The organism is Saccharibacillus sp. CPCC 101409 (assembly GCF_030518235.1).
Lineage (GTDB): Bacteria > Bacillota > Bacilli > Paenibacillales > Paenibacillaceae > Saccharibacillus.
On sequence record NZ_JAULSA010000025.1, the window covers coordinates 1 to 48,966 of the forward strand.

Sequence of the window (48,966 nt, forward strand, 5' to 3'; positions counted from 1 at the left end):
AGTTCGTCAAGCACTTTTTTTAACTTCTTTTTCAGCGCTTATTTTCTTATGAACTTCTTTCGATCGTGCCGGCCTTCTCTCGAAGAGCCGTTTATTAATGTAGCACAGCCGCAGCGAGCGAGTCAACACTATATTGCAGATAAATCAAACAATATCATTTCTCGGCATTTTCCACGCCTTGAAATCTGGCTGCAATATATGGATTATACAATGAAAACGCTTCGCTGTCAGCGATAATCCGTGAAAAACCCACAAAAAATACGGCTTCGGAACAGACGCTCCAAAGCCGTACCTTTTCTTTATTGTACACAGCAGCAAAACTCTAGAGTTCTCTGCGGCCTTCAAGCGCTTTGGACAACGTCACTTCATCCGCATATTCCAAATCGCCGCCGACCGGCAGGCCGTGCGCAATTCGCGTTACCTTAATCTCGAAAGGCCGTACAAGGCGCGAAATATACATCGCTGTCGCTTCGCCTTCGATATTGGGATTGGTTGCGAGGATCAGTTCCTGCACCCGTTCGTCGCTGAGACGGTTCAGCAGCTCTTTTAAACGGATATCGTCGGGCCCGATGCCTTCCATCGGCGAGATCGCCCCGTGCAGCACATGGTAGTAACCGTCGAATTCTTTGGTCCGCTCCATAGCGACCAGATCTTTCGGGTCCTGCACCACGCAAATAACCGAGGAGTCCCGCGACTTATCCTGGCAGATCCTGCACGGATCCGTATCCGTAATATTGCCGCAAACCGAACAGTAATGCAGATTGCGTTTGACGCTGACGAGCGCTTTGGCGAAATCGATCACGTCGTCTTCCTTCATACTCAATACGTGAAAAGCGAGTCTCGCGGCCGTCTTCGGTCCGATACCGGGCAGACGGGTAAAAGCGTCGATCAGCTTGGCAATCGGCTCCGGATAATACAAGGCCACACTTCCCTTTTACAAATTAGTTTAGAACAGACCCGGGATCTTCATGCCGTTCGTGAATTTGCCCATGTCCTGGTTGGCGAGTTCTTCGGCTTTGGTCAGCGCGTCGTTAACGGCGGTCAGAATCAGGTCCTGCAGCATTTCCACATCGTCCGGGTCCACGGCTTCGGGTTTGATATTGATTCCGATCAGTTTTTTGTGGCCGTTGACTTCTACGCTGACTACGCCGCCGCCGGAAGTGCCTTCGACTTTTTTCGTGCCGAGTTCTTCCTGGGCTTTCATCATTTGTTCCTGCATCTTTTTAACCTGCTTCATCATCTGGTTCATGTTATTATTCATTGCAATCTCTCCTTAAATTGGCCCGGGGACGCGCTCAGCGCACGCCGCCGCAGGCAGAATTTATTCCTTGATAACAACCAGGCTCTCCCCGAACAAATTCAGCGCTTCGTCTACCCAGGGTTCTTTGCTGCCGTTTTCCTCTTCGTGTTCGAGCTCCAGCACTTCCGTCTTCGGGGCACCGGCGGATTCGGCCGAATCGGTCCAATCCTTCTGCATAATAGTGACCAGCCGCCGTTCTCCGCCGAGATATTCCGACAATACCTGTTCCACCACCTGGCGGTTGGCCTGCTTCTCGATCGTTTCGCGGTGGATATCGTTTTTGAACGCCACCAGCACCGCATCTTCGAGAGCGGACACCGGTTCGCCGTTGGTAAACCAGGCGTGAACGGTCACCTTTTCTTCTTTTACCCGCTGCAGCACCTGAGGCCACTTATTTCGAATTTCTTTAAAGTCGGCATCGTCCTTGTGCGCCAGGTACCGGTCCATATGCGGAGGCAGCTTGGCCATGCGCGAAACGCGCGGCGCGCTCTGACGAACGGCCGGACGACTCGACGCCGCTTCCCCGCCGCCCGACGCCGGAACGCCGCTGCGCAGCACCTGCTCCAGCTTCTTTTCCAATTCGGCGATCTTGCCTTCCAGCTTCTTAACCGCCTGCGAATCGGCCGGAGCGGCGCTTGGGCGCGCCTCGCCGGGTTCGGCCGACGGCTGATCGCCTACACTTACCAGATTCAGCAGCGCCACCTCGAACAGCATCTGCGGATTGACCGCATACTTCATCTCGTTCTGGTAACGGCTCAGCGTATCGATCATGCGGAACAGCATCTCTTTGGAAAAACGCTCCGCCGTCGCTTGAAAAGACGAAGCGTCCAGTACCCGCTCGGTCATGTGCTCGGAATTCGGCACCATTTTGATCATCAGCAGGTCGCGGAAGTAGTACAGCAGATTCTCCATGCATTTGTCGGCGCTTTTGCCTTCCTGCATCCAGCTCTCCACCGTTTGCAGCACGCCGCCCGCATCTTTCGCCGCAAGCGAATCGGCAAGCGCGGAAAACTGCTCGGAAGCGATTCCCCCGGTCATGCCGAGCACCTGCTCGTACGTGACTTTGCCTTCGGTAAACGCGGAGATCTGGTCGAGTACGCTCAGCGCATCCCGCATACCGCCGTCGGAAAGACGGGCGATATACTGCAAAGCGCTGTCTTCGGCGTCGATCTGTTCCTCGCGGCAAATCTCGGTCAGTCTTGCCGTCTGTTCCTCCAACGATACTCTACGGAAGTCGAAACGCTGGCAGCGCGAAATAATCGTCGCCGGCAGCCGATGCGGTTCCGTCGTCGCCAAGATGAACATCGCATGCTCCGGCGGTTCTTCCAGCGTTTTCAACAGGGCGTTAAAAGCTTCCGTCGTCAGCATGTGCACTTCGTCGATAATATAAACTTTACGCCGGACTTCGGTCGGAGCATATTTGATCTTGTCGCGCAGATCGCGGATCTCTTCCACGCCCCGGTTGGAGGCGGCGTCGATCTCAAGCACGTCCATCACCGCGCCGGCCGCGATCCGTTTGCACGTTTCGCATTCGTTGCACGGTTCGGGAGCGGGTCCTTTTTCACAGTTGACGGCTTTGGCCAGAATCTTCGCGGCGCTCGTCTTGCCCGTCCCCCGCGGCCCGCTGAACAGATAAGCGTGCGATACCCGCTGTTCGCGGATTGCGTTCTGCAGCGTTCGGATAATATGCTGTTGTCCCACCATGTCTCGGAACGACTGAGGCCGCCAAGCCCGGTAAAGCGCAATATGTTCCATGAACGGCTCCTTTATTTGGACTTCGGATTGTCTCCATTTTGCCTGGCTTCTTAACCGTCGTCTTCCCTTTATTATACTCTATTTCCGCCCGGATAAAAACGACGGCGTCCACTTTTGAAGGCGACAATCCCAACTTTTTTGCAGTTCTATTATATGAAGAAAAAGAAAAAAGCACCTCTGCCTGCGGCAAAGATGCTGATCGCTTATTTGAAAAGGATAAACCGTGCACCCGCCTTCGATACGATGCCATCCAAGCGGCACCTCTACACAACAACTCGGGCTAGGCCACCCTCCGGCACAAAAGCGGGCCTGCTTATGGCTGCTTCCTTCCGGACCTGACCAGGTTCACAGGTGCTCATTGCGGAGGACCCAACCGTCAACGTTATGTGTAGAGACCAAACCTTACAGGGCATGACCTCGAACGGGAATTCAACCTCGCTATAGCGGATTGCGAGTTACAGGGCACCGCTACCTCCCCATCTAGCACGGCACTCTTTATTATACGTGATAAAAAGAGAAAACGCAAACAGGCCGGCAATGCTTCTGCCGGCCGGGGGGAGGGTCCGGTTTCGATTGGCGCTCGGGTTGTTTTCCCGCCCCGGAATAGACCGATTCCGACGCAGTGGGAAAGCCAAAAGTCGCTTCAACTCGAAACCGGACCCTCCCCGCCCTCCGCCTCCTCTTTCGATGAGGGGCGGAAGGGGCGGACGAATAAAGCCGGCGGTTTGCCTGCCGCCGGCCTTCTTCGTCTTGCCGGGCAGAGCGGTCCGCTTCTGTACCCAAGCGGACCGGGTAGAGCGCGGCGGCTTCCCGATGGGCGTGCAAAGCCGCCCATGGGAAGGAGAACATTCCGTGGACGAAACAAACGTCCGCGGGAAACCTTTTCTCAAAGGCGGACTGCATAGTCCACCCCCCAGGCTCGGCCGATTGCGTTTGAAGCGACTTCGGCTTTGCTTTCCCAACGTTTGAGACCGGAGGCTCGAGCGCACGAAGCAAAACGAGCGGAGCGCAAAACGCAATCGGCCGGGCCCTACGCCTCTACGCCCTTGTGCGCCCTGGAAGAAAAGGCGGACTGCATAGTCCGCCCCCCAGGCCCGGCCGATTGCGTTTGGAGCGACTTCGGCTTTGCTTTCCCAACGTTTGAGACCGGAGGCTCAAACACACAAAGCAAAACGAGCGGAGCGCAAAACGGAATCGGCCGGGCCCTGCGGTCTAAGGAAGCTTCGCCTTTTAGACCAGTCCGACCGGACGTTTCGCCCGCCGCTGTCCTTCCGGCGGTACATGGCTGTAAGAGCCGATCACGACATCCGGCAGCTCGGCGCGGAAGATCTCCAGCATCTGCTTCATGCCGAGCAGCTCGCCGCGTGCCGGCGGAATCAGTTCAAGGTAGCTTTCCGGATCGATATTCAGGTTCCGCATCTGGATCAGCTTGAGGTCGGTGCGGCGCACGAACTCGACCATCGCCTCCACTTCTTCTTCGCGGTCGGTGACGCCCGGGAAGATCAGATAGTTGATCGACGTATAGACGCCCTGCTTGCCGGCGTAAATCAGCGACTTCTCGACATTGGCCAGCGTGTAGGCACGCGGTTTGTAGTATGCATTATAGTGGTCGTCCAGCGCGCTGATTGTGCTGACGCGCATCAGGTCAAGACCCGCGTCGACGATGCCGCGGATATGATCGGACAGACCGGCGTTGGTGTTAATATTAATATAGCCCATATCCGTGCGCGAACGAACCTCGCGCATCGCTTCGATAATAATCTTGGCCTGGGTGGAAGGCTCGCCTTCGCAGCCTTGTCCGAAGCTGATAATGGATTCCGGCGTAGTCAAGTGTTCCATCATAATCTCGACCAGCTCGTCCACGCGAGGGCGGAAGTTCATGCGCGTCTGAGGCGCGACGAAGCCGCTGTCGTCCGGCTGCTCGGAAATGCAGCCGAAGCAGCCAGCGTTGCAGGAGTAAGAAACCGGCACGCCGCCTTCCCAGCGGCCGAGGAACGTATTGGACGAAGTCAGGCATTCGTAGCCGAGCGCACAGTTGGACAAATGCTGGTACAGGCGGTTGTCCGGATATTTCTCGGTCAGATCGTGCACCTTGGCATTCAGCTCTTTGGTATCGCAGTTCTCCGGATTCCACTTCTCCGGATCGTCGCACTGCTCGGCCGTCACATAGAAGCGTCCGTCTTTCCAGACGACGGCGGAATAGCCGAACAGCGGCAGTTTATAGTCTTTGTCCGTTTTGACATAACCGGGCAGGCCTAGGCGGGTAAAGCCCTGCGGCAGCAGCGCGCCGACCGCCTGCATGCCGTCGAGCGCCACCATCTCGCCGCTCTCGGGATCGAAAGCAACCGGCTTGGTGCTCGGCAGCCCGACCAGGGTCGCGCCGTCGGGAAGAGGAATCAGCTCGTCTTCCATAATCTCCACGATCATATCGGCATTGCGTGCCAATCCGAACAGCTCGGGATGATCGTATACATTGCCGTTTTCGTCGGCATAAACCAAATACATGTGTAAAGTCTCCTTTATGCGGACTTGCGCTTAATTGCTGGTTACAGGGGCGGATGCGGACCGCGCCGCCGGACGTCTTGTCCCGCCGGAAGACGAATTGGCGCCGCTTTTCTTCGCGGGCGAAGAAGACGTCTTCTTGTCGGCGGATACATCGAAAGAAGCCAGGAATTCGGCATTTGTATTCGCGTTCTTCAGCTTTTTGAGGAAGCCTTCGACAAAGTCGAAAGAATCGTTCATATTTTTGCGGATATGCCAAACCGTCTCCAGCTCTTCCTTGGACAGCAGCATCTCCTCGCGGCGCGTGCCGGAACGGCGAATATCGATCGACGGGAAGATCCGGCGTTCGGCCAGCTTCCGGTCCAAATGCAGCTCCATATTGCCGGTTCCTTTGAATTCTTCATAAATAATATCGTCCATTCTGGAGCCGGTGTCAATCAAGGCAGTCGCCAGAATCGTCAGGCTGCCGCCTTCTTCCACATTCCGCGCGGAACCGAAAAATCTTTTCGGCCGATGGAAAGCGGCCGGATCGATACCGCCGCTGAGCGTACGGCCGGACGGCGGAATCACAAGGTTGTAGGCCCGCGCCAGACGCGTGATGCTGTCGAGCAGGATTACGACGTCCTTTTTATGCTCGACCATGCGCAGCGCGCGCTCCAGCACCAGCTCGGCGACTTTGATATGATTTTCCGGCAGTTCGTCGAATGTCGAAGCAACTACTTCGCCTTTGACCGAACGCTGCATATCCGTCACTTCCTCCGGACGTTCGTCGATCAGCAGCACGAACAGCTCGATCTCCGGATTGTTTTCCGAGATGCTGTTGGCGACTTCTTTGAGCAGCTGCGTTTTGCCCGCTTTCGGCGGCGCGACGATCAGGCCGCGCTGTCCGAGACCAACCGGCGCGAGCAGATCCATGATCCGCGCGGACAGCCGGTTCTGCGTTGTTTCGAGCGAGAGCTTTTTCTCCGGATAAAGCGGCGTCAGCGCCGGGAAATGCAGACGCTCCGCGGCCGTGGCTGGATCTTCGCCGTTGACGGCATTGACCTGAAGCAGGCCGAAATAACGCTCGTTCTCCTTCGGTGCGCGGCACTTGCCCGATACCAGGTCGCCGCTGCGCAGATCGAATTTGCGAATCTGCGAAGCCGAGATATAAATATCCTCAGCGCTCGGCAGGTAATTGATCGGACGCAGGAAGCCGTAGCCTTCAGGCAGTACTTCGAGCACGCCCTGCATGAACATCAAGCCGCTTTGTTCGGCCTGGGCGCGCAAAATGGCAAAGATCAGTTCTCTTTTCTTCATTTGACTGTAGTACGAGATCTGATACTGCTTCGCCAGTTTGTAGAGATCGGTCAGCTTCATTTCTTCGAGGTCGGAGATTTGCAGATCCATGTAAAATAACCACCTATTCAATTTTATATTAGGAAGGCGCGCAGGCTCCCGCAGGACGCTCCACAGGCCGTATCTTTCGGTAAGGGAAAAGGTTGAACGCCGTTCAGGGCGCAAACGCATGAAAAGACGCGAGACTCCGGGCTTCGTTCAGCCCCGTCGATCGCGATTCGGGTCGTTCGTTCAAATCTATATGGACACGCAGCGTGTAAAATTCCGATGTCGACTGCCTACGGAACAGATCCAGCAGTTTTTTTGAAAACTTTTATGGGCGGGCCCATACCTATTCGTCTTATAAGAAACGAATACCGGGCCGAGTCTTGTATATCCAATTATACCGTACTTTTTGTTTCCAGATTAAATAAGTTCGGAAGTAAAAGATCGATGAGTTTGAGCCCATATCCTGACGGACGGAAGTAAAACGAATAAGAAACGGAATTGAAAAAAACGGAGAAAAAACGTCCATTTACGATAAGCATTACCCATTTTACGGAAAAACTATTCGCTTATTGTGAAAAAAGCACCGACGCGGCCGGGAGCCGCGCCTGTACCGTTCAGTCAACGCAAGCAAAATTAAAATCGGATCAGACGGTCTCGCGCCAGACGTCGGCGCCGAGGCTGCGCAGATTCGTAACCAGGTTGTCGTAACCGCGGTCGATATACTCGACGCCTTCGATCTCGGTCACGCCGCCTTCGATCGTCAATCCGGCAATCACAAGCGCGGCTCCCGCGCGCAGGTCGGCCGCCTGGACCTTGGCTGCGTTGAGTTTGCCGCCTTCGATCACCGCGGAACGGCCTTCGACGCGAATCTTTGCGCCCATGCGCACCAGCTCCGGCACATGCTTGAACCGGTTGCTGTACACAAAATCGCTAAGTACGCTTGCTCCGCCGGCCTGCGTGAGCAGACTGGTCATCGGCGACTGCAGGTCGGTCGGGAAGCCCGGGTAGACCAGCGCTTTAACGTCGACATGCTCGTAATCCGGTCCGCCGATGATGCGGATGCTTTCGTCCATCTCCTCGACGGTAACGCCTATTTCCTGAAGCTTGGCGGTCAGCGCCTCCAGATGCTTCGGAATGACGCTGTCGATCAGGACGTTGCCGCGCGTCGCCGCGGCGGCAATCATATAAGTACCGGCCTGAATGCGGTCGGGAATAATCGAGTGGCGGCAGCCGTGCAGTTTCCGGACGCCTTCGATCCGGATCGTTTCCGTACCGACGCCCTTGATGCTGGCTCCCATGGAATTGAGCAAAGTTGCTACGTCTATGATTTCAGGCTCTTTAGCCGCATTTTCGATAATGGTGGAGCCTTTGGCTTTGGCAGCCGCCAGCATGATATTGATGGTCGCTCCGACACTCGCCACGTCGAGATAGATCTTGGTCCCGCGCAGTTCTTCCGCGTGCAGATGGATCGCTCCATGCTCGTTTACCGCCGTTGCGCCCAGCGCTTCGAATCCTTTGATGTGCTGATCGATCGGCCGGGGTTCGAAATTGCAGCCTCCGGGCAGTCCGATCAACGCTTCGCCGAATTTGCCGAGCAGCGCTCCCATCATATAATAAGAAGCCCGCAGTTTCTTGACCGGGCCGTTCGGCATCGGAATCGACTTGACGTTCGAAGGGTCGATTCTCATCTGGCTGCCTTCCCAGGAAACGCGAGCACCGAGTCCTTCCAGAATCTCGGCATATACCGCTACGTCGCTGAGCAGCGGGAGATTGTCCAGTATCACTTCGGAATCCGCAAGCAGCGCAGCGGGAATGAGTGCAATGGCACTGTTTTTCGCACCGCTGATCGTAACCGTCCCTTGAAGCGGACGTCCGCCGGTGATCATTAATTTCTCCATAAGTTCGAGGGTCCCCCTACTTGTTATGCAGCCGTTCAAAGGATTTTGAAAATGGCTTATTTGCAATCCGGTCGTTTCCAAAACACACACCCTAAAACAAAATGGAAAGACACCGGCTGAGCGGTGCGCTTTCCATAATGAATTCTTGCAAACTTCGGGTTCCGAATCGAGAAAATCGGAAGTTGAAAACCACGTTCCGTTTATAAAGTCCCGCGCTCGAAAGCTTAGGCTTTGTTGCTGGAACCGAATTCTTTGATCTTGCCGATAACGGTTTGTTTGATGGCTTCGCGGCCCGGCGCGATGAACGTACGCGGATCGTAAGCGTTCGGCTTTTCAGCCAGTACTTCGCGAACGACTTTTGCGAATGCGATTTGGTTTTCCGTGTTTACGTTGATTTTCGACGTACCCAGGGAGATCGATTTTTGGATATCGTGCGTCGGGATACCCGTGCCGCCGTGCAGAACGAGCGGGAGGTTGACCGCGTCGCGGATCTCTTCCATCTCTTTGAAGCCCAGGTTCGGTTCGCCGTGGTAAGGACCGTGTACGGAACCCAGAGCCGGAGCCAGGGTGTCGATGCCGGTTTCCTTCACGATGCGTACGCATTCGTTCAGGTCCGCATATTGGATGCCGCCGATTACGTCGTCTTCCTGTCCGCCGACCGTGCCGACTTCGGCTTCTACGGAAGCGCCTTTGGCGTGAGCGTATTCCACGACTTTTTTGGTCATTTCGATGTTTTCGTCGATCGGGTGGTGCGAACCGTCGATCATAACGGAAGTGAAGCCTGCGTCAAGCGCTTCTTTACACTTGTCGAAGCTCGAACCGTGGTCGAGGTGAATCGCAACCGGAACGGTGATTTTCAGGTCCTGGATCAGGCCTTCCACCATTTTAACGACTGTATAGAAACCGCTCATGTGACGCGCTGCGCCTTCGGACACGCCGAGGATTACCGGAGATTTTTCTTCTTCGGCCGCCGCGAGGATGGCTTGCGTCCACTCGAGGTTGTTGATGTTGAATTGACCCACCGCGTATTTTCCTTCGAGAGCTTTGTTCAACATGTCTGTCATCGAAACTAATGGCATGGTTGTTCCTCCTAATTAAATGTTGGATTTCTATATTGAACCGACATCCATACTTTCCTATTATACCACTGTCTCGGCAAATACTAAACAGGCACGTAAGGCGGATTTCCAAGGAATTTGCATGAACAAAAAAAGGCGCGGCGCGCCTTTTCATCCCCGCAGGTAGTTGCCCACCGCGATCCTCATCTCGTCGATATCGAACGGTTTGGTAAAGTGCATCAGCGCGCCCTGGTCCTTCGCTTCCTTGATCATGTCGAGCTCGCCGTAAGCGGTCATCATGATTACTTTGATATCCGGGTCGTGAGCCTTGATGTGTCTCAGGATTTCCAGGCCGTCCATGCCCGGAATCTTCATATCCAGCAGCACCAGGTCGGGCCGGTCGCTTTTCAGCAGTTCCAGCGCCTCTTTGCCGTTTGCCGCCTGGTAGGTCTTATACCCTTCGCTTCCGAACACTTCGGTCAGCAGCATGCGGATTCCGTTTTGGTCGTCGACAATCAATATTTTTTGTTCGCTCATTCTGCTCTGTCCTCCCCGGTTGCTCCCGTCGTCGGCCGATTTCTCGCGCCTCCGCCGGGGCTCTCTGCGCTCAGGAGCGTCCCCCTCGGCTTTTTGCCTACCCAGCTCCAGACTTCAAGTCTAATTCGACCTCTTCGCGCCCCATTCCTGCTAATTCCAGCAGAGAAGTCCGAATATTTCCCAATATCGGCGGGTAACGGAAGACAGGACGCGCAAAGAAGGCCCGGACAGCGTCCGGACCTTCCTTCGCGTTGTTACTCGGAATACGTGATCGAAGCTTTCACGAACTCGCGGAACAGCGGCTGCGGGCGGTTCGGTCTGGAGGTGAATTCCGGATGGAACTGCACCGCCAGGAACCACGGGTGGTTCGGCAGCTCGACGATCTCGACCAGACGTCCGTCCGGGGAAGTCCCCGAAATGACCAGTCCGGCCGCTTCGATCTGTTCGCGGTAAGCATTGTTGAATTCGTACCGGTGACGGTGTCTTTCGTATACCAGCTCGTCGTCGTAGCACTGCATGGCCAGCGTGCCTTCGACCAGCTTGCACGGGTACAGGCCGAGGCGCATCGTGCCGCCCAGGTCTTCGATGTCTTTTTGTTCCGGCAGCAGGTCGATCACCGGGAACGAGGTGGACGGGTTGATCTCGGAGCTATTCGCGTCTTCCATGTTCGCCAGGGCGCGCGCGTACTCAATTACCGAGACCTGCATGCCGAGACAGATGCCGAAGAACGGCACGTTATTTTCGCGCGCATAACGGATCGCCGTGATCTTGCCTTCGATGCCGCGATCGCCGAAGCCGCCCGGAACCAGAATGCCGCCGAGTCCGCCCAGCATTTCGTCCACGTTGTCCTCGCGCACTTCCTCCGCGTCCACCCAGCGGATCTTCACGTCGGCGTTGGCGTCGAAACCGGCATGCGACAGCGACTCGACCACGCTCAGGTAGGCGTCGTGCAGCGCGACGTATTTACCGACGATCGCGATCTCGACCGTTTTCTCCAGCTTGCCGATCCGGTCGACCAGCGCTTCCCACTCGGTCATGTCCGGCTGCGGCGTATCGAGCTTCAGGTAGTTGACCACGATCTCGTCCAGGCCTTCGCTTCGCAGGTTGAGCGGCACTTCGTAAAGCGTCGAAGCGTCGCGGCATTCCACGACCGCGTCTTTGTCCAGATCGCAGAACAGCGCCAGTTTCGCCTTGGTGTCTTCGGACAGCTCGTGCTCGGTCCGGCAGACGATGACGTTCGGCTGAATGCCGATGCTGCGCAGTTCTTTCACGCTGTGCTGCGTCGGTTTCGTTTTGATCTCGCCCGCGGCTTTGATATAAGGAATCAGCGTTACGTGAATGTACATCACGTTGTCGCGGCCCACGTCGCTGCGCATCTGGCGGATCGATTCGAGGAACGGCAAACTTTCGATGTCGCCTACCGTACCACCGATTTCGGTGATGACGACGTCGGAACCCGATTCGCGGCCGGCGCGCATCAGGCGTTCTTTGATCTCGTTCGTAATGTGCGGGATAACCTGCACCGTTCCGCCCAGATATTCGCCGCGGCGTTCTTTGCTGATGACGGAAGAATAGACTTTACCCGTCGTCACGTTGCTGTTCTTCGACAGATTGATATCGATAAAGCGCTCGTAGTGCCCGAGGTCCAGGTCGGTTTCCGCGCCGTCGTCGGTCACGAATACTTCGCCGTGCTGATACGGGCTCATCGTTCCCGGGTCCACGTTGATATAAGGGTCGAACTTTTGAATGGTTACTTTCAGGCCTCTGTTCTTCAGAAGTCTGCCGAGCGATGCGGCCGTGATGCCTTTGCCGAGCGACGAGACGACCCCGCCCGTTACGAAGATATACTTGGTCACTGTAGAAAACCTCCTGTAATGTCGTTCTGGTACTGCCTTTTCCTGCTCTAAAAAACGTTCCGGCGCATCGGTTGAACAAGGATCGGGATGGCTGCATTCATGGAAAAACACCCTATAAAAACAAAAAAAAGCGACACCCGTGTCCACGGGGCACTTTTATCGTTTCTTCCATATTGTCCGTACTTAAAGCAAAAGCCCAAGCAATAGTTTACCTTCTGGCCCGGACACTGTCAAGCAAAGAAAGCGGGCATTTTCGGCCCGCTTTCGCTGTGGAAAAGAAAGATCCGCCGCGGCGATTGCCGCGTCTTACTTCTCTTCTTCCTCTTCGTAATCCTCGTCTTCTTCTTCCTCTTCTTCTTCGTCGAGGTCTTCTTCGTCGATCTGTTCGCCTTCGATTTCCTCGTCCTCTTCGATTTCGTCGTCGACGATTACATCCTCGTCCACTTCTTCCTCGTCGCCGTCATACAGTTCGTCGTCTTCGTCCTCGTCGCTCGTATCGTCGAACGATTCTTCGTCCGAATCCGCAATGTACGTCGTTTCGTCGTCCAGATCGTCGTCGTCCTCGTCGTTGATGATGCGCGGACGCTTGGCGCTGACAACCGGATCTTCGGATTTCTCCAGCGGGTACCAGCGTTTCAGCCCCCACAGGTTGGTGCCGACGCAGGCGAAGCGCCCGTCGATGTTGATCTCCGTATACAGCTGGGCGATCATATCGGCGGATTCTTTTTCGGTCAGTCCGCGATGGCGCGCGACTTCCTTCATCAGGTCCGGGTAGTAGTAAGGTTCGTTGGCTTTCTTCAGGATCAAGAATGCCAGGTCGACCATCGGCATTTCGCGAATTTTCTCGTTATCGATCGACAATTCAATCGGTGCAGGTGTCAAAGTATGGACACTTCCTCTCAAACATAGTGCGGTTCGGTTATTACAGAAAAAGTCAACCTAAGTAAAACGCATCCGCGCTCAAAAAGCAAGAAGCGCGGACGATTTTGCGGCGGCCTTGGGCGGAAGCGGGTCGCGGAAACGAAGCGAAGCGGCCGAAAAGACGTTCAAAGTCGTCTTTCGCCCTTCCCTCAAACCTCCCCGCTCCGGCTCCAAAGCGCCTTCTACATCCGTTCCGGCGCCGATACGCCGATCAGGCGCAGCACGTTGGCGATCACGGTGCGGGTCGCGTCCAGCAGCGCCAGGCGCGCCTGCGTAAGAGCCGCGTCTTCGGTGATGAAGCGCTCGGCTTTATAGTAGCTGTGCAGCATCGCCGCCACTTCGTACACATAGCGAACCAGGCGGTGCGGCGCATACCCGTCCGCGGCGATGCGGATTTCTTCCGGCAGCTCGCCCAGCTTGCGCAGCAGGTCGTACTCGTGCGGAGCGGTCAGCTTGCCCAGATCCACCTGCTGAAGCGGCAGCACGGCGACGCTCTGCTCCTCCGCCTGGCGGAAAATGCTGCAGATGCGCGCATGCGCGTACTGCACGTAGAAGACCGGGTTCTCGTTCGACGTCGAAACGGCCAGGTCCATATCGAAGTCCAGATGCGAATCCATGCCGCGCATCGTGAAGAAGTAGCGCATCGCGTCCACGCCCACTTCGTCCATCAGGTCTTCCATCGTGACGGCTTTGCCGGTCCGTTTGGACATCTTGACCTTCTCGCCGCCCTGGAACAGGCTGACCATCTGCGCGATCAGCACGATCAGCTTGTCGGGATCGTTGCCGAGTCCCTGCATGGCGGCTTTCATCCGCGGAATGTAGCCGTGGTGGTCGGCGCCCCAGATGTTCATGACTTTGTCGAAACCGCGCGCGTACTTGTCGCGGTGATACGCGATATCCGGCGTCAGGTACGTGTAGGTGCCGTCGTTCTTGATCAGCACGCGGTCCTTGTCGTCGCCGTACGTGGTCGTTCTGAGCCAGGTCGCGCCGTCCTGCTCGTACACTTCGCCGCGTCCGCGCAGCTCGTCGAGCGCGTCCAGCACCTGTCCGTTCTCGTACAGCGACGTTTCGCTGAAGAAGACGTCGAAATGGACGCGGAAGCGGTCCAGGTCGCGGCGGATCTTCTGCATTTCTTTTTCCAGTCCGTAGGTACGCAGGTATTCCATCCGTTCGCCCTGGCTCATCGACAGCAGGCGGTCTCCTTCGAGCTGTACCAGCTCTTTGGCGAAGCCTTTGATATCCTCGCCGTGGTAGCCGTCTTCCGGCATCTCCGCGTCCTGGCCCAGCTCCTGGCGGTAGCGCGCTTCGATCGACACGCACAGATTCGTCACCTGGTTGCCGGCGTCGTTGATGTAATACTCGCGCGTGACGCGGTACCCCGCAAAGTCGAGCAGGTTGCACAGCGCGTCGCCGACGGCCGCTCCGCGGGCATGACCCAGATGCAGGCTGCCGGTCGGGTTGGCGCTGACGAATTCGAGCTGCACTTTCTTGCCTTTGCCGTCTTCGACGCGTCCGTAGTTCCCGCCCTGCGCATGAATGGTGCCGACGACCGGGTACAGATAACTTTTGTTCAGCGTAAAGTTGATAAAGCCCGGTCCCGCGATCTCCGCACGTTCGATGCCGGCTCCTTCGCGGTCCAGATTCTCGATAATCGCTTCGGCGATCATGCGCGGATTCTTCTTGGCGATCCGGGTCAGCTGCATCGCCGCGTTGGTGGACAGGTCGCCGTGCGACTTGTCTTTCGGCACTTCCAGCGCAATGCCCGGAATATCGGCTTCGGATACGAGGCCGGATTTGGCGATCGCCGCGGCGACCGCTTCTTTTACAGTGTTCTCAAGCTGTTCAAGCGGGTTAATCGTCATGTGAATGGTCTTCCTCCTGTATGGTTAAGCTTACGGCAAAACGGGCGGAGAGCGCGTCTTGGATCTCCAGGTCGTACTCCCAATCGATCTGCCCGTACACGCCTTCCATGCGCACGCTCAGCTCCCGGGTATGGGTAACCAGCGCAAAACGCGTGTAAGGCGAACGGTAAAAGCCGGCCAGGCCGCTCCCTTTGCGGAAGGACTGTTCCGATTCCACCTCGCCGTGGCGAATGATCTTGAGTTCGTCGTCCGTGACTTTGAGCAGCGTTCGCGTGCCCTCCGCTCCGCCGGCCGCGCTCGGTTCCTCGTAGCGGATATAAAGCGATCGGTCTTTCACAAATACTTGTCCGGCGAGCGTCTGCTCCACCGTCTCGCCGTCCTGCCGGCTGCGAAGCCGGATCAGGACGCGGTTCGTCTCCGGCATAGGGCTGCGCTCCAATCCGTATATTGAAGATTTCTTCTATAGTACTATAGCATATTCTAGCCGCCGAACGGTCCGAATTCAAACAAGTCGCGCGGAAAAAAGTGCCGTTTTCGCCGCCGCGGAGCGGGCTTGCGCGTTCGGGCGGTTTGCGCGGCGGCGGAACGTTTATGTAGGATAGAGAATATGCAGCCAGAAACAGGAGGAATCCCCATGCCAATCGAACCGCATTCCGAAGCGCGCGCCACGCATCCGCCCCGCGGTCCTTTCCGGCCGCTGCCGGCATCGCTGTTCTCGTCCGCCGCGCTGGAAGCCTCTCCGCTGCTGCTGGGACAGACTCTGGTCCGACGCACGGAAGCCGGGGAGATCCGCAGCCGGATCGTCGAGACGGAGAGCTACGGCGGCGTGCTGGACAAAGGCAGCCACGCCTACGGCGGGCGGCGCACGGCGCGCACGGAAATCATGTTCGGCCCCGGCGGGCCGGCTTACGTATACCTCATCTACGGCATGTACCACTGCCTGAACGTGGTGACGGGCGAAGCGGACAATCCGCAGGCCGTGCTGATCCGAGCCGTCGAGCCGCTGACCGAAGAAGACGAGCGCCGCATGCGCTTTTTCCGCAGCATCAAATCCAAGAAAACGGCGGATTTGTCGGGCGGCCCGGGCAAGCTGTGCCGGGCGCTCGATATCGACAAGTCGCTGAACGGCTGCCGGCTGAGCGTGCCGACCGGTCCGCTGTATCTTGAAGCCGGCGACGATCCGCATTCGCTGCCAATTCTATGCGGACCGCGCATCAATATCGATTACGCGGAAGAATACGCGGCGAAGCCGTGGCGATTCTGGATCAAGGACCACGCGTACGTGTCGGTCAACGACAAAGCCAATCCGCCCAAGCCGTTTTATTTGTAAGCGAAGCGGGCTCGAACGGGCGGACGGCTGGCTCGGGTTCCGCCGCCAGCCGTCTTGCCTAAAGCGGCGCAGCCGGCCGGCGCGCCAAAAAGCCGAAAAGCGCCGTCCCCCTGCGGGAGCGGCGCTTTTCGGCCTGCCTGTTATTGCGTACAGATGCGGCGTCCGCCGAGAAAGCGGGACGGTCCCGGCTTCAGCCGAGCGCTTCTTTCAATTCGTCCGGCGAGCGGTTCCACCAGTCTTCGTTGTGCGCCGTCAGCAGCGTCTTGAGCGCCGCTTTGGCTTCGTCGTCCATCTCGTTCAGGATAATCTTGCGCTTGATGGCGTAATCCAGCTTGTTGACGTGGTCGGCCAGGATCTTGAAGCCGCGCTTGGTCTCGCCGTTGATCCACATCTCGCACGCCGTCGCGCCCGCGTACTGGCCGCCTTCTTCCGTCTTGTCGACGGCGACCCAGACCAGCCACACCCGGCGGCCGCCTTCGGCGTCTTCGCGGTTGGCCGTAAACTTGATGCCGCGCTCGACTTTGCTCTTGGCGTGCATCGCGCCGACGTCGATCTTGGCTTCGCCTTCGTCTATAATAATCGGGGATACATTGTTCAAATTGATCGAGCCGGTGCCGAATCCTTTATGCTTGCTGCTTTTCTGGCTGCTGCTGATAATGTTAAGCCCAAGCTGTTTTTTGCCTGTTTGGTTGTCTTCCATAAACGGAGTCTGCGCCTCCTTCGGCGGATATTGTGAACGTAAAATTCTTGCAAAAAGTTAACCTTTTTTCATGAAACTCTTCATCTCTCTCTATTTTATCCGATAAAAAGACGAAAGCAAAACAAAAAAACCAGGAGCTTAATTCGCGCCCGGTTGCAGCCGTCGGTTTCTTCGTACGCTTCAGGCGGAGAACACTCTCGCAAATTTGTGTGAACATCATCTTTTTTAACTTTCCGAAAACGCTGCAACCACGCGGGTTCGGACGTTTCGGTGGAAGGTCCGTGTCCAACACGCACCGAACAAAGTTAAATAAAGGTTTGCCAACGGCTAAGTCCTTTGCTACAATGTGTTTTGTGAGTAGTAACAACTTTGTAAACTTTAATCCGGCCCTTACGAATTAAGCGGCCATTCATACTTTTGACAACGACGAATAACAACTGGAGCTTTTTCGGTGCAAACCAAGATCTGAGCCAAATTCCGGCACCGGGAAGCGGGGGAACCAGTTATGGGTGAATTGACTTCGCAACAGAGGAGTCATAGGGGGACCTTCTCAACCGAATCCTTAAGCTAACCTCGCAGGCAAATGGAAGGGGTACAAAGTCTTTGAAGAAGAAGCTGACAGCCGCAGTAATGGGACTTGCAATTGCATTTAGCGTTGCAGCCACAGGAAACGCTCATGCAGACTCCAAATTGGACAATGTAATCGACTCTGCACTTGGAACACCGTACCGCACTGCGGGAACTTCGCTTAACGGATTCGACTGCTCGGGATTCACCAGCTATGTGTTCGACAAGCTCGGAATCGATCTGCCGCGCCAATCGTCTTCGCAGTACAGCGCAGGTTCGAAGATTGACAAAAGCGACCTTCGCGCCGGAGACCTGGTATTCTTCAATACCAACGGCAGAGGCATTTCGCATGTCGGAATTTATGTAGGAAACGGCAAATTCGCCCACGCATCGTCTTCGAACGGAGTTCGTTACGACAGCCTGAGCTCTAGCTATTATGCCGACCGTTACGTAGGCGCTTCGCGCTACATGAGCACTTACACATACAATACGGTTGCCAACGATTAATTCTCTTTTATAACTCAATCGACTATTCTTGCCTTTAGAAGCATTTCAGGACCGCATTCGATGACCGCCATCATCCGATTGCGGTTTTTTCATGCTCGGCCGCCTCCGTATTGACGGGAAAGCCGCCGTTCCCTGTCTCTTACGAAACGGAACATGAAAAGGTTGCATACCGCTTGAAAGTTTTGCTGCCGTGATAGTCATTATTTACCCCGACGCGCAAAGCCTAAACGGGGTTTTACCTATTTTTTAGTCGAAAAAATTCAAAAAAGGGAGCGAGCGAGCATGTGTGCATCTTCTTTTGGAGTTCGTCCGATGACCGAATCCGACGGCGAACAGATCAGCCGATGGTCGTACGAAAAACCCTACGATATCTACGGATGGATGCCCTGGGCGCAAATGAAAGAGCTCGGGATCGAATTCGGCGATCCCGAGCTGCGCGAACGGCAGTATGTCTCGGTATATCGGAGCGGAGAGCTCCAGGGCTTCGCCCAGCTGTTCCCGCTCAGCAGCACGATCCGGCTCGGCATCGGCATGCGCCCCGACCTGTGCGGACACGGGCTGGGCACCCTGTTCGTGCAGGCCGTCACCGCCGAAGCGCTGCGCCGCGCTCCGGACTACGAGATCGATCTCGAAGTGCTGACGTGGAACCAGCGGGCGATCAAGGTCTATACGCGGGCGGGCTTCAGCATCGCCGACACCTACGAACGGATGACTCCGGACGGCATGAAGCCGTTCTACTGCATGGTGTATCAGCCGCCCGCCGAGTCGGCGGAAGCCGAATAAAGCCCGCCGACCTCGATAGCGGTCGGCATCCCGCCTTGCGCGCCGAGCCGCGTCACGGCCAGAGCCGCCGCGCACGCGGCGTAGCGCGCCGCTTCGCCCGGCGCGCTTCCGCGAGCCAGCGCCGCCGCGAGCGCGGCGCTGAAGCAGTCGCCGGCCCCCGTCGTATCGACGACGGGACCGGCATACGCGGCCGGGACCGCCTCCGGCTCGCGGTCCGCGCTTTCAAGCACGAGCGCTCCGGCCCCGCCGAGCGTCGTGACGACCGCGCCGCCGCTCGCGGCGGCCAGCTTCCGCGCGGCTTCAATCAGCCGCGCTTGCCCTTCGGCGGACTCGCCCGCCAGGATGGCGAGTTCGCCGCGGTTCGGCGTGAGCACGCTCGCGCTGCGCAGCAGAGCGTCCGGCAGGGCGTCCGCCGCGGGCGCCGGGTTGAGCAGCACGATCGCCCCGCCTGCGCGGGCGATCGACGCCGCTTCGGCGGCGGTCTCCAGCGGAATCTCCAGCTGGATCAGCACCGCGTCCGCCTCCCGCAGCAGGCGGGACGGCTCCGGCGCGGAGACGTCCTCCGCCGTCAGCGTGCCGTTCGCGCCGGGAAACACCACGATCCGGTTGTCGCCTCCGCTCAGCCAGATCGAGGCCGTGCCGCTGGGCGTATCGCCGCGCCGCAGCACGCAGGACGTATCGATGCCTTCGCGCTCCAGCGCGGCGGTCATCTCTTCGCCGAACCCGTCGGCGCCGACCGCGCCGATCATCGACACCCGCGCGCCGAGCCTGGCCGCGCAGACGGCCTGGTTGGCGCCTTTTCCGCCCGGCAGCATATGCATGCCGGTCCCGAGCACAGTTTCACCCTGCTGCGGGACCCGGCCGCTTTCCATCACCACATCCATATTCAAACTTCCGACTACCGCGATGCGCGGCCGCTCTTTTTGCGTCATATCCAGTCTCCCCCCGAATTTCCGCTCCGCCCGCTTATACCAGGGGCACGAACGTCATCTGCTTCTCCCCGATTAGAATATTGATTCGGTGGAGCGCAGGGTCGTGGATCACAACCGCGCTGCCCACATCGATCGATGGCTGCGTACCGAGCGCGTAGAACAGGTCTTCGGCCAGCGCTTCGTGCACTTCCAGCCGGTCTTCCGGCCCAAGCCGTTCCCAGTCCTCCGCTTCCATCTCGAAAAAGAGGTAGCTGTCTTCGATCAATGAGACCGCTTTCGTCAAATCCTGCAAAATTTCCCCGTAATCTCTTCCGTGTTTGACACCCATGATCCCGGCTCCTTTTTATGAACATTAATTTAAACCCGTGGCTTATTTTCATTATAACGCAATTTGTCTCTTAAAAAAAAAGCTCCCCCTGTCGATAAAAAACATATCGAGGTGAGGTGTTTTTTCAAACCGCCGCTCTTCCGAGATGGCGTCCGAAAGCGGTTTGAAAATAAACCCGATAAATTCGCAGTGGCGAGTACGGTCCGATTTACGGCAATATGCACAGGCCAGGGATGGCCTTCGTGCTTACAAATTAATATTCTCATGGATGAGGTGCTTGCATGGAATTATCGTCTCTTATTGGTCTGATTTTGGCATTAATCTCGATTTTCGTCGGTATGATTTTAAAAGGAGCTCCGCTGTCTTCGCTTATCGTTCCCGCGGCGTATCTGATCATTCTCGGGGGTACGGCCGCTACGATTTTTATCGGTTTTCCGATGAGCGATCTGAAAAGCTTTCCGAAACTGATTAAGCTGTTCCTGTTCAAACAAAAGCTGATCGACAAGACTCAGCTGGTCAGCATGTTTATGGAATGGGCTTCGATCACCCGCCGCGAAGGCCTGCTCGCTCTCGAATCCAAAGTCGACGAGATCGACGACGATTTCCTCCGCAACGGAATGCGGATGATTATCGACGGCAACGATCAGGATTTCGTCAGCGACGTACTGCTCGAAGATATCCACGCCATGGAAGAACGTCACCGCACGGGCGCCCAGATCTTCGCGCAGGCGGGGATGTACGCGCCGTCGCTCGGCGTACTCGGCGCCGTCGTCGGCCTGATCGCCGCCCTGTCCGACCTCAGCGAAATGGAGAAACTGGCGCACGCAATCGCCGGCGCCTTTATCGCGACCCTGCTCGGTATCTTTGTCGGTTACGTACTCAGCTATCCGATCTCGAACAAACTCAAACGCCTGTCCAAAAAAGAAACCGAAGTGCGCATGATGATGGTGGAAGGTCTGCTGTCTATTCAATCCGGGGTTTCGACCATCGCGATCAACCAAAAGCTGTCCGTCTTCCTCACTCCTACGGAACGCAAGAAATTAGAGGAAAAGGGAGGCGATTCCGGTGGCCAAGAAGGCTAGGAAAGAGCATCACGAGGAGCATGCCGACGAAAGCTGGCTGATGCCTTATGCCGACCTTCTGACGCTGCTGCTCGCCCTGTTTATCGTATTGTACGCCATGAGTTCGGCCAGCGCCAGCAAGTTCCAGGCGATGGCCGAAGCTTTCGATTCCGTCCTGAACGGCGGTCCGAACGTGCTGGAACATACCTCCACGACCGAAAAAGAATCGATGACGCAGGATAACGATTCACAGTCTCTCGAAGATATGGCCAAGCAGGCGAGCGCCAAGAAGAACAACGCCGCCAACGAAACGCTGGCCAAGCTCAAGCAGAAAGAACAGGAAGACCTGACCAACCTGAAGAAACAGCTGGACAGCTACATCTCCAAGAACGGTCTCAGCGACCAGCTCGAAACGAAGCTGAATCAGTCGCAGCTCAAGATCGTCATCAGCGATAAAGCGCTGTTCGCCTCCGGCGAGGCGACCGTCAAGCCGACTTCGCGCGTGCTGGCCGCTTCGATCGCCAATATCCTGAAGAATTTCCCGGGCTACAATATTCAGGTGACGGGTCATACCGACAACGTGCCGATCGCCAACAGCGATTTCAAGAACAACTGGGATCTCAGCTCGGCGCGGGCCAACAACTTTATGCAGGTGCTGCTCAAGAACCCGAAGCTCGATCCGGAACGCTTCAATTCTATCGCCGCCGGCGAGTATCATCCGGTCGCTTCGAACTCGAGCGCAGCCGGACGCGCGGAGAACCGCCGGGTTGAAGTATCCATTATCCGCAACTATCAGGAGTCCAAAGACGACTCGATCGCTACAATCGAATAATTCCCAAATCGGGATAAATTACAGTCTTCTCACATAGAGAAGGCTGTAATTTATTTTTTTGTCCACAATCCATTCACAAATCCACAGACGCCTAGTACACTATGTGTATAATTATGGGGACTGTTTTAGAGTTATCCACAACGTTGTGCACAATATGTTAACAACGGAATGCCTGTTCGATGGATATCCCGCTTTGCCCCGAAAGGAGCTTTACCATTTTGGAATCGGAAGTTTCCGCTTTGGAAGAATATGAACGCTGGATGCGTGCCGCAATCGAAGAAGCTCGCAAAGCCGAAGCGATCGGCGAAGTCCCGATCGGAGCGATCGTCGTGCGCGGCGGCGAAATTATCGGCCGGGGCTATAATCTGCGCGAGACGACGCACGACGCAACGGCCCACGCCGAAATGATCGCCATCCGCGAAGCCAGCGAAGCAATCGGCGCCTGGCGCCTGCTGGACTGCACGCTTTATGTCACGCTGGAGCCGTGCCCCATGTGCGCCGGCGCCATCGTGCAAAGCCGCGTGCCGCTTGTCGTCTATGGAACGGCCGATCCCAAAGCCGGCTGCGCCGGCACGCTGATGGATCTGCTGCAGGAGCCGCGCTTCAATCATCGCACCGAATGGATCGCGGGCGTGCTGCAAGCCGAATGTTCCGAGCAGCTGTCCGCCTTTTTCCGCGGACTGCGCGCCCGGCTGAAAGAGCGCCGCGCGTTGGAGCGCGCGGAAACGGAACGTTTGTCGGCGGAAAGCGCCCCGGCGGACGACGGCGGGACAACGCCGCTTTAAACGGCTTCGGTTGTCCCGATCCGCGGTCTATGCCGCCGGCCGATCCAAATCGGCATAAAAAAAGAGCCTCTTTCGCTCGATGTGAAAGAGGCTCTTTGCTCGAACCCGTTTGTTCGCGCCTTTGCGCTTTCGCGGCGGAAGGCCCGTCCAAACGCGGTTGCCGCTAAGTCGGCAGTCCGCAAAATCTCTTGCCGCCCCGCGGCCCGGACGATCGACGGCCCCCGCCATCCATCGTCCGGCTTTAAGCGTTCAGGGATTAATAACCGTTCATTGTGCTTTGCAGTTCGTCGAGCGTGACGGTATCGGTCGGGATGCCGACTTCAAACGTCTGCTTCTCGTTCAACTTGCTGTAAGTCGACGTTCCCTGCAGCGCGACTTGGCCGGAAGTGCCGGACTCGTCGTCTTTGAAGTTTACGTCCATCAGCATCTTCTGGTAAACCGGGAATTTATCGGCGTTCAGCGCCGTATCGATCTGGAACGTGTTTACGGTCAGATAGTTCTTCAGTTCGTCCAGCTGTTTATTCATTTCTTCGTTGTCTTTCGTGCTCAATTCTTCGCGCGCTTTGGCAAAGTCTTCTTCGGTCGCGCCGAGCATTTCACGATATTCCGGTGTATCGAGCGTGTCGATAACTTTCGGCAGCGCTACGTTGACCAGCGTCGTGATGGCTTCTTTAACGTTGTCGTTCGTTACTTCGAAGCGAACGATGTCTTCGGCTTTTACGCCTTCCGGCAGTCCGGCTTCGGTTGCGCTCAGCTTTTTGAAGTAAGTCGCTTCGTCGTAGCTGTCCAAAATGGCGGAGCTGACGTCCTGGCTCAATTTTTGCGCATTTTTCGGGTCCATCATAGCCGTATTGACTTCCGCGCCTTGTTCCGCGGCCAGTTCGTTCATATCGATCTCGATAAATTTGCCGACCAGGTTCTCCGGAAGCGGCAGCAGCGCGATATCCGGTACTTTGACGTACAATTTTTCTTTCGTCATGACCATCGGCAGCTTGATGGTCATTTCCATATCGCCTTTGAGCTTCACTTCAAGCATCATTTCCGCCTGCATCGGATCGCCCTGGTAAACCGTCTTCACATTGAATTCGGCGCCTTTCAGCATGCTGACCACCTGATCCACACTTGCCGAATCGGCGCTGCTCGGCGCGGTTACCGTCAATGTATTGACCGTGAAATTGCTGTCGAGCTGGTACGATGTAATTTCCGTCGCTTTGACTACGGAGGCTTTAACGAGCGCTTTCGGCGTTTCTTCCGCTTTGGACGCGGTGCCGGCATTGTTGCCGCAGCCGCTAAGTACGAGTGTGCCTGCCATGACTACCGCGGACAGGCTCCCCAAAAACTTTTTATTCATGTTGTTTTCTCCCCTTCATGTCTTTATGAGTTTTGTTAAAAATCCCTAATACCCTCTTACCCTGATAACCAAACTTCTAAACTGTAAAACACTGGATGGCGTCCCGGTGTTTGCCGGGCGCTGCAGACTTGTCTAAGTATACGTGAACATTTTTCGAAAAGTTTCAAATTTCTAAAATTGAACGTACAGACTTACAAAAAAAGCAGGCCCCGGGAACTAAACGCGTTCTCAAGACCTGCTTTTTATCTCGATTTTTGCCGGTTTTTATTTAAAGTTTTAATGAATATCTTTCTTTTTGAAGCGTCCGCCTTTGACATCGTGAATATTGCCGACCGCCATAAACGCTTTATCGTCGAACTGGTTCACGATTTCTTTGAGCTTCGCTTCCTCAAGCCGAGTAATGACGCAGAAAATAACTTTTTTCGGATCGCCCGAGAACCCGCCTTCGCCGGCCAGGTAGGTCACGCCGCGGCCCAGACGGTCCAGGATGGCGTTGCCGATATCCTCGATCCGGTCGCTGATAATCCAGACGGATTTCGATTCGTTCATGCCTTCGATCGTCACGTCGATCATTTTGTAGGCGATATAGTAAGCCAGGATGGAGAACAGCGCATGGTCCCACCCGAATACGAAGCCCGCGCCGGACAGAATAAACAGATTGACGAACATCACGATTTCGCCGACGGAAAAAGGCGTTTTGCGCGAAACGAGGATGGCGATGATCTCCGTGCCGTCCAGCGAGCCGCCGTTGCGGATTACCAGCCCGGTGCCCACGCCGAGGAAAATACCGCCGAACACGAACGCCAGCAGCGTATCGTCGACGAAAGCGTGTACGGGATGCAGCAGAACGGTGCCGATCGAAAGGACGGTAATGCCGAGCAGGGTGGACAGCGCAAAAGTTTTGCCGATCTGTTTGTAGCCGACAATCAGGAAAGGAAGGTTCAACACGAACAGGAAAATACCGAGTTTCCAGCCGGAGAGGTAGGAAGCCATAACCGAGATCCCGGTAATGCCTCCGTCGGTGATGCTGTTGGGGACGAGGAACAATTCCAGCGCTACGGCGACGAGAATCGCACCGAGCACGATAAATACGCCTCGGGTCAGATTTTGCCTGAACGTGCGTTTGCCGTGCGCGCGGGACGCGCCGTGCGGCGGAGTGGGCTTCCGAGTCGGGGGTACAGGTAGAGTCATCGTTCACGTTCCTTCCTTGAATAAATGGATGCTTGCTATACGATGGTCGTTCCTTTGCGGCTCTGAATGAAAAGAATGGATCGGGTCCATAAAAGTCCCTTTTAATTATGCCATACTTTTCCGCTGCTTGTCTCGTTTTCTCTCTTGTTTTTGCGGAAAGACCGCAGTATAATCTAGGTTTCGTGTCTTTATTTAACATTCCTTTTCCTGGGAAATCGACAGCAAAAAGCCGCCTTTTCGAAAGAAAAGACGGCTGTCGTCGATTAAACTGGCGGAGAGGATGGGATTCGAACCCATGTGGAGTTGCCCCCTAACGGTTTTCAAGACCGCCCCGTTATGACCGCTTCGGTACCTCTCCGAGTATTCAAATTGCATAACCCTTCGGGCCTAGCGATTTGAAGAATCCTGCGCCTAGCGAAAGCTCTTTTTTCTTTTGGCAGAAGGACCCTGCGCCTAGCGAAAGCTTTTGACTTTAACTCCGCTCTTCGTCCTTAACCCTCTACTCAGAAAAACAGCAAACATCCTCCCCCATCATATCCTATCGCTCCGCTACACGCAAGGTTTTCAGCCCGAAGAAGGGCTGCCCCATACACAGCGAAGCGCAGAAGATGGCAGGGGATTCGGTTTCCCGCTTCTTAGTCGATCCTACTTCTTAGGTCCAATCACTTTCACGCCGCCCATATACGGCTGAAGCACTTCCGGAATCGCCACGCTGCCGTCTTCCTGCTGGTAGTTCTCCAGGATCGCAGCCACGGTACGGCCGACGGCCAGACCCGAGCCGTTCAGCGTATGCACGAACTCCGGCTTGCCTTTCGGCTCGCGGCGGAAACGGATGCTGGCCCGGCGGGCCTGGAAATCTTCGACGTTCGAGCACGACGAGATCTCGCGGTACATGCCGCTTTCCGGCAGCCAGACTTCGAGATCGTACGTCTTGGCCGCGGTAAAGCCCATATCGGCCGTGCACAGCACGATCACGCGGTAAGGCAGACCGAGCAGCTGCAGCACGCGTTCCGCGTTGGCGGTCATCTGCTCCAGCTCGTCGTAGGAATGATCCGGATGCACGATCTTGATCATTTCCACTTTGTTGAACTGGTGCTGGCGGATCAGGCCGCGCGTATCGCGTCCGGCCGATCCCGCTTCGGAGCGGAAGCAGGCGCTGTAGGCGATATACTTCTTCGGCAGATCTTCGGCTTCGAGAATCTCGTCGCGGTGATAATTCGTCACCGGCACTTCGGCTGTCGGGATCAGGTAATATTCCGTATCTTTAAGCTTGAACAGATCTTCTTCGAACTTCGGCAGCTGGCCGGTGCCGTACAGGCTGTCCTGGTTGACGATGTACGGAGGCAGCATTTCCTCGTAGCCGTGTTCGCTGCTGTGCAGATCCATCATAAAGTTGATCAGCGAACGTTCCAGACGCGCTCCGAGTCCTTTATAGAAGGTAAAGCGCGAGCCTGTTACTTTGGCCGCCGATTCGAAATCGAGGATACCGAGATTTTGGGCGGTTTCCCAGTGGGCTTTCGGCGTAAAATCGAATTCCCGCGGCTCGCCGACCCGGCGAATCTCCACATTGTCGTCTTCGGACGCGCCGACCGGCACGCTGTCGTTCGGAATGTTCGGGATCGCCATCGTGACGGCTTCGATCTCGGTTTCCAGACCGCGTATTTCTTCGTCGAGCTGCTTGATGCGGTCCGATACTTCACGCATCTCCAGGATCAGATCGTCGGCGTTCTCGCGGTTCTTTTTGAGCTTCGCCACTTCGCCCGAAACGGTGTTGCGGCGGTTCTTCAGCGTTTCGACTTCCTGCAGCTTCTCGCGGCGTTCGCCGTCGAGACGCGGGAAATTGGCGATCAGGTCTTCGGATTTGCCGCGTTTAACCAGCGCTTCTTTGACCCGATCGTATTCGTTTCTCAATACTTTAGCATCCAACACGGATCTTCATCCTTTCGCTTCTCCGGACCTGGCTTCGCGCACCATGCCGGCAAAATATTCGTGCAGCCGGTAGTCGTCGGTCAGCTCCGGATGAAATGACGACACGAGCAGGCGGCCTTCCCGCGCCGTGACCATTTCTTCATTATAAGTCGCCAGCACTTCGACGTTCGCGCCGGCTTCCCGAATCAGCGGAGCGCGAATGAATACCGCCCTGACCGGTTCGTCGATGCCTTTGATCGGCAGATCCGTCTCGAAGCTTTCCCGCTGCCGGCCGAACGCGTTGCGGGCGACGGAGATATCCATCAGGCCGAGATGGCTCTCCTCCTGCCCTTCGATCCGCTTGGCCAGCACGATCAGCCCGGCGCAGGTGCCGAACAGCGGCCTGCCGGCGGCATGGAACTCCCGAATGCGCTCGATAAAGCCGTACTTGCGCATCAGCTTGCCGATCGTGGTGCTCTCGCCGCCCGGGATGACCAGGCCGTCGAGTTCGTCCAGCTGTTCGACGCGTTTAACGGCCATGCTGTCCGCTCCGGCCAGCTCCAGGCTGCGGATATGCTCCGCGACCGCGCCCTGGAGCGCCAGCACGCCGATCTTTACTTTGCTCATCCGCCGATTACCAGCCGCGGTCCTGCATGCGTTCGGACGGCGCGAGCTGCTTGATATCGATGCCCTTCATCGGCGTACCGAGATTCTTCGACACTTCCGCGATCAGGCGGTAGTCGTCGTAGTGCGTCGTCGCTTCGACGATCGCGCGCGCGAACTTCTCCGGATTGTCGGATTTGAAAATGCCGGAGCCCACGAATACGCCGTCCGCGCCCAGATGCATCATCAGCGCCGCGTCGGCCGGAGTGGCTACGCCGCCCGCCGCAAAGTTCACGACCGGCAGTTTGCCGCTTTCGTGAATGTTCAGCAGGATATCGTAGGAAACGCCCAGGTTTTTCGCTTCGGCGTACAGCTCGTCTTTGGAGAGATTTTTCACTTTGCGAATCTGTCCGTTGATCAGGCGCATATGGCGCACGGCTTCGACGATGTTGCCCGTTCCCGGCTCGCCTTTGGTGCGCAGCATCGAAGCGCCTTCGCCGATCCGGCGCAGCGCTTCGCCGAGATCCTTGGCGCCGCAGACGAACGGAATCGTGAATTCCTGCTTGTCGATATGGAACACTTCGTCCGCCGGCGTCAGCACTTCGCTTTCGTCGATATAGTCGACGCCGAGCGATTCCAGCACTTTCGCTTCCACGTAATGCCCGATACGCGCTTTGGCCATTACCGGAATGGAAACCACCTTCATCACTTCTTCGACGATCGTCGGATCGGCCATGCGGGCCACGCCGCCGGCCGCGCGAATATCGGACGGAACGCGTTCCAGCGCCATAACGGCCGTGGCCCCCGCCGCTTCCGCAATCTTTGCCTGCTCCGCGTTCATGACATCCATGATCACGCCGCCTTTTTGCATTTCCGCCATGCCTCTTTTAACGCGCGATGTTCCTGCTTCCATTCTCATAGCCCCCTGATCTATCCCGATTTGCAGCCTGCTGTACGCAGGATTTACTAACCATTTATTTTACAGCACGAGTTATGGATATACAATGCTTGGGACGTGTCTTCAAACCCGCTTTCTCAGAACAGGTTTTTGATGCCCTCGAACAGGTCCGCGAAGAAGCCGCCGATCGCCCGGAACAGCTGGCGCAGCCAGCCCGCTTTCTCGACGTCTTCCGAAGCGATCAGGTCGACGGTTTTCTTCTGCTGCTGGGACATGCCTTCTGCCTGATACGTATAGGTCGCGGTGCCGACTTTGTCGCCTTTGGCGATCGGCGCGACGAGCTGGTCTTCGCCTTCGACCGTCGTTTTGACTTTCAGTCCGCTTGCGTCCGCGCCCTTGGGCACGACAAAGCTGATCGCGCTCGCCGTTTCGTAGGTTACGGACTTTTCTTTGCCTTTGGATACGGCCGCCGGTCCGTCGCCTTCGATCGCCTGATTGGCGTCGACGAGCTGCTTGATCTCGAAGTTGTTGAAGCCGTAATCCAGCACTTTGCGCGTCTCGACGAAGCGCGAGCCCTGATCGTTGGCGTCGGTCCCCATGACGACGCTGATCAGACGCACCCCGTCGCGTACGGCGGTGCCGGTAAAGCAGTTGCCCGCCGCGGCGGTATGGCCCGTTTTCAGACCGTCCAGCCCTTCATAAGCATAAGCTTTGAGGTTCTGCACTTTGGAGTTGCCTTCCAGCATCCAGTCCAGGTTCTCGATCTTGCCGTTCGCGCCCGGGCGGAACTGGAACGAAGGCAGCGTCGTGAATTCGTTGAAATCCGGATGATCCGTTACGATGAATTTGGCAAGCAGAGCCGCGTCCATAGCGGACATCTTCGTTTCCTCGGTCGAGTCGGTCCGGAACGCTTCGGGCATATCCGCGATGTCCAGCCCGGTCGAGTTGGCGAAATGCGTATTTTTCATACCCATCCGCTTGGCTTCGTCATTCATCATTTTCACGAATTCCTGCTCGGTCGGCGCAACGGTCTCGGCCAGCGCCACCGTCGCATCGTTCGCGGAACCGATCGCCATGGCGATATACAGGTCTTTGACGGTATGCTGATCCCCTTCGGCCAGGAATACGCGCGAGCCGATCTGCGAAGCCGCGTTCTTGCCGATCGTGACGACATCGTCCCATTTCAGCTTGCCCTGCTTGACCTGCTCGGAAACGATGTACTCGGTCATCATCTTGGTCATGCTCGCCGGCGGAAGCGCTTTGTCGGCGTCGAGCGCCAGCAGGACTTCGCCCGTGGTCGGCTCCAGCAGCACGGCGGATTTGACGTTGAGGCCCAAGCTTTCGACCGACGGAAGGGCTTTCTGCGCGGACGCCTTCGCATCGGAAGCGGCGGGCTTGGACTCCTTCGTCGTCTGGGACTGCTTGGTATCGGAAGCGGCGCTGGCCAGATTGGCCGGAACGGCCGACAGGCAGAGCATATTTAGAATCAGAATGGAAGCTGCGCTTCTTTTCAGAAATTTAGGCTGATCGAACCGACTCTTCTCGGCTTTACCTGTAGCTTTACTCGTATAAGTGGAAGGCTTGCGTTTCAATGGATCCCGTACTCCCCTCGTCGTGCTAAGTTTCTTTTCACACCCCTCTAGTCTAACACAGCCTGACGGCGCGTGTCTTTACATGGTTGAGGGAGGATATAGTCAAAAAAGCGGACCGGGCGATTCGCCCGGTCCCGCTGCAGCGCTATTTGGTTTCGTTCGTCCGCGCCGGATTCGCCCGGACTTCTCCGGGCGGACCCGACGATCCGGTTATACCGAATAGTTCGGCGCTTCCTTCGTAATCTGCACGTCGTGCGGATGGCTTTCGCGCAGACCGGCCCCGGTGATGCGGATAAACTGGGTATCGTTGCGCAGCGCGTCGAGGTCGCCCGCTCCGCAGTAACCCATGCCCGAACGCAGGCCGCCGACCAGTTGTCCCACGGTATCGGACAGCGGTCCTTTATATGCGACGCGGCCTTCGATGCCTTCCGGCACCAGCTTCTTGTCGTCGTCCTGGAAGTAGCGGTCTTTGCTGCCCTGCTTCATGGCCGCGATCGAACCCATGCCGCGGTACACTTTGAAGCGGCGGCCCTGGTAGATCTCGGATTCGCCCGGGCTTTCTTCCGTGCCCGCGAACATGCTGCCCAGCATAACGGCATGGGCGCCGGCCGCGATCGCTTTGGTGATCTCGCCGGAGTACTTGATGCCGCCGTCGGCGATGATCGGAATGCCGTACTCGCGGGCAACCGTCGCGCAGTCGTAGATCGCGGTGATCTGCGGCACGCCGATGCCGGCGATCACGCGGGTGGTACAGATGGAGCCCGGACCGATGCCGACTTTGACGACCGAAGCGCCGGCTTCGATCAGGTCGCGCGTCGCTTCGCCCGTCGCCACGTTGCCGGCGACGATCGTCAGCTCCGGATGACGGCCGCGGATACTGCGCACCGCGTCGAGGATATTGATATGGTGGCCGTGCGCCGAATCGACGACGACGACGTCGACGCCGGCTTCGACCAGCGCGTCGATCCGTTCGTTGGCGTCGCTCGATACGCCGACGGCCGCGCCGACGAGCAGGCGTCCCTGCGCGTCTTTGGCGGCGTTCGGGAACTGGATCGCTTTTTCGATATCTTTAATGGTAATAAGACCTTTGAGGACGTTGTTCTCGTCGACCAGCGGCAGCTTCTCGATCTTGTGCTGCTGCAGAAGAACTTCCGCTTCGCGCAGCGTCGTGCCGACCGGAGCGGTGACCAGGTTCTCCTGCGTCATCACTTCTTTGATCGGCATGCTGTAGTCGTGGATAAAGCGCAGATCGCGGTTGGTCAGGATGCCGACCAGCTTCTCTTGTTCGTCGACGATTGGCACGCCGGAAATCCGATACTTGCCCATCAGGACCTCTGCATCGGAAACGAGATGATCCGGACTCAGGAAGAACGGATTCGTAATGACGCCGTTCTCGGAGCGCTTTACGCGGTTCACTTCGTCCGCCTGCTTCTCGATCGGCATATTTTTATGGATGATTCCGATACCGCCTTCGCGCGCGATCGCGATCGCCAGAACCGCTTCAGTTACGGTGTCCATGCCGGCGCTGATCAGCGGAATATTCAGCTTCACGCTGTCGCTCAGTTTCGTGGACACATTGACTTCCTTCGGCAGAACCTCCGACTTTCTCGGTACCAGCAGTACGTCGTCGAACGTCAGTCCCTCTTTGTCAAACTTGCTATTCCACACCCGATTTTGCCTCCTTTTTTTTCTTGTCCCAACCGCCGTTTTCCCTTATATGGAAAGCTGAAAGGCCTTTTCTGAAAATATATTATTGCAATCTTAGCAAAGGGGGTATGGGCTGTCAAGACGAAAAGGGCGGGCACGGAGCGCAAGCGCAGAGCGATTTTACAGGAAAAAAAGATGTCCGCGAGGGGCGGACATCGAGTAGGTTTTCGTACTGCTTTTTGCTTCTTTTTCCCAAAAATCGTCTTAAAAAATCACTTAAACATTATAACGTTATATTGTTTTTTCGAAAAGGGAATGCTATCTTTGAATGGAGTTCCACGTTTCTCTCATAAAATGACAGTATTTACGGCTTGTGCGTATGGCGCAATCCGTAAGGAAAGCAGGTGCCTTTATGAAGCAGGACTTTCTGCTGCGCGGCGTCATTTTTCCCGATGGCGAAACCGCCGATCTTGAGATCAGGGACGGCCTGATCGCCGGCATCCATTCTTCCGGCGCCGCGGCCGGCGGCGAAGTGGTCGACTGCGGCGGACTGCATGTGTCGAGCGGCTGGATCGATATGCACGTGCACGCTTTTCCGGAGTTCGAACCCTACGGCGACTCGGTCGACGCGATCGGCGTCGACTGCGGCGTCACCACGATCGTGGACGCGGGCAGCTGCGGCGCCGACCGGATCGGCGAGCTGGCCGCAAGCGCGGAAAACGCAAGCACCCGGCTGCTCGCGTTTCTCAACATTTCGCGCATCGGGCTTCAGCGTACGGACGAGCTGTCGAAGCTGGACTGGATCGACCGCGACGCGGCCGTTCGCGCGGCCCGCGAGCACGCCGGCTTCGTCGTCGGGCTCAAAGCCCGCATCAGCCGCAGCGTCGTGCTCGGCAACGGCACCGAGCCGCTGCGCCGGGCGGTCGCGTTGGCCGAAGAACTGAAGCTGCCGATCATGACCCATATCGGTTCGGGTCCTCCGCCGATCGAAGAAGTCATGCCGCTGCTGAGACAAGGCGATATCGTCACGCATTATCTGAACGGCAAAGCCAACAACCTGTTCGACGAGCAGGGCCGGCCGCTGCCGGTGCTGGTGGACGCGATCAAGCGCGGCGTACGGCTGGACGTGGGCCACGGCACCGCCAGCTTCTCGTTCGAAACGGCCGAGCAGGCCAAAGCCGCGGGCATATCGTTCGATACGATCAGCACCGACATCTACCGCGGCAACCGCCTGAACGGTCCCGTCTACGGCATGGACAGCGTGCTGACCAAGTTCCTGACGCTCGGCTATCCGCTCAAAGACGTCGTCGAAGCGGTCACCGTCCGTCCGGCGGCCTGGCTGAACCGGCCGGAGCTCGGACGCATCCGAGTCGGCGAACCCGCCAATCTGACGCTGTTCTCGCTCGAAGACGTCCCGTCCGTGCTGACGGATTCCGAGGGCGTTACGCGCACCTCCAAGCAAACTTTAAAAGCCGAAGGAGTGGTTGTAAATGGGCAGTACCTTGCATGCCAAGTACGGGCTTAAACGCGTCATCAACGCCAGCGGACGCATGAGCATTCTGGGCGTATCGGCGCCCACCGATACGGTGATGGAAGCGATGAAGACCGGCGGACAGAACTATGTCGAGATCGCCGATCTGGTCGACAAGTCCGGGGAACGTATCGCCGGGCAGTTCGGGTTCGAGTCGGCGGTCGTCGTCAACTCCGCGTCCAGCGGCATTGCCCTGTCGGTGGCGGGTATCGTCACGCGCGGGGAGCGCGGACGCAGCCTGCGTTTGCACCAGTCGCCGATTCCCAAGAACGAGATCGTCATGCTCAAAGGACACAACGTCCAGTACGGCGCGCCGGTCGAGACCATGGTTTATCTGGGCGGCGGTACGGTGGTCGAAGCGGGCTATGCCAACGAAGGCACGGTCCGCCAGATCGAAGAAGCGGTGACGGAGCGCACGGCGGCGATCCTGTACGTCAAATCGCACCACGCGGTCCAGAAAAATATGGCTTCGATCGAAGAAACGTGGAATCTGGCGCAGCGTCTCGGCCTGCCGATGGTGATCGACGCGGCGGCCGAAGAAGATCTGCAAAAGTACGCTTCGTGCTCCGATCTGGTCATTTTCAGCGGCTCGAAAGCGATCGAAGGCCCCACTTCCGGCATCGTCGCCGGCAAGCGGGAGTATATCGACTGGGTCAAAGTGCAGCTGCACGGTATCGGCCGCAGTATGAAAGTCGGCAAAGAAACGACGTTCGGCCTGCTCCAGGCACTCGACGAGTATCTCGACAAAAAGGACAACAGCGAACGCGAGCGCGAAGCGCTGCAAACGCTGATTCCGCTGGGCGAACTCGGCGGCGTGGACGTAAGCGTCGTGCAGGACGAAGCCGGACGCGCCATCTACCGCGCGCGCGTGAAGATCGATCCGAAGCTTGCGGGCATCGACGCGGTGCAAACGGTCGACGCGCTGAAAAGCGGCGAAATCGCCATCTACACGCGCGACTACGGAGCGCGGCAGGGTTATTTCGATATCGATCCGCGGCCGCTGCTGGGAGACGATATGCAGGTAATCGAGCGCAGACTGCGCGAATTATTAAAAGGGGGACAATAAACCATGACTACCCACGCCTCGACGGCAAACGGACCGATCGTGAAACGACTGTACAAAGGACGCGCCGCGCTGAACGTGCTGGCAGGAAGCGTGCACAACGCCAAAGAAGTATACGAAGCGGCGGAAGGCCATGTGCTGGTCGGCGTCCTGTCCAAAGCCTACGCAACGGTGCCGGAAGCGGTGGACGCCATGCGCGAATACGGACGCGGGATCGACGACGCCGTCTCGATCGGACTCGGCGCCGGCGACAACCGCCAGGCCCAGGTGGTCGCCGAGATCGCGCGCGCTTACGCGGGCAGCCATATCAACCAGGTGTTCCCTTCCGTCGGCGCGACCCGCGCCAATCTGGGCGACAAGCCAAGCTGGATCAACGCGCTGGTCTCCCCTTCCGGACGTCCGGGTTACGTGAACCTGTCCACCGGCCCGTTCAGCGCGGCGGCTTCGGAATCGGCGGTCGTGCCGGTCAAAGCCGCGATCGCGCTGGTGCGGGATATGGGCGGCAACGCGCTCAAGTACTTCCCGATGAAAGGATTGTCGCTGGAAGCGGAGTACCGCGCGGTGGCCGAAGCCTGCGGCGAAGAAGGCTTCGCGCTGGAACCGACGGGCGGCATCGACAAAGATAACTTTGAACCGATCCTGCAAATTGCGCTCGAAGCGGGCGTGCCGCAGGTCATTCCGCATGTTTACTCGTCGATCATCGACCAGGGGAGCGGCGATACGATCGTGTCCGACGTGCGCGAGCTGCTGAAAGTCCTCCAGCGCCAGGTCGACCGGCATGCCTAACACGGTCGCGGCTTTCGGCGAAGTGATGATGCGGCTGGAGACCCCGGGTCTTCGGCTGCTGTCGCAGACGGACAGCCTTCAGATCTCGTATTCCGGCAGCGGCGTCAACGTGCTGTCGGCGCTGTCGCGCTTCGGCCACCGGGCGCTTCCGGTCACGACGCTGCCGGGCAACCCGATCGGGGACGCGGCCGAAGCCAATCTGCGCAAGCTGGGGCTTACGACGGACTTCGTCCGCCGCGACGGCCTGTACCTGGGCATGTATATCCTGGAAGCGGGCTTCGGAGCGCGGCCGAGCCGCGTGACGTACACCAACCGCCAGCAGAGCAGCTTCAACACGGCCGCGGAAGGCGCGTATCCGTTTGCGGAAGCCGCCGCTTCGGCGGACGCCGTGCATTTCTGCGGCATCTCGATGGCGATGAACGATACGGTGCGGCGTAACGCGGCGGCGTTTGCCGAAGAAGTCCGGGCGCAGGGCAAAACGGTGATCTTCGACTGCAACTACCGTCCCGCCCTCTGGGGCGAAGACGGGTACGCCAAAGCGCGGCCGTGGTACGAGAAAATGCTGGCGCTGGCCGATATCGTCTTGATGAACGAAAACGACGCGATCCATATTCTCGGCCTCCCCGCTCCGGAAGGCAGCCGGCTGGAGCAGTTGGAAGCGCTGATCCCGATCGTGACCGAACGGTACGGCATCTCGGCGGCGGCCGGTACGCACCGCAGCATCGAGCCCGACGGCAAGCATTCGCTGCTCGGCTATCTGTACAAAGAGCGCGAATTTCATTTTGCCGATCCGCTGACCTTCACGGTCTACGACCGGATCGGCGCGGGCGACGCTTATGCCAGCGGCATCCTGCACGGCGAGCTGTCGGGCTGGACGCCGGAGCGGACCGTCGCTTTCGCGGCGGCGGCTTCGATGCTGGCCCACACGATTGCCGGCGATACGCCGTTTTCTTCGGAAGCGCAGATTCTGCGCGCGATTAACGAAGGGGTCGGCGACGTCGAAAGGTAGCAGCGAAAAAAAGCCGCGCACAGTAGTCAATCGGAAAGGCAGGAATCGTTCATGACGACAACCCGCAGCAAGCAGCCGCTGTATTTGAAAATTCACAGTATTCTTAAAGACCGCATTCTGCACGGCCAGTATCCGCTCGATTCGTATCTGCCTCCCGAGCCCAGGCTCGAGGAAGAATTCGCGGTCAGCAAAATTACGGTCCGAAACGCGGTCAAGCTGCTGGTCCAGGAAGGCTATCTCGAAACGAGCAGCGGCAAAGGAACGCGCGTGGTGCGCAACACGTCCACGTCCAAGCGCTCCACCTGGAAAAGATTCACGGAAATTCTTGTCGAAGAAGGCCACCGGATCGGCAAACGCACGCTGCAGGCCGAGATCGTGCAGACCGAGCCGAACGGAAAGCTGCGGGAGATGTTCGGCGAATCGTGCCTGCGCGTCGAACGGCTGTATTCGCTCGACGGCGCGCCGTATATCCACTATACGCATTATCTGCCCGCCCGGATGGGCGATCCGGAGCACGCCGGTCTTCAGGCGCATTCGCTGTACGGCTGGCTGGAGGAGCAGGGAATCGCGATCGCGAAGCTTCGCGACGAATTCTCGGTCGGCGCTCCGGGCGAAGCGATCGCGCGAACGCTTGAGGTCGAGCCAGGCGCGGCGCTGCTCAAACGGCGGCGCTTCGCCCACGACGAGCTGGGGCGTGCGGCGGAGTACAGCGAGGGGTATTATCGGGACGGGATGCATCCTTATGTAGTGAACTACGACGTCTGAAAGGTTCCACGGGGGCTCCGCGAGTCTGCTTCAAGCTGCGCCTCGTTGTTGGGGGCTCCGCGAGTCTTCTCCAACCTACGCTTCGTTGTTTGCCTCCCCTTTTGATTGGAATAGAAGCATAGGGTAAGGGGAGGCAAGCCAAAGGCGCTTCGGTTGGAGTAGACTCGCTCCGTGGTGGGCGGTATTTGGGGCGAGCAGACTTTAAGACCGCGCTTGGGGGAGCGGGGTTTAGGGCGAGCAGGCTTTAAGACCGCGCTCGGGGGAGCGGGGTTTAGGGCGAAGCTAGCTGAAAGAAGTTTGACTGGGGACGGCTCGTCTGTGAGACGTTGTCGGGGTTCAGGTGTGGGATCTCGGGAGCAGGTATTTGTGCGGATATGCAGCAAATATAGTGGTTCGGGGGCAAAATGGGAGCAATTGTGCGGATGCGCAGCAATTTTTTTCGATAATGGGCAGTTTGGGACGGGATGGGCGACGGCGGCTTGAAATTGATGCGGATATGCAGAAATGGCGGCGGTTAACGGCTTTTTCGGCTTAAATTGCTGCGGATATGCAGGATTGGAATAGGAATCGTTGGGGGACGGTTCTGCATTTCGATACATGAAAAAAGGACTTGGGTTTCCGTATTGTACGGGAGTCCAAGTCCTTTTGCTGCGCGTTCATTGAGAGTTGTGTTGCAGCAAGCGGCCGGCCAAAGTTTAAACCAGGCCTTTTTCCATCGCTTTGACGATCAGGGTGGCGAACAGGCTGTTCGACCAGGCGAACCATTCGCGGGAGAAGTCGGACGGGTCGTCGGGGTGGAAGCCTTCGTGCATATAACCGGTGCCGGCGTCGGTGCTCAGCAGCATCTCGATCAGTTCTTTGACTTCGTTGTCGTCGCTTGACGTCAGGCCCTGCATGGACAGCGCCATATGCCACACGTAGCCGCCCGGGGTATGCGGGCTGCCGATGCCTTTGGCGAATTTGCCTTCGAAGTAGAACGGATTGTCGAAGCTGAGCGCGAAGCGGCGGGTGTTTTGGTAAATCGGATCGTCCGCGTCCACGTACCCGATGTACGGGATCGACAGCAGGCCCGGCGTGCCGGCGTCGTCCATCAGCGAGTAGTTGCCGTAGCCGTCGGTCTCGAACGCATAGATTCTGCCGTGCTTCGGATGGTCGACGATGCCGTAGCGCTGGATGCCGAAGTTGATTTCTTTGATTAATTTCGCGGCGCGTCCGGCCAGTTCTTCGTCTTTATAAATTTCGGAGGCGATACTTTCGATATGGCCGAGGATCACGACCGCGAACATATTCGCCGGAATATTGTAGCCGAATTCGCAGGCGTCGTCGCTGGAGCGGAAGCCGGACCAGCTCATGCCGGTGTAGTTGGTCGGCATGCCGCGTCCGTCGTTGTACAGCGTTTCGGTATCCTGCTTCGTATCGCGGCGGAAAAAGTACGGCGATTTCTCGTCGTGGCGCTGCTCGGTGGCGATGACGCGCACGATCGTGTTCAGCGCCCGGTAGCAATCTGTGTCGAACATGGAAGTCCGCCCGGTCTCCTGCCAGTACTGCGCCAGCAGCTGCACCGGGAAGCACAGCGAATCCAGCTCGTATTTGCGCTCCCACATCCACGGGCCCAGCTCGCAGTCGTCGGAATCGCGGTAATGACGGCCGTTGGCTTCTTCGTTAAACGCATTCGTATACGGATCGATGTTGATATAGAACAGCTGCCGGGCGATCAGTCCCTCGATCACGCGCTGCAGGTCCGCATCGTTTTTGGCGAGCGGGATGTAATGCCGGACCTGCTCCACGGAATCCCGCAGCCACATGGCCGGAATATCGCCGGTGTACACAAAGGTCGTGCCGTCGTCCAGCAGTTTGGTCGTCGTCTCCAGCGTGTTCGGGAAACAGTTGCGGAATACCTGCTTCAGCTTGGGATGTTGCGCCAGCCGTTCGTCGGTCTGTTCCAGGTAACGCTCGACCGCTTCCGGCAGTTTCGTCAAAGCCATGAATAACCCTCCTGATCGGTAAAAAAGAATGAGTTCGGACGTTCGGTCCGGATATCGGTTTGCAAATTGGGCCGCGCCGCCGAACCGTTCCCCCGCCTGCTGCGAAGCGAAGGAAACCATCCGGCTTACCGGCGGCCATGATCCCTATTCAAAAATAAGGCGCCGAATAAAATGCCCCGCGCGATTCAGCTTCGAGGCGCCGGAGACAGCGCGAAGGTCACGATCTTCGCCGCGCCCACTTCGGCTTCGATCCGGCCGACGCCGGCCGCCGGCTGCGCCTGTTCGCCGCGGCGCTCCAGGATGTCGCTCGCGTAGACGTCGCCGGCCGCAAAATGCGGTTCGAAAGACAGCGCCGCCGCGCCGCCGGACAGATTGTACCAGCGCGCGATCACGTCGCCGTGCTCTTCGGACATCTTGAGCGCGGACAGCGCCAGATTGCCGCCGCTCCAGGACAGGAGGCGGTATTCGGCCGGCAGCGGGCCGGACTGCCGCTCCAGCAGACGGTCGAACCACGGCGTCTGATACTGGTACGCCAGGGCGAACGCCCCGGACCCGGCAACGTCGCCGGCATGCGGGTACACCGCGTACTCCAGCGTATGCTCGCCGATGCACTGGGCTTCCGGCGTCGGGAATACGCCCCAATCGCCCAGCTCCGACACACTGCGCAGCAGCGTGACCGCGATGGTGCCGCTGCCGCCCTGCAGCACTTCGTATTCGTTCAGGCCTTTGTTGGCGACGGTCAGGCCGTGCGCGCCGTCGGACAAACTGACGAACGCCTGCTGATGCTGGGCGTTGCTCGGATTGATCCATTCCGGCGCTGGCACGATATCGCGCTCCGCCGCTTCGAAGATCGAATCGGCCAGCACAGTCTGCGTGCGCAGGCCGGTAGGCAGCAGTACCCGCAGCCGGTGGTCGCGCGCCCGGTTGTCGAGCGTCAACGATACGGCAACGCCGCGGCCCGATCGCTCCAGCGAAACGCGGGTAACGAGCGTTTGCGGCGCCGTTTCCGCCGAGCGGCCGGCTTTGCGCTTGAGGAACGGCACCAGTCTGCGCTTCTCGTCCTCGAACAATTCTTCGGCCGAGACCGGAATGTCCCATTCGTGCACGATCTCGTACGTCACGCGGTACGCTTCGTCTTCCACCAGCGCGATTCGCGCCGGAAGCCCGCGCGTGGTCAGCGCGACATCGCCTTCCGGCTGACGGAATACATACTCGTTGCCGATATCGCCGCAGTCCTCGTAGATCCCGAGGCCTTCGAATACCCGGCCCGTGATTTTGTCGGTCAGCGTGTAGGAGCCGTCCTCCGCAAACGCCACGGACAGGAAGTCGTTCTCCATGCCCTGCGGCGTGGAGACGAGCTCGCCGACCGCCGTATCGGCCGCGGCGCTTTCCCCGGCTTGAGCCGCCGGCACAGCGTTCGCGACGCGGCCGCTTTCTTGATCCGCGCTTCGCTCCGAACCGCTCTTGCGCGCGCCGTCTTCTCCCGCCGCGCTTCCTGCATAGATCCGGCCGCCGCCTTCTTCCGGCACCCACGCATACAGCTTATACCCCAGCGCCGGCACATTCGCCGCTTCGAACGTCAGGCGGAACTTGCGCGCCATATAAGGCACGCGGAACCCGTCGTCCGGCAGGTCGTAGCCGAACTGCGAGCCCAGATCTTCGATCCGGGCCGGAACGGCGCGGCCTTCCGCGTCAACCACGCGGCCCGGGCCGAGCGGCAGAGCGTCGAGCTTCTCCGCGATTCCCTGCGGAGAAGGCCCCTGCTTGAAGTCGATACGGACCGCTTCGACTTCGACGGTCACGACGCCGCTGCGCTCCCAGCCGGTCGTGTTGAACAGCGCGACCGGACGGGCGGCTTCCGGCCAGGCTTGCACCGAATCGGTGCCGATCCGCGAGCCGATCGCCTGCAGGCTTTCGCCGACCAGCGCTTCGGCCATATGGCGGCTCTTGTCGAACCGGCCGACCATCTCACGGTGGATCTCGTCGACGCCGCAGCCGCAGATGCTGTCGTGCGGATGGTTCTGCATCAGCGTTTTCCACGCGTAGGACAGCGGTTCGTGCGGATAAGCTTTGCCGGCGGCCAGATTCGCCATAACGGCCAGCGGCTCGGCGCCTTTCTCCAGCAGCGTCTGGCCGACCTGGTTCATCTGCTTCAGATACACGCGGGCCGACGCCGTGTTGACCAGCGTCCCCCAGCCGTCGGTGCGCGTGCTGCGCAGCTCGCCGCGCACCGTCACCCAGCTGTCGTGCTTATGCCGCGCGAGCGCTTCCAAATATTGATCGAAGGTGGAATGGACGAAGTCCACGTCCGGGAACAGCTTCTCCGCCGTTTCCAGCGCGTCGCCGAGATCGGTCTGGATCGGCTGGTGATCGCACCCGTTCATAAACAGCAGCTCCGGCGTGGACGCGTATTTCTCCGCGCCCGCAAGCTTGCGGTCCCAGAATTCTTTGGCTTCCGCGGCGTCCGTCGGAATCTCGTTGCCGTTGCTGTACCAGTTGGCGAACAGCACCCCGACCACCTGCGAGCCGTCCGGCGACTCCCAGTGCATTTCGGAATAAGGCGATTCGTATTCGCCCGGCGCGTCGACGACCACGTTGTCGAAGCCGGTCGGCTTGACGCCGCGTCCGAACACGGCCGCTTCGATGCCGGCCTGCTTGAGCAGCTGCGGCGCCTGCCCCATATTGCCGAACGAATCGGGGAAATAGCCGAGCTTCGAGATCGGACCCCAGCGGGCGGCTTCGCGGTGGCCGATCAGCAGGTTGCGCACATTGGCTTCCGAGCTGGTCAGGAACTCGTCCTGCAGCACGTACCACGGACCGATTATAATTTTTTCCTCTCGGATCAGCCGCTGAAGCCGTTCGCGCTGTTCCGGATAAATTTGCAGATAGTCGTCGATAATGATCGTCTGGCCGTCGAGATGAAAATAACGGTAGCGTTCGTCTTTTTCCAGCATATCCATCAGTTCGTTCATCAAAGTCGTCAGCCGCAGATGGTGCGACTCGTACGGCAGATACCATTCCCGGTCCCAGTGGGTGTGGGAAATAATATGGGCGGTTTTGCGGGTCATGGGCAGTAGCCTCCTTCAATCTCGCTTCTCGCACTTTCAGTAGCCCATGATGGCATAATCGCTTCGTAAGCGCAATATGTGGATTTTTCAGCCGTTTCCGACGCTCATATTTGACACAGTTCCTTCTCCCCGGCAATCTTTTTGCAGCGGCATTTTTCACCCGGAACCCGCGCGGTTGCGGCGTTTCTGCGCTTTTCGAATATGACAATGCGCAATTGACATATTTACGGTGTCACAATGGGTTCGATACACTTTGCCTTGTAAGCGTTACCTTTCCAAACCACAAACGTTTCCAATTCAAGAAGGGAGGAAAATAAATGAAGGCGTCCAAAACGTCCGCGCCCGAGCTTCCGAATATGAAGAAGCCTTCAAGGCGCGCGCAAATTCTCGGCAACTGGGAATTGTACCTGTTCATGCTGCCCGCCGTCCTGTACTTCCTTATTTTTCACTACGCACCGATGTACGGGATCCAGATCGCCTTCAAAAATTTCGTTCCGTCCAAAGGCATCCTCGGCAGTCCCTGGGTGGGCTTCGACCACTTTGAGCGGTTCTTCAATTCCTATTATTTCTGGGATCTGATCTGGAACACGTTCAGCATCAGCTTCTATGAACTGGCGATCGGGTTCCCGCTGCCGATCATCCTGGCGCTGGCGTTCAACGAGGTGCGCAACGGCAAGTTTAAGAAAACGGTTCAGACCGTCACTTACGCGCCGCACTTTATCTCGATCGTCGTTATGGCCGGCATGATCATCACGTTCCTGTCGCCGAGCAGCGGCATCATCATTATGTTCATCAACGCGCTGGGCCTGGACGCTCCGCAGTTCCTGACCGATCCGGCCTGGTTCAAAACGATGTACGTCCTCTCGGGCGTCTGGCAGAGCACCGGCTGGGGCACGATCATTTATCTGGCCGCGCTGTCCGGCGTCGATCCGCAGCTGCACGAAGCGGCCATCGTCGACGGGGCGAGCCGGTTCAAGCGCATGCTGCATATCAACCTGCCGACCATTTTGCCGACGATTACGATCATGCTGATTCTGAACATGGGCAACATTCTGGGCGTGGGTTACGAAAAAATCCTGCTGCTGCAAAACTCGCTCAACCTGGAATCGTCCGACGTCATCGCGACTTACGTATACCGCGCCGGTCTGGTCGACGCGCAGTACAGCTTCTCGACCGCGGTCGGATTGTTCAACTCGGTCATCAACGTCATCCTGCTGATTACGGTCAACTGGATCGCCAGACGCACCAGCGAAAACAGTCTGTGGTAAGACGGGTACCTTGTCAACGCTAAAGGGACTACCCTATTTAGAAAGGAGGCCGCGTCATGGTCAAATCGATGCAAGAATCGAAAGGCGATAAAATTTTCCTGATCTGTACCTACATTTATCTCTGCGTCGCCCTGGTCGTCGTCTTGTACCCGCTGGTTTATATCCTGAGCGCTTCGATCAGCAGTCCGCAGGCGGTCAACTCCGGGCAGATGTGGCTGTTCCCCAAAAATATTACCTGGGCCGGCTACGAGCTGGTCTTCAATAATCCGAAGATCTGGAACGGCTACCTCAATACGATTATTTATACGGTAGTCGGCACGCTGCTCAACCTGTTCGTCACCCTGCCCGCGGCCTACGCGCTCAGCCGGTCCGACTTTGTCGGCCGCGGATGGTTTATGGGCTTCATCCTGCTGACGATGTTCTTCAGCGGCGGCCTCGTTCCGACGTATCTGGTCGTCAAAAATCTCGGCCTCATCAACACGATGGGCGCGCTGATCCTGCCGGTCGCCGCTTCCGTATGGAATATCGTGGTCGCCCGCACCTTTTTCCAATCGACGATTCCCAAAGAACTGCAGGAAGCCGCGCAGATCGACGGCTGTACGAACCTCAGACTCTTCTGGAAGATCGTCCTGCCGCTCTCGGCTCCGATTATCGCGGTTATGGCCCTGTTCTACGGAGTCGCGCACTGGAACAGCTACTTCCCTTCGCTGATCTACCTGAACAGCGAATCGAAATATCCTCTGCAGATGGTCCTGAGACAAATTCTCGTCCTGCAGGAAATGTCGGCGGAAACGACGGGCGCGGCGGTCAGCGCGGACATGGCGGCGCTGATGGCTTCCAAAGCCGAGACCGCTTCGCTGATCAAGTACGGCGTCATCGTCGTCTCCACCCTGCCGATTATCGCCGTATACCCGTTCCTGCAGCGCTATTTCGTACAGGGGGTGATGATCGGTTCGGTCAAAGGGTAAGCTTGAATCCATTCATACTGAAAGAGGGGGATTTATGATGAACATCAGAAGCAAAGCCTGGAAACTGCTGATGGTTGGAGGGCTGGGAGCATCGCTGCTGGCCGGCTGCGGATCGTCGGAAGAAGCGGCGAGCAAAGACGAAAGCGTCACGGTCAGCAAAGACGGTTTCCCGATTGTCGAAAAGCCGATCAAATTGACCATGATGGCGCCGGACACCGGCGTGCAGAACTGGGAAGACATGGTCGTCCTGCAGGAAACGGCAAAACTGACGAATATCTCGTTCGAATATAAAAACGCGCCGAAGGAAAGCTTCGAAACCAAAAAGAATCTGGTATTTGCCAGCGAAGACTATCCGGACGTGTTCTACGCCGCGGGCCTGACTCCTTCGGAGCAGCTCAAATACGGCGAACAGGGCGTGCTGATTCCGCTCGAAGACCTGATCGAAGAATATGCGCCGAACTTCAAAGCCCTGCTGGAAGAATATCCGGACGTGCGTAAATCGATCACCGCGCCGGACGGCCATATCTACTCGCTGCCGGTTATCGAGTTCAACCAGCACTGGTACCGCAACCCGCTGTGGTACAACGGCAGCTACCTGGAAGCGCTGGGCGTGGACAAACTGCCGGAAACGACCGAAGATCTCTACGATCTGCTGAAGCGCTTCAAGGACGAAGATCCGAACGGCAACGGCAAAGCGGACGAAATCCCGGTGTCTTCCGTAACGACGCCGGCCGCCAACATCCGCGATATCCGTACCTGGATGCTGGGCGCGTTCGGCATGTACGAAGAAGAACTGTTCGTGGACGACAACGACGTCGTGCACTACACGCCGGTTGAAGAAGGCTACAAACAGTACCTGGCCTACATGAACCGCCTGTGGGCGGAAGACCTGCTCGACCACGAAAGCTTCTCGCAAACGGCCGAACAGAAGCAGGCCAAAGGCGAAGGCAACCAGCTCGGCCTGTTCTCGGCATGGCATGCGTACCAGCTGCTGGGCACCGAAGCTTCCGACAAAGATCCGATGTTCCTGCCGGTTCACGCCGAAGGCGTAGAAAAAGCGGCCATCGCCAAGAACGGCGGCGTCAAGACCGGCGCGTTCGCCATCACCAAAACGAACAAGTATCCGGAAGCGTCCATGCGCTGGGCCGACTACCTGTATTCCTACGAAGGCTCCGTGCTGTTCAACAAAGGACCGGAAGGCACGCTGTGGGAGTACACCAACGAAGCGGACCACACGAAGAAAGCGATCCCGGCTCCGGACGGCAAGGATTCGGAAGAAATCCGTTCCACGCTCACGCCGAACTACGGCATTCCGGCACCAACGATCCTGACGGACGAAGTCAACAAAGGCCTGACGACCGACTTCGACAAATGGGTGGAAAACGAAACGCAGACCAAGCTGCTCGACAACGGAGCTCGCGTACCGTTCCCTTCCCTGTTCCTGACGATCGAAGAACAATCGGAGATCAACAGCCTGAATTCCGACCTCAGCACCTACGTGAAGCAGATGGAAGCGAAGTTCATCACCGGCGCCGAATCGATCGACAGCGGCTGGGACGGCTACGTCGCCACGCTCAAGAAGATGGGCTCGGACCGCATCGCGGAGATCAACCAGGGCGCTTACGACCGCTGGAAATCGAACTAAGCCCAAACGATTTGCGGACGCGCAGGAGATAAACGGCAAAAGCGGATAACGCAAGATACGGGATCGAAAGCGGGATGCGGAAGGCCGGACGGCCCAAGCCCCCGTCTTCCCGGTCCCGCTATCCGCTTTTCTTATTTTGATACAGAAAGGCGCTGGCTCGAATGAAGCAGAAACAAAGTTCCCGGAAAGCGGCCGCCGAAAGCCGCATCCGCGAGCTGCTGGAGAAGATGACGCTTGAGGAAAAAGTCGGGCAGCTCGCCCAGCCGTTCGGCTGGACCTGCTATACCCGCCGCGAAGACGGGACCGTCGAGCTGACGGAATCGTTCAAGCGCCGCGCCGCCGAAGGCGGCGTGGGCTCGCTGTACGGCACTTTGCGCGCCGATCCGTGGACCGGCGTAACGCTTGAAACCGGCTTGTCGCCGGAGGAAGGCGCGAAGCTGGTGAACGAGATGCAGGCTTACGCGCTGGAGCACGGACGCCACGGTATCCCGATCCTGTTCGGCGAGGAATGCTCGCACGGCCATATGGCCATCGGGGCCACGGTGTTTCCCGTCCCTCTCTCCGTCGGCAGCACCTGGAACCCGGACCTGTACCGGGAAATGTGCCGGGCGACGGCGCTGGAGACGCGCAGCCAGGGCGGCGCGGCGACCTATTCGCCGGTGCTGGACGTGGTGCGCGATCCGCGCTGGGGACGGACGGAAGAATGCTACGGCGAAGACCCGTACCTGACCTCGGTGCTGGGCACGGCCGCGATCGAAGGGCTGCAGGGCGACGATCTGGGATCGGACGATTCCATCCTCGCCACGCTGAAGCACTTTGCCGCGTACGGGAGCTCGGAAGGCGGACGCAACTCCGCTCCGGTGCATATGGGCCCGCGCGAGCTGCACGAGATCGATCTGCTGCCGTTCCGCCATGCGGTGGAAGCCGGCGCCCGTTCGGTCATGACCGCCTATAACGAGATCGACGGCGTTCCCTGCACGACGAACCGCTATCTGCTTCAGGATATTCTGCGCGACGAATGGGGCTTCGACGGCTTTGTCATTACCGACTGCGGCGCGCTCGGCCTGCTGACCGCCGGGCAGAACACGGCGGAAGACGGCGAAGATGCTTCGGCGCAGGCCGTACTGGCCGGCGTGGACATGGAAATGTCGGGCGAGATGTTCGACCGGCATCTGCTGGCCGCCGTTCGCGGCGGCCGCCTGAGCGAAGCCGATGTGGACCGGGCGGTGCGCCGGGTCCTGGAACTGAAGTTCGAACTGAATTTGTTCGAACGGCCGTTTACCGACCCGAGCCGGGCGCGGGACGTGATCGGCAGCGAGGAGCACCGGCGGCTTGCGCGCCGGCTCGCGGCCGAAGGCATCGTGCTGCTCAAGAACGATGCCGGCATTCTGCCGCTGGACCGGGCGGCGTTCGGCGGCGGAAGCGCCGACGGGCAAAGCGGGAGCGGCGGCAACGGCAGTGCCCGCCGCGAAAGCGGCAGGACCGGCGGCGGCAGAATCGCCGTGATCGGTCCCAATGCCGACGCGCATTACAATCAGCTCGGCGATTATACGTCGCCGCAGCCGGAAGGCGCGATCGCGACCGTGCTGGACGGCGTGCGCGCCGCGCTTGGCGAAAGCGGCGAGCGGGTGCTGTATGCGCCCGGCTGCCGCATCCGCGGCGAATCGCGGGAAGGCTTCCCGGCCGCGCTGGAATGCGCGAAACAGGCGGACACCATCGTCCTGGTGCTGGGCGGTTCCAGCGCGCGGGACTTCGGCGAAGGCACGATCGACCTCAAGACCGGCGCTTCGGTCGTCACGGAGAATTCGTGGAACGATATGGAATGCGGCGAAGGCATCGACCGCTCGACGCTGAATCTGGCCGGCGTGCAGCTGGAACTGGCCCGGGAGATCTTCAAGCTGGGCAAGCCGGTGATCGTGGTCTATATCAACGGCCGGCCGATCGCCGAACCGTGGATCGTCGAGAACGCCCATGCGATTCTCGAAGCCTGGTATCCGGGCCAGGAAGGCGGCCATGCGATCGCCGATATCCTGTTCGGCGGCGTCAACCCGTCCGGCCGGCTTACGCTCGGCATCCCGAAGCATGTCGGCCAGCTTCCGGTTTATCACTACAAGCGCAGAACGCGCGGCAAGCGGTATCTGGAAGACGACTTCGAAGCCCAGTATCCGTTCGGCTTCGGCCTGAGCTATACCGAATTCAAGTATGACCATATCCGGCTCGATACGGCCGAGATCCAGGCAGACGGCACGGCGTCCGTGTCCGTCGACATTACCAACACCGGCGGCATGGCCGGCGAAGAAGTCGTGCAGCTGTACGTATCGGACCTGGCCGCTTCGGTCGTCCGGCCGGAGAAGATGCTTAAAGGCTTCCGCAAGATCAAGCTTGCGCCGGGCGAAACGCAGACCGCGACCTTCGCGATCGGCCGCGAGCAGCTGGAATTCGTCGGTCCCGACCTGCTCTGGCGCGTCGAGCCCGGCCGGTTCAATCTGAGGGTCGGACCGAATTCGGTCGAAGGTCTCAGCGCGGAATTGACCGTGCTGCAATCCGATCCCGTCGAAGTGTAAGACAGACATACGAAAAAGAGTCTTCTGGCCGCGCTGCAAACGGCCGGAAGACTCCAATCTTAACGTACATCGAATCATCTTATTCATGTTCCGATTATTTTGCTGGCAGGAGGCGTCTTATTCCGTGAAAATTACCCGACATCCCGATAACCCGATCGTCGTGCCCGGTCTGTACGACTGGCGCAAAGCGACAGTGTTCAACCCGGCCGTGATTATCGATAACGGCAAGTTCTATATGATCGAACGCACCGCGGGTTCCCTGACCCCGTGCAAGAATTACCTCG

General features: G+C 58.0%; 40 protein-coding genes, 1 tRNA gene, 1 other RNA gene, 1 pseudogene and 1 riboswitch. Of the genes and pseudogenes, 17 read left to right on the forward strand and 26 right to left on the reverse strand.

Annotated features, from left to right (window positions below):
- The coding region (locus QWJ34_RS25490; RefSeq protein WP_302731908.1) for a hypothetical protein at nt 1–237 on the forward strand (237 nt) is incomplete at its 5' end.
- 85 nt (nt 238–322) lie between these two features.
- Here the strand turns inward: QWJ34_RS25490 and recR are convergent.
- From recR to QWJ34_RS25555, 13 genes are all read right to left on the reverse strand, one after another.
- Nucleotides 323–919, reverse strand: a complete 597-nt coding sequence (gene recR / locus QWJ34_RS25495) for a recombination mediator RecR (protein ID WP_302731909.1) — start codon at nt 917–919, stop codon at nt 323–325.
- Between the two features lie 27 nt (nt 920–946).
- Nucleotides 947–1,261 carry a YbaB/EbfC family nucleoid-associated protein gene (locus QWJ34_RS25500; protein WP_302731910.1) on the reverse strand — a complete coding sequence of 105 codons (315 nt, stop codon included), beginning with the start codon at nt 1,259–1,261 and terminating at the stop codon, nt 947–949.
- Between the two features lie 60 nt (nt 1,262–1,321).
- Nucleotides 1,322–3,055 carry a DNA polymerase III subunit gamma/tau gene (gene dnaX, locus QWJ34_RS25505; RefSeq protein ID WP_302731911.1) on the reverse strand — a complete coding sequence of 578 codons (1,734 nt, stop codon included), beginning with the start codon at nt 3,053–3,055 and terminating at the stop codon, nt 1,322–1,324.
- A gap of 221 nt (nt 3,056–3,276) precedes the next feature.
- An RNA gene (ffs, locus tag QWJ34_RS25510) (signal recognition particle sRNA large type) lies at nt 3,277–3,544 on the reverse strand.
- 741 nt (nt 3,545–4,285) lie between these two features.
- A complete protein-coding gene (locus tag QWJ34_RS25515; RefSeq protein WP_302731912.1) occupies nt 4,286–5,560 on the reverse strand; it encodes a radical SAM family protein in 1,275 nt (424 codons plus the stop codon).
- 30 nt (nt 5,561–5,590) lie between these two features.
- Nucleotides 5,591–6,946: a transcription termination factor Rho gene (gene rho / locus QWJ34_RS25520; RefSeq protein WP_302731913.1), complete on the reverse strand. Its 1,356-nt coding sequence runs from the start codon at nt 6,944–6,946 to the stop codon at nt 5,591–5,593.
- Between the two features lie 581 nt (nt 6,947–7,527).
- The gene (locus tag QWJ34_RS25525) at nt 7,528–8,781 is read right to left on the reverse strand and encodes a UDP-N-acetylglucosamine 1-carboxyvinyltransferase (RefSeq protein WP_302731914.1); all 1,254 of its coding nucleotides are present in this window, start codon (nt 8,779–8,781) and stop codon (nt 7,528–7,530) included.
- Between the two features lie 224 nt (nt 8,782–9,005).
- Entirely contained in the window at nt 9,006–9,860 is an 855-nt protein-coding gene (gene fba, locus QWJ34_RS25530) for a class II fructose-1,6-bisphosphate aldolase (protein WP_302731915.1), read from the reverse strand.
- Nucleotides 9,861–10,010: 150 nt separating this feature from the next.
- On the reverse strand, nt 10,011–10,376 hold the full coding sequence (locus QWJ34_RS25535) for a response regulator (protein ID WP_302731916.1): 366 nt from the start codon (nt 10,374–10,376) through the stop codon (nt 10,011–10,013).
- Nucleotides 10,377–10,630: 254 nt separating this feature from the next.
- Nucleotides 10,631–12,232 (reverse strand): CTP synthase, encoded by a 1,602-nt coding sequence (locus tag QWJ34_RS25540; protein WP_302731917.1) that lies wholly within the window; start codon nt 12,230–12,232, stop codon nt 10,631–10,633.
- A gap of 306 nt (nt 12,233–12,538) precedes the next feature.
- A complete protein-coding gene (rpoE, locus tag QWJ34_RS25545) occupies nt 12,539–13,063 on the reverse strand; it encodes a DNA-directed RNA polymerase subunit delta (protein ID WP_302731945.1) in 525 nt (174 codons plus the stop codon).
- A 272-nt stretch (nt 13,064–13,335) separates the two neighbouring features.
- Nucleotides 13,336–15,015 (reverse strand): arginine--tRNA ligase, encoded by a 1,680-nt coding sequence (gene argS, locus QWJ34_RS25550; protein ID WP_302731918.1) that lies wholly within the window; start codon nt 15,013–15,015, stop codon nt 13,336–13,338.
- Nucleotides 15,005–15,439 (reverse strand): YwiB family protein, encoded by a 435-nt coding sequence (locus QWJ34_RS25555; RefSeq protein ID WP_302731919.1) that lies wholly within the window; start codon nt 15,437–15,439, stop codon nt 15,005–15,007. Before QWJ34_RS25555 ends, argS begins: the two co-directional genes overlap by 11 nt.
- A 210-nt stretch (nt 15,440–15,649) precedes the next feature.
- On the opposite strand from QWJ34_RS25555, the gene QWJ34_RS25560 reads away from it, so the two are divergent.
- Nucleotides 15,650–16,345 carry a DNA-3-methyladenine glycosylase gene (locus tag QWJ34_RS25560; protein WP_302731920.1) on the forward strand — a complete coding sequence of 232 codons (696 nt, stop codon included), beginning with the start codon at nt 15,650–15,652 and terminating at the stop codon, nt 16,343–16,345.
- 190 nt (nt 16,346–16,535) lie between these two features.
- On the opposite strand, the gene QWJ34_RS25565 is transcribed toward QWJ34_RS25560, so the two are convergent.
- On the reverse strand, nt 16,536–17,045 hold the full coding sequence (locus QWJ34_RS25565) for a YwhD family protein (RefSeq protein ID WP_302731921.1): 510 nt from the start codon (nt 17,043–17,045) through the stop codon (nt 16,536–16,538).
- A 458-nt stretch (nt 17,046–17,503) separates the two neighbouring features.
- A riboswitch (cyclic di-AMP (ydaO/yuaA leader) is annotated at nt 17,504–17,642 on the forward strand.
- 6 nt (nt 17,643–17,648) lie between these two features.
- Here QWJ34_RS25565 and QWJ34_RS25570 point away from each other — a divergent pair.
- Both QWJ34_RS25570 and QWJ34_RS25575 read left to right on the forward strand, forming a co-directional pair.
- A complete protein-coding gene (locus QWJ34_RS25570) occupies nt 17,649–18,119 on the forward strand; it encodes a C40 family peptidase (protein ID WP_302731922.1) in 471 nt (156 codons plus the stop codon).
- Between the two features lie 312 nt (nt 18,120–18,431).
- A complete protein-coding gene (locus tag QWJ34_RS25575) occupies nt 18,432–18,902 on the forward strand; it encodes a GNAT family N-acetyltransferase (RefSeq protein WP_368047179.1) in 471 nt (156 codons plus the stop codon).
- Here the strand turns inward: QWJ34_RS25575 and rbsK are convergent.
- Together rbsK and QWJ34_RS25585 are read right to left on the reverse strand one after the other, a co-directional pair.
- Nucleotides 18,869–19,834, reverse strand: coding sequence for a ribokinase (gene rbsK / locus QWJ34_RS25580; protein ID WP_302731924.1), 966 nt, complete (start codon nt 19,832–19,834; stop codon nt 18,869–18,871). The two genes, QWJ34_RS25575 and rbsK, sit on opposite strands and share 34 nt — an antisense overlap.
- Before the next feature lie 34 nt (nt 19,835–19,868).
- Nucleotides 19,869–20,162: a hypothetical protein gene (locus tag QWJ34_RS25585; RefSeq protein ID WP_302731925.1), complete on the reverse strand. Its 294-nt coding sequence runs from the start codon at nt 20,160–20,162 to the stop codon at nt 19,869–19,871.
- A 281-nt stretch (nt 20,163–20,443) separates the two neighbouring features.
- On the opposite strand from QWJ34_RS25585, the gene motA reads away from it, so the two are divergent.
- From motA to tadA, 3 genes are all read left to right on the forward strand, one after another.
- Nucleotides 20,444–21,244, forward strand: a complete 801-nt coding sequence (motA, locus tag QWJ34_RS25590; RefSeq protein ID WP_302731926.1) for a flagellar motor stator protein MotA — start codon at nt 20,444–20,446, stop codon at nt 21,242–21,244.
- Complete coding sequence (locus QWJ34_RS25595; protein ID WP_302731927.1) at nt 21,228–22,055, forward strand: flagellar motor protein MotB; 828 nt, start codon at nt 21,228–21,230, stop codon at nt 22,053–22,055. Before motA ends, QWJ34_RS25595 begins: the two co-directional genes overlap by 17 nt.
- Before the next feature lie 239 nt (nt 22,056–22,294).
- The gene (gene tadA / locus QWJ34_RS25600; RefSeq protein WP_483314308.1) at nt 22,295–22,840 is read left to right on the forward strand and encodes a tRNA adenosine(34) deaminase TadA; all 546 of its coding nucleotides are present in this window, start codon (nt 22,295–22,297) and stop codon (nt 22,838–22,840) included.
- 256 nt (nt 22,841–23,096) lie between these two features.
- Here the strand turns inward: tadA and QWJ34_RS25605 are convergent, their stop codons facing one another.
- The 8 genes from QWJ34_RS25605 to guaB form a co-directional block, all read right to left on the reverse strand.
- Nucleotides 23,097–24,191, reverse strand: a complete 1,095-nt coding sequence (locus QWJ34_RS25605; RefSeq protein WP_302731929.1) for a hypothetical protein — start codon at nt 24,189–24,191, stop codon at nt 23,097–23,099.
- A gap of 276 nt (nt 24,192–24,467) precedes the next feature.
- A complete protein-coding gene (locus QWJ34_RS25610) occupies nt 24,468–25,382 on the reverse strand; it encodes a YitT family protein (RefSeq protein ID WP_302731930.1) in 915 nt (304 codons plus the stop codon).
- A gap of 269 nt (nt 25,383–25,651) precedes the next feature.
- Nucleotides 25,652–25,740: transfer RNA gene (locus tag QWJ34_RS25615), tRNA-Ser, on the reverse strand.
- Nucleotides 25,741–26,027: 287 nt separating this feature from the next.
- Complete coding sequence (gene serS, locus QWJ34_RS25620) at nt 26,028–27,311, reverse strand: serine--tRNA ligase (RefSeq protein ID WP_302731931.1); 1,284 nt, start codon at nt 27,309–27,311, stop codon at nt 26,028–26,030.
- 6 nt (nt 27,312–27,317) lie between these two features.
- Nucleotides 27,318–27,917, reverse strand: a complete 600-nt coding sequence (gene pdxT / locus QWJ34_RS25625) for a pyridoxal 5'-phosphate synthase glutaminase subunit PdxT (RefSeq protein WP_302731932.1) — start codon at nt 27,915–27,917, stop codon at nt 27,318–27,320.
- A gap of 7 nt (nt 27,918–27,924) precedes the next feature.
- On the reverse strand, nt 27,925–28,806 hold the full coding sequence (gene pdxS / locus QWJ34_RS25630; RefSeq protein WP_302731933.1) for a pyridoxal 5'-phosphate synthase lyase subunit PdxS: 882 nt from the start codon (nt 28,804–28,806) through the stop codon (nt 27,925–27,927).
- 122 nt (nt 28,807–28,928) lie between these two features.
- Nucleotides 28,929–30,383: a D-alanyl-D-alanine carboxypeptidase family protein gene (locus QWJ34_RS25635; RefSeq protein WP_483314307.1), complete on the reverse strand. Its 1,455-nt coding sequence runs from the start codon at nt 30,381–30,383 to the stop codon at nt 28,929–28,931.
- Nucleotides 30,384–30,593: 210 nt separating this feature from the next.
- A complete protein-coding gene (gene guaB, locus QWJ34_RS25640; RefSeq protein WP_302731934.1) occupies nt 30,594–32,051 on the reverse strand; it encodes an IMP dehydrogenase in 1,458 nt (485 codons plus the stop codon).
- 391 nt (nt 32,052–32,442) lie between these two features.
- On the opposite strand from guaB, the gene QWJ34_RS25645 reads away from it, so the two are divergent.
- Genes QWJ34_RS25645 through QWJ34_RS25665 form a run of 5 tightly spaced genes read left to right on the forward strand, consistent with a single transcriptional unit; the run spans nt 32,443 to nt 37,184 of the window.
- A complete protein-coding gene (locus QWJ34_RS25645) occupies nt 32,443–33,555 on the forward strand; it encodes an amidohydrolase/deacetylase family metallohydrolase (RefSeq protein WP_302731935.1) in 1,113 nt (370 codons plus the stop codon).
- A complete protein-coding gene (locus tag QWJ34_RS25650) occupies nt 33,521–34,627 on the forward strand; it encodes a DgaE family pyridoxal phosphate-dependent ammonia lyase (protein ID WP_302731936.1) in 1,107 nt (368 codons plus the stop codon). Before QWJ34_RS25645 ends, QWJ34_RS25650 begins: the two co-directional genes overlap by 35 nt.
- A 3-nt stretch (nt 34,628–34,630) precedes the next feature.
- The gene (dagF, locus tag QWJ34_RS25655) at nt 34,631–35,410 is read left to right on the forward strand and encodes a 2-dehydro-3-deoxy-phosphogluconate aldolase (RefSeq protein ID WP_302731937.1); all 780 of its coding nucleotides are present in this window, start codon (nt 34,631–34,633) and stop codon (nt 35,408–35,410) included.
- Nucleotides 35,403–36,419: a sugar kinase gene (locus tag QWJ34_RS25660; protein WP_302731938.1), complete on the forward strand. Its 1,017-nt coding sequence runs from the start codon at nt 35,403–35,405 to the stop codon at nt 36,417–36,419. Before dagF ends, QWJ34_RS25660 begins: the two co-directional genes overlap by 8 nt.
- 51 nt (nt 36,420–36,470) lie before the next feature.
- On the forward strand, nt 36,471–37,184 hold the full coding sequence (locus QWJ34_RS25665; RefSeq protein WP_302731939.1) for a GntR family transcriptional regulator: 714 nt from the start codon (nt 36,471–36,473) through the stop codon (nt 37,182–37,184).
- Between the two features lie 695 nt (nt 37,185–37,879).
- Here QWJ34_RS25665 and QWJ34_RS25670 read toward each other — a convergent pair.
- Nucleotides 37,880–39,169 (reverse strand): glycoside hydrolase family 125 protein, encoded by a 1,290-nt coding sequence (locus QWJ34_RS25670; protein WP_302731940.1) that lies wholly within the window; start codon nt 39,167–39,169, stop codon nt 37,880–37,882.
- Between the two features lie 185 nt (nt 39,170–39,354).
- The gene (locus tag QWJ34_RS25675) at nt 39,355–42,237 is read right to left on the reverse strand and encodes an alpha-mannosidase (RefSeq protein ID WP_302731941.1); all 2,883 of its coding nucleotides are present in this window, start codon (nt 42,235–42,237) and stop codon (nt 39,355–39,357) included.
- A 356-nt stretch (nt 42,238–42,593) separates the two neighbouring features.
- On the opposite strand from QWJ34_RS25675, the gene QWJ34_RS25680 reads away from it, so the two are divergent.
- The 5 genes and pseudogenes from QWJ34_RS25680 to QWJ34_RS25700 all read left to right on the forward strand — a co-directional run.
- Complete coding sequence (locus tag QWJ34_RS25680; protein ID WP_483314309.1) at nt 42,594–43,505, forward strand: ABC transporter permease; 912 nt, start codon at nt 42,594–42,596, stop codon at nt 43,503–43,505.
- Nucleotides 43,506–43,561: 56 nt separating this feature from the next.
- Nucleotides 43,562–44,473, forward strand: a complete 912-nt coding sequence (locus QWJ34_RS25685; RefSeq protein WP_302731943.1) for a carbohydrate ABC transporter permease — start codon at nt 43,562–43,564, stop codon at nt 44,471–44,473.
- A gap of 37 nt (nt 44,474–44,510) precedes the next feature.
- The gene (locus QWJ34_RS25690) at nt 44,511–46,118 is read left to right on the forward strand and encodes an extracellular solute-binding protein (RefSeq protein WP_302731947.1); all 1,608 of its coding nucleotides are present in this window, start codon (nt 44,511–44,513) and stop codon (nt 46,116–46,118) included.
- 161 nt (nt 46,119–46,279) lie between these two features.
- The gene (locus QWJ34_RS25695; RefSeq protein ID WP_302731944.1) at nt 46,280–48,682 is read left to right on the forward strand and encodes a glycoside hydrolase family 3 N-terminal domain-containing protein; all 2,403 of its coding nucleotides are present in this window, start codon (nt 46,280–46,282) and stop codon (nt 48,680–48,682) included.
- Nucleotides 48,683–48,806: 124 nt separating this feature from the next.
- Nucleotides 48,807–48,966: pseudogene (locus QWJ34_RS25700) on the forward strand (glycoside hydrolase family 130 protein); the annotation flags it as partial.

Coding starts and splice junctions, on each gene's coding strand:
- fba (WP_302731915.1), bottom strand. CDS start 9,860: ATGCCATTAGTTTCGATGACAGACATGTTGAACAAAGCTCTCGAAGGA.
- QWJ34_RS25555 (WP_302731919.1), bottom strand. CDS start 15,439: ATGCCGGAGACGAACCGCGTCCTGATCCGGCTTCGCAGCCGGCAGGAC.
- QWJ34_RS25690 (WP_302731947.1), top strand. CDS start 44,511: ATGAACATCAGAAGCAAAGCCTGGAAACTGCTGATGGTTGGAGGGCTG.
- pdxS (WP_302731933.1), bottom strand. CDS start 28,806: ATGGAAGCAGGAACATCGCGCGTTAAAAGAGGCATGGCGGAAATGCAA.
- QWJ34_RS25560 (WP_302731920.1), top strand. CDS start 15,650: ATGCCAATCGAACCGCATTCCGAAGCGCGCGCCACGCATCCGCCCCGC.
- QWJ34_RS25605 (WP_302731929.1), bottom strand. CDS start 24,191: ATGAATAAAAAGTTTTTGGGGAGCCTGTCCGCGGTAGTCATGGCAGGC.
- QWJ34_RS25585 (WP_302731925.1), bottom strand. CDS start 20,162: ATGGGTGTCAAACACGGAAGAGATTACGGGGAAATTTTGCAGGATTTG.
- QWJ34_RS25685 (WP_302731943.1), top strand. CDS start 43,562: ATGGTCAAATCGATGCAAGAATCGAAAGGCGATAAAATTTTCCTGATC.
- QWJ34_RS25650 (WP_302731936.1), top strand. CDS start 33,521: ATGGGCAGTACCTTGCATGCCAAGTACGGGCTTAAACGCGTCATCAAC.
- QWJ34_RS25660 (WP_302731938.1), top strand. CDS start 35,403: ATGCCTAACACGGTCGCGGCTTTCGGCGAAGTGATGATGCGGCTGGAG.
- QWJ34_RS25680 (WP_483314309.1), top strand. CDS start 42,594: ATGAAGAAGCCTTCAAGGCGCGCGCAAATTCTCGGCAACTGGGAATTG.
- QWJ34_RS25575 (WP_368047179.1), top strand. CDS start 18,432: ATGACCGAATCCGACGGCGAACAGATCAGCCGATGGTCGTACGAAAAA.
- QWJ34_RS25535 (WP_302731916.1), bottom strand. CDS start 10,376: ATGAGCGAACAAAAAATATTGATTGTCGACGACCAAAACGGAATCCGC.
- QWJ34_RS25695 (WP_302731944.1), top strand. CDS start 46,280: ATGAAGCAGAAACAAAGTTCCCGGAAAGCGGCCGCCGAAAGCCGCATC.
- QWJ34_RS25670 (WP_302731940.1), bottom strand. CDS start 39,169: ATGGCTTTGACGAAACTGCCGGAAGCGGTCGAGCGTTACCTGGAACAG.
- QWJ34_RS25610 (WP_302731930.1), bottom strand. CDS start 25,382: ATGACTCTACCTGTACCCCCGACTCGGAAGCCCACTCCGCCGCACGGC.
- QWJ34_RS25675 (WP_302731941.1), bottom strand. CDS start 42,237: ATGACCCGCAAAACCGCCCATATTATTTCCCACACCCACTGGGACCGG.
- rho (WP_302731913.1), bottom strand. CDS start 6,946: ATGGATCTGCAAATCTCCGACCTCGAAGAAATGAAGCTGACCGATCTC.
- motA (WP_302731926.1), top strand. CDS start 20,444: ATGGAATTATCGTCTCTTATTGGTCTGATTTTGGCATTAATCTCGATT.
- rpoE (WP_302731945.1), bottom strand. CDS start 13,063: ATGCCGATGGTCGACCTGGCATTCTTGATCCTGAAGAAAGCCAACGAA.
- QWJ34_RS25665 (WP_302731939.1), top strand. CDS start 36,471: ATGACGACAACCCGCAGCAAGCAGCCGCTGTATTTGAAAATTCACAGT.
- dagF (WP_302731937.1), top strand. CDS start 34,631: ATGACTACCCACGCCTCGACGGCAAACGGACCGATCGTGAAACGACTG.
- QWJ34_RS25645 (WP_302731935.1), top strand. CDS start 32,443: ATGAAGCAGGACTTTCTGCTGCGCGGCGTCATTTTTCCCGATGGCGAA.
- QWJ34_RS25525 (WP_302731914.1), bottom strand. CDS start 8,781: ATGGAGAAATTAATGATCACCGGCGGACGTCCGCTTCAAGGGACGGTT.
- argS (WP_302731918.1), bottom strand. CDS start 15,015: ATGACGATTAACCCGCTTGAACAGCTTGAGAACACTGTAAAAGAAGCG.
- rbsK (WP_302731924.1), bottom strand. CDS start 19,834: ATGACGCAAAAAGAGCGGCCGCGCATCGCGGTAGTCGGAAGTTTGAAT.
- QWJ34_RS25565 (WP_302731921.1), bottom strand. CDS start 17,045: ATGGAAGACAACCAAACAGGCAAAAAACAGCTTGGGCTTAACATTATC.
- QWJ34_RS25515 (WP_302731912.1), bottom strand. CDS start 5,560: ATGTATTTGGTTTATGCCGACGAAAACGGCAATGTATACGATCATCCC.
- dnaX (WP_302731911.1), bottom strand. CDS start 3,055: ATGGAACATATTGCGCTTTACCGGGCTTGGCGGCCTCAGTCGTTCCGA.
- QWJ34_RS25500 (WP_302731910.1), bottom strand. CDS start 1,261: ATGAATAATAACATGAACCAGATGATGAAGCAGGTTAAAAAGATGCAG.
- pdxT (WP_302731932.1), bottom strand. CDS start 27,917: ATGAGCAAAGTAAAGATCGGCGTGCTGGCGCTCCAGGGCGCGGTCGCG.